Source organism: Gordonia jinhuaensis, from assembly GCF_014639795.1.
Lineage (GTDB): Bacteria > Actinomycetota > Actinomycetes > Mycobacteriales > Mycobacteriaceae > Gordonia_B > Gordonia_B jinhuaensis.
The window spans coordinates 1-57,267 of sequence record NZ_BMGC01000025.1 but is presented as its reverse complement, the minus strand read 5'-3'; the positions used below and the strand labels follow the sequence as shown (position 1 = coordinate 57,267).

Here is a 57,267-nt window from a genome sequence, read left to right as displayed (position 1 = left end):
CCGCCTCGGCAGATTGACCCCCATTGAATTCGAGACCATCATCAACCACGAGGCCCCTCAGGCCGCGTGACTAACCCTGTCACCTATCCGTGCACCAGGCCCCAACGCCGCCGGCGAGAGCGTGATCAAGGTCGGCTACCACCAGAATCTGACCAACGAGGACCTCGCGCCGCTGCGCACCCAGAGCTGGACCTGGTACAACATCTTCGCCTTCTGGATGTCGGATGTGCACAGCGTCGGCGGCTACGTGTTCGCCGGAAGCCTGTTCGCATTGGGTATCTCGGCCTGGCAGGTCTTCGTGTCACTGATTGTGGGCATCATCGCGGTCAACATCTTGTGCAACCTCGTCGCCAAACCCTCACAGCTGGCCGGGGTTCCCTACCCCGTCACCGCGCGAGTGGCCTTCGGGGTGCGCGGGGCGAATGTCGCCGCGATCATCCGTGGCCTGATCGCGGTGGCCTGGTACGGAATTCAGACCTACCTCGCATCGGTGGCCTTCGGCCTCCTGGCACTGAAATTCTGGCCGTCGCTGGCGAAATTCGACAACGTCCACGACTACGGATTCCTCGGATTGTCATTGCTCGGGTGGGCCGGCTTCATCCTGATGTGGGTGCTGCAGGCAATCGTGTTCTGGAACGGCATGGACACCATCCGCCGATTCATCGACTTCGCCGGTCCGGCAGTCTATGTGGTGATGTTCGCACTGGCCATCTACCTGATCGCCAAGGCCGGCTGGAGCAATGTGCACTTCAACCTCGACGAATCGGGGACGATGGGCAAACACGGCTGGGCCGCCATCACCACGATGATCGGTGCAATCGCACTCGTGGTCTCCTACTTCTCCGGGCCGATGCTCAACTTCGGTGACTTCTCGCGGTACGCCAAGAACTACGGCGAGGTGAAGAAGGGCAACTTCTGGGGGCTGCCGGTGAACTTCGTGGTCTTCTCGATCCTGGTGGTGTGCACCGTCTCTGCCGGTGTGACGGTGCTCGGCCGCGACGCCGACGGCAAGATCATCACCGACCCGGTACACATCGTCGACAAGATCGACAACACCACCGCCGCAGTCCTCGGCGTGCTCACCTTCGCCATCGCGACCATCGGCATCAACATCGTCGCGAACTTCGTCTCGCCCGCCTTCGACTTCTCCAATGTCGCGCCCACCAAGATCACCTGGCGGATGGGCGGGATGATCGCGGCGATCGCCTCGGTGCTGATCACCCCGTGGAACCTGTACTCGAGCCCGCACGCGATCCACTACACACTCGACAGCCTCGGCGCGGTCATCGGTCCGCTGTTCGGTGTGCTGATCGTGGACTTCTACCTCGTCAAGCATCAGCGCATCGAGGTCGACGACCTGTTCAGCATGGACCCGGGCAAGACCTACTCCTACCGCAAGGGCGTCAACCCGATCGCCGTGATCGCCACGATCGTCGGCGCGCTGGTCGCCATCTACTTCGTGTTCTGGGGCACCAGCTACGAGGCGAGCTTCACCTGGTTCATCGGGGCCGCCGTCGGCGCGATCGTCTACTACGCCGGGATGAAGTACGCGCCGAAGAGCTTCATCTACGACACCGGGGTCGAGCCCGCACCGTCGAGCACGGCCAAATCGGGCATCGGCGAATCGGTACTCTGAGTCGTCACGAGACCCCGTCGAGAATCGAGCACATGCGTATCTGTGTGATCAACCCGAACACCGCTGCGGCGATGACCGACGTCATCGCCGCAGCGGCGCGTTCAGTCGCCGCAGCCGACACCGAGATCGTCGCCGTCACCAACCCGATGGGGCCGGAGTCGATCGAGAGTCACTACGATGAGGCACTCGCGGTTCCCGGTGTGCTGCAGGTGATCTCGGCGATGGAGGCGACCGCCCCGGCCGACGGGTACCTGCTGGCCTGCTTCGGCGATCCCGGACTCGACGCCGCCCGCGAGGTGGCCGGAGCCCCGGTGATCGGCATCGCCGAGGCCGCCATGCACGTGGCCAGCCTGCTCGGCAGGAGCTTCTCGGTGGTGACCACACTGTCGCGGACCATCGGTCGCGCACGCGATCTCGGGACGCTCTACGGCCTCGATGCCCGCTGCGCGGGCTACCACGCCTGCGAGATACCGGTTCTGGAACTCGAGACCAACCCCGACACCCTCGACATCCTCACCGACGCCTGCCGAGAGGCACTCGAGAGCGACGGTTCGGATGCGATCGTGCTCGGATGCGCCGGGATGGCCGATCTCGCCGCCCGCATCGGCGACAAGATCGGCGCACCGGTGATCGACGGCGTCGCGGCGGGGACACTGCTGCTGCAGTCGATGGCCACCCTGAACCTGTTCACCGGTACCGCCTCCGGCGAATTCGCCAAGCCGCTGCCCAAGCGCTACACCGGCGGCCTCGAGGCCTTCGGATCCGCCTGAACCAGCGCACGGCACAGCAGGCTCAGCGGCGCAGCCGGGACGGCCGTCTCAGCGCACCCGTTTGACCGGCAGTACCGCCAGTCCACCGGCGATACCGAAGATCGCCGAGACGATGTACACCCAGGTGAAGCCGCCGGTCGCGGCGACGATCCCGGCGCCGATCAGCGGACCGAGTGCCTGGGGCACCTGCATGGCGATGTTCATGATGCCCAGGTCCTGACCGTTGTGTTCGGCGTCGGGGAGCACCTCGGTGGCCAACGCCTGATCGACACCCAGGAAACAGCCGTAGCCCAAGCCCAGCAGCCCTGCGGCGACGAGCAACGGCCCGAATCCCGACGAGATCACGATCACGATCGCCGCGATCCCCTGCGCGACGCCGGCGGCGAAGACGAACGGTTTACGCCGACCGATCCGGTCGGAGAAGCGGCCGGTGGCCAGCGACCCGACGAGCACCAGGATCATGTAGACCCCCGAGCCGATCGTGAGTTTGGTCGCCGGATCGTCGAGCCGCGCGCCGAACTGGATGAACTGCAGCAGCAGTGCCGTCCCGAGTGCGTTGCCGATGTTGACCAGCACGCGGCCGAGCAGCGTCCACCCGAAGTCGGGTTGCTCGCGCGGCGAGATCCACATCTCGGAGATGAACGTGCGCAGCGTCAGTCGGCCCTTGGTGTGGGTCGCGTGCTGGGGATCGTCGACCAGCAGGACAAATGGCCACACCAGCACCACCACTGCGATCGCCAGCACCAGGTAGGCGGGCAGGTAATGGGTGCCGGCCAATCCGCCGATCACCGCGACACCGAACAGCAAGCCGATGGCCTGCGGAGCCGACACCCAGCTGGAGACCACACCGCGCTGGAACACCGGCACCTGGTCGCTGATCAGCGCGGTGAGAGCCGTCGCAGCGGCGGAGAAGCCGGTGATCACCAGCGCCCAGCAGATCGCCATTCCCGCCCAGGTGTGCTGGAAGCCCAGCACCACCAACGCCAGAGCCATCAGCAGGGTGCCGCCCATGATCCACGGCCGGCGGCGACCGTAGCGACTTCGCGTCCGGTCCGACAGCGAGCCCACCAGCGGGAATGTGACGAACGCACACACCGCCGAGATCCCGGAGATCTCGCCGAAAGCGGTGACACTGTGCTGCCAGTCGCTCTCGGCGACCTTCGTGGCGTCGGTGGGCAGTCCCAGCCACGCGTTGATCTGTTGGGGCAGGGTCAGCTGGAACGGCGTCAGCTGGGCCATCCACAATCCGAGCCAGGCCAGCGCGAAAAGGGTGATCCACTTGCCGCTCACCCGGCGGATCGGCGTCGAGGCCGCGCGCGACATCACCGCCGAGTCCCCACCCGTGTCACCTGTGCCACCGGCACCAGAAGCAACGGTCATGCTGCACCTCCACCCATCGCCGCGCCTCCTCTACTGAACGGGTTCCACCCGCGTGATGATCGACCCACATCGCTGTCACTGTCATTGTCGTTGCCGCTGCCGTCGCGGCGCGCACCGGCGAACGCCCCCTGCGCCGAGAGTGCCTGCACATACCTGGCCGCGAAGCCCAGCGCCATCGCGATGACGCAGAACCCGAGCAGCGCTGCGAACGATACCCAGAACATCGTGTCGAAGAGTGTCAGATGGGTCCTGGTGATCGCTCGCTGGGCATAGGTCATCGGCGAGAGATCCTTGAAGGGGCGGAACGCCGGCGGGATCGTGCCCGGCGGGAAGATGCTGCCGCAGACGAAGATCCCGTACATGTACAGCGCGAAGGCGATCAGCGACCCGAACACGCGACCGAACAGTGCCGTCATGCACTGCGCGAGCAGAGATGCGGTGACGCCCACCAGCGCGACCACGCCGATCATCGGCGCCCAGTTACCCGGACTCCAACCGAACGAGGCGCCGGCGACGGCCAGTACCACGCCGAACACCGCGCCCACCACCACGGCGACCCCGGCTGCCCGCAGCGTACCGATGAGTGCCCGGCGGCGGGCCGACCCGGCGGCGGGCATCATCTGCGGTGAGATGACGGCCCAGGCGATGATCGCGAGCAGGAACGAACCCAGCACCACGATCACCGGTCCGGCCCCTCGGCTGATCTTCTTCTTCGTCTGATCGTCCGGGTTCACCAGCACCTGGCTGGGCTCCTGGTTGATCACATCCATGCTCATCGGGGTCGCGAACATCGACGAACTGGCCGGGATGTCGGTGACATCGGGCGCCTGTTTGGCACCGTCGGCCAGGCCGCTGTTGAGCTGACCCGTGCCGTCATCGACCTGCGAGATGCCGTCGGTGAGCTGTCTGCTGCCGTCGGCGAGCTGCGGCATGCCCTGCTGCAACTGCCCGACGCCGTCGTCGAGTTGCCTGGCGCCATCGTTGACCTGATGCGCACCGTCGGCCAGTTGCAGTACGCCCGAGAGGTAGTCGGCCTTCGGATCGGTGAGTTGACGGGCGAGTTCGGCGGTGCCGTCGCGCAACTGTCCGAGCTGCCCGACGACGCCGTTGGGATCCTTCGCATCGATCTGATCGACGAGATCGGCCAGCGACTTCGCCGCCGACGCCACCGTCGGATCGGGGCTCGCCGCCAGCGCCGCGAGAGCCGGTTTGAGTGTGGCGGCCGATGCCGACACCGGTGCGAGCTCGGTGAGCAACGGGTCGATGATGGAACCGACTCCGTCGCGGATCTGCACCGCGCCGGCACCGAGTTGTTTGGTTCCATCGACCAACTGATCTGCGCCGGTGGACAATTGCGATGTCCCGGTCGCGAGCTGGCCGCTTCCGTCCTTGAGCTGGTTCACCCCGTCGGAGACCTGACCGATACCGTCGCCGAGTTCTCCCGCACCCGAACGCAGCTGACCGGTGCCGTCTTTGAGTTGTCCGCTGCCCTTGGCAGCGTCCTTGAGTCCGCCGCCGAGCTGGTTGAGACCGCCGAGCACCTCCTGGGCATAGCTCTGCGAGATGGTTGCCTGAATCTGCTGCTGCGCCTGGGCGATCACACCGTTGGCCGTGGCCGGCCCGAGCGTTCCATTGAAGTCGTTGTAGTAGACGTTGATCTTCGCAGGCGTCGGACGGGTGTCGGTGACACTGTAGATCCGGGTGCTGAAGTCTTTCGGGATCACCATGGAGAACGCATAGCGGCCCTCCTGCAGCCCGCGTGTCGCCTCGGTCGGTGACACCTTGTGGAACTGGAGTTCTCCGGTGGAGGTCAGCGAAGTGAGGATCTCGTCACCGAGATTCTCGTATTTGCCGTCGGACACGCCACCGGCATCCTCATTGGCCACCGCAACCGGGATGCTCTTGAGGTAGTTGGTGGGGTCCCACATGATCCACATGTAGACCGCGGCAAATGCCGTGGGCAACACCAGGATCAGCACCGCTGCCGTCTGGAAGACACGTGATCGTGGCAGCGCGCCCAGCCGGGCGGCGAGACCCCGCCGCCCCGGCCCGGACGCTTGCGGCGGACTCTGGTCGCCGGGAACGGCGGCCATCTCCACAGTATCGTCGGTCGAATTCGTCATCGAGCCTCCAGCGCTCATCCATGCCGAGAACGCAGCACCGCGAATGCCTCGTGCGCGATCTCGACGGTCTCTGTGATGTCGGCGCGCGTCATTGCGGCATTCATGAAGTGGTTGTGGTGTGAGGAGAAGTAGACGCCGCGCTGGACACATTCGGCGATCCACTCCTGATGGAGCATGAGCGAGTCGTCATCTGCCAGACGGAGATAGAACAGTGCGGGTGCGCCGGAGGTCACCAGGTGAAAGCCGTTGTCGGCGGCGGCCTGCACCAGACCGGTGGTCAGTTCGGTACCCAGCTGCGCGAATCTCGCGGGCGCGTCGATCTCGGCGAGTTTGGTGATCGTCGCGATGCCGGCCGCGAAGGGGACCGCGCTCATCCAATAGCTGCCGGTGTAGGTGAGCGAGCTGACCGTCGATTTCAGCGAATCCCGGCCACACAGGGCCGACACGTTGTACCCGTTGGCCAGCGCCTTGCAGAAGCAGATGAGGTCGGCCTGGAATCCGAAGTAGTGGTCGCTACCGGCCATGTCGAGCCGGAACCCCGCGCGGACATCGTCGACGATGAGCACCACCCCGTACTGGTCGCAGAGCGCGCGGACGGCCTGCCAGTAACCGTCGGCGGGCAGCTCATTGTCCACGAAATTGCCGTGCATATACGGCTGCGCGATCAATGCGGCGATCTCACCGGAGTTCTCGCTCAGCAGCTTTCGCAGAGCGGCCAGGTCATTGAAGGGGACGTAGAGATTGTTGGCCACATCCTCCTCGAGGACGCCGGGATAGTCGAGCTTCTGCGTCCACGGCGAGACTCCGTGATAGAAGCCCTTGACGAAGACGATCTTCTTGCGCATCGTCGCCGCACGGGCGGTCATGATCGCCAACGTGGTGGTGTCGCCGCCGTTCTTGGCGAAGAAGGCCCAGTCGGCGCTGGCCACCGTGTCGACGAGGAGCTCGGCGAACTCGACCATGATGGACGAGGGCAGCGACACCACATCCTCCTTCGCCGCCTGCGCGGCGACCGCGGCGTCCACATCCGGGTCGCGGTAGCCCAGCACATTGGGCCCGTATCCGCACATGTAGTCGATGTAGCAGTTGCCGTCGAGGTCCCAGAACCGTGTTCCCTCTGCACGATCGGAGAATCGGGGATAGGCCGACTGCGGGACGAAACATCCCTCGGTCGGGCCGAGGTGGCCGGGAACCCCCGAGGGGATCACGGCGAGCGCGCGATCGAACATCGCCATGCTGGCGTCGTAGCGGAACGGGGTACGACGAACCGCAGTGTTCTCGATGGTCATGTGGTTACTCACTTTCGGATGCAGCTGAGACAAGGTGCGATTGCCGGTCAGTCGGTGAGGTAGGCGCCGACCCGGTCGAGGATGCGGTTGAGGTTGTCGACCATCGAGATCATCCCGCGCATCGCCAGTCTCGAGTCGCTCATGCACTCCATCGACGAGATCTCGCCACGCAGAACAGCTCCGGCGGTGTCGAGATCAGCGAAGCGCAGCGCGGCCCGCGGGGTCTGCAGGTCGCCGGTGACCAGGGTGAAATGGTGGTCGGTGACGTCGATCTGATAGCGCAGATCGTCACCGACCTCGAGATCGATTCTGCCGTCGGGCATCTGGTCGGCACTGAACCGCCCGCTGCGATCGTTGTTGGCGACCGCCACCACCGCACCGGCGACCGTGGTCAGGGTCAGCAGAGTGCTGACCTGCCGGAAGTCGTCGTCGGCCAGCGCCGCCGCAGTAGGGCGCAGATACTCCCCCAGCAGATCGGTCAGCGGCGTGAACACCTGGGTGAGAAAACGGATCCCGCGAGGCCCGGCCAGCGGGACCGGCTGCGCCTGCCCGGCCATCATCTTGTTGAAATGTCGATCCGATGAGAGCAGCAGTGCCACATGGGTTGTCGAACCGATGCCGGTCTTACCGCCCTGGATCTGCGTCGAGGTGAAGGTGAACGACACCGGGGCGCGACCACGGATGGCGAACGTCAGCTCCACCGGTCGGTCGAGCAGCCCCAGCAGTTCGCGTGCCTCGGGCACCCGGCGGGCGAGTTCGGGCAGAGTTCCCAGTACGGCCTCGGCATTCACCGAGGCGGTCACCGATTCATCGGTTCCGACGATCATGACGCATTCACTTTCTCTGAGGGGACGGCGTTGTCGGGGTCGGCGTTGACGGGGCCGCCGTTGTGGGGGTCAGCGTTGTGGGGGCCAGCGGCCTTCAGCGAGGCAACAGCCGATAGCGGCGAGGCTCCCGCCGCCGCGGCAGCGGGCCGATGTGTCGCAGCGCCGAGGCCGACCACGCGGGCGGTCACCGCGAGTCCGAGTCGACGGGGAAGCAGCCGCGCTGCGAGCGCGGTGAGCCGGTTGGGCACGCCGATGGTGAGCGTGGGGCCTCTGGTGCCCGCGTCGATCGCCGACATGGCCGCATCGACCACCTCCCGCGCGGTGTAGACATGCCCGACACGGAATCGATCGGATCCGGCGGCGGCGAAGAACTCCGTCTCAGTGGGTCCGGGGCACAGATTCACCACCGTCAGTGCGCTGGCCCGCGACTCCTGCCACAGCGCCTCGGTGAGTGCGCTCACATAGGCTTTGGTCGCGGCGTAGACCGCCATCGACGGGATGGGCTGATGCGAGGCGGTACTGGAGATGTTCACCAGCACACCGTGTTCGGCGGCATACAGATCTCCGAGCAATGCGATCGTGAGCGATGTGAGCGCGGTGACGTTGACGGCGATCTCGTCGCGAACCCGCTCGGGATCCTCGTCGACGAGCAGTCGCGCGGTTCCGAAACCGGCGGAGTTGATCAGCACATCGGCATGGATGCCGTTGTCCTGCAATGCCGTCACGATGAGGTCGGTGGATGCCGGGTCGGTCAGGTCGGCGGGGACCACCAGGGTGTCGACCCCGAAGTCGTTGTGTAGTTGCGTGGCAAGGGCATCGAGTCGGTCACGACGCCGGGCCACGAGGACGAGATGGTGACCGCGCGCAGCGAGGCGGTGTGCGAACTCGGCACCGAGACCGGCACTCGCGCCGGTCACCACCGCCCAGCGACCCGCCGCCACCGCGATCGGTCGGCCGGCTCTGTCGGAGGGGAGCATCAGAAGGAGTCCAATCGGTCAGCTGTACGATTACGGCACAATCATGCGCTCTCGTACAGCTGTCCGCACCCTATTCGGGCAATGATTTACACAGCGGAAATAGACAGCCGAAGACACCACCAATGTGGCGCGACCTGCGCCTCAGCCGGCGCGACCGGTGACCGCCGGCACACTGTGGGGCGCTGACGGGTGGGACGTCCTCGACGCAGACCTCAGGCGGTGGCGTCGAGCATCGCGATGACCCGCGTGGGTTCGATCCAGACCGCGAGTTCGCCGGGGACACCGTTACGAGCACCGAACTCCTCGGCGCGGTCATCACCCATATAGCGCCCACCACATGCGGTGGCGATACGGCGGACCTCGGCCAGTTCGTCTGAGGTGCTCACGACGCCCTGTACCTGGACGAATCCGTAGGGCGGGTGGGGCATGTCGATGGTCATCACCACGCGCGGATCACGCTGGAATGCACGAGCTTTCGCGGTTTCGGCGCCGGTGTTGAAGGCTATCCGGTCACCGTCGAGGACGAACCAGACCGGCGCGGCCAGCGGCCTGCCGTCGGCGGCGAGATAGGCGATATGCCCCGTTCGAGTGCCCTCGGCGAGGAAGGTGCGCACATCCGGATCCGACAGTGAGGCCATGTCGCCAGGCTACTCCGCACACGACGCCGCACCGGTGCTCTCACGCGCTGGTCTCGCTCAGGGCAGGCGCGATCCGGGCGCACCAGCGCTCAGCACCGTCGCGATACGCAGCGCCACCATCGCGACCGTGGCGTGCGGCCCACTACGACCCGAACGCGGCAGCAGCGAGCCGTCGAGCACACGCAGTCCCCCGATGTCGCCGAGAGTCCCGAGCGCGTCGGTGGCGGTGCCGATCGGCAGGGATCCGCAGGCATGCTGTGACGTGGCAATCGGTTGGTCGATCGTCACACTGTCGGGGTCGACGATCCCGCGCATCGACGTGTCGGTGAGCATCTGACCGACACCCTCGGCCCACCGTCGCATGGTCACCAGGTCGTCAGCGGAGAGACCGGGCAACTCGATCCTCATCCGCCCCGCCCCGTCGAGTCGCATCACGCCGCGTTGGGTGGAGGTCATCGCGACCACTCCCACCGCCGGGAGGCTCGGTTGCACTCCCCCGATGTGATCGGCGAAATCACCGTTGTAGAAACGGATCTCACATCCGTCATCGGTGTGGCCGACGGTGGGGAGAACGATTCGGGGCGGTTCGGCGGCGGCGGTGCGGACCTCGTCGTCGACCCGGTAGCGCACGAACATCTCGCGGTGCTCGCCGAAACCGAGGGTCGCGTAGCGGCCGAACACGTCAGGATCTGCCACCGCACTGTGCATCAGCACCTCCGCGGTGCCGAAGGTTCCCGCGCACAGCAGCACGTCGGCGGCGACGATCTCACCGACGTCGGTGACAGCCGAGTGCACCCGATTCGACCGCGCGCGGATCCGCTGCACCGGCGTACCGGTGAGCACCATGAGATTCGGCCTGCGCAGCGCCGGTTCGGTGAACGCGGCCCAGGTGGTCACCCGCGCGCCGTCGCGACGGTTGGTCCGCACCCGCATCCATCCGGTGTCGGGCCACGGCGGCTCGACCGGGGAGCCCTGCGTTGTCCGCAGGAGCGATTCCAGGGCGGTGACCGCCAGCGACAGGTCGTCGTCGCCGACGGTGTGCACCGACATCGATCCGCCGCCGCACCGGCCGCCGTCGAGAACGTCGTAGGCGTCCGCCACGGAAGCCGACGAGAAGACCTCGGGCGCATCCGCGGCCGCCACGAGTGCGTCGACGTCGCGGTGATGCCACCGCAGGAAGTACCCGCCGTTGACCGCCGCCGATCCGCCCAGACCCCGACCACGGGGCACCGCAAGACCTTCGGTGGTGCGGTAGACGCGCACGCGAGGCGAACCCGGCCCCACCGGTAACCGACCGAGCACGAGTTCCTCGGGCGTCGGCGCGAGTCCGCCCGCCTCGATCAGCAGCACCCGACGCCCCGCGTCGCGGGAGAGGATCTCGGCGGCGATACACCCGGCCGTTCCCGCACCCACGATCACCACGTCCGCGCGGGTCGGAGGCTGCGTCATGGGCTCAGCTGCGGCGCGGTCGACCGACCGGCCGCCGTGTCGCAGTGTCACGCGCCTCGGCGCGAGTCCGCAGCACCGGTACCAGCGCGGTGGCGCTGCGATGGGCGATCGCACCCTGCCACAACCCGGCACCGTAGGCGAGATCGTCCATACGCTTGTATGCCACGAACAACACCGGCCCCAGCCGCGGTACCGGGTCGGGATCGAGGATCTCGATGCGAACCCATTCGACGATGCCGTCGCACAGGGCCGCGGCCGCGAGGATCAGCCGAAACCTCTTGGACAGCAATGCCAACAGCAAGGACAACGGCCAATACGACCGACACAGGGCCGAGGCCATCTGCAGTACCCCGAACCCGACCGACCGCGCCGTCAGTGCCGCGGCGATCCGCGCGGAGTGCGGCAGGTCGGTCATCCGGGTGCGCAGCTGCCGCAGGATGAACACCGCCGCGAACACCGCCGCCGCCAGACCCGCTCGGGTTCCGCTGAACAGTCCTGCGAGCAACACCGCCAGTGCCGAGTTGAGCACGAGCGGGGCGCCGGTACGGTCGTGGCGTCCGGCCAGCAGGGCCGCGCCGGTGCCGTAGAACCTGCGGCGACCGAAGGCCGAGACGAGTCGCCCACGATGATCGTGGGTGACGGTCGCCACCGGTTCATAGCGCATCACCGCACCGACGCCGTGCAAGCGCCAGCACAGATCCACGTCCTCGGCCACATACATGTCCTCATCGAACCCGCCGAGTTCGTCGAATACACTGTGCCGCACGATCATCGCCGCGCTGGGTACGTAGGCGACGGGTGTGCCGGGGACCACCGCCGCCTCCACCCGCCCCATATCCAGCGACGATTTCAGCGCTTCGTATCGCAGCGTCGGACCACCATCGACCGACATCGGCCGGATCCTCGGAGCCACCAGCGCCACCCGCTCGTCGGAGAAGTGCGCGAGCATCTTCGCGAGCCAATCATGTTCGGGCACAACATCGGAATCGAGGAAGGCGACGAATTCCGAGGTCGTCGCCGCGGCGCCGGCGTTCCGTGCGGCGGCCGGTCCGCGACTGGTCTGGAACCGGATCACCTCCACCGGCGGGCACTGAGCGCTCACCGCCGGCGGGGGCACCCGCACCGGCTCGGCGGAACCGTCGTCGACGACGATCACCCGCGCCACCCCGCGCAGCGACGCCAGCAACCGGTCGATGCCCTGCTGATTGTCCCGAACGGGCACCACCACACTCACCGAATCGGCGTCGGGACCGAACATCGGACGCGGGCGTCCGAGCTGTGTGGTCAGCAGGCGTCGCGCGATGGTCGCGCTGGCCTCGTCACACACCACGAGTCGTCCATCGTCGTCGAACATCGACACCGCACGCTCCGACAGCGTCAGCATCGACATCGGTGAGCCGCCGAGGAGGTGGCGCCGGTCGCGGCCGATCACACTCGACAGGTCCAGCTGCACCTGAAACCCCTGCGGCAGGTCGTGCCAGTGCGGACGCCCACCGCCGGCACCGGTCGATCCGGAGTCCGGGTCGACCTCCTCATCGGGTGAGCCCGGTGTCAGATCCCCGTGATCGCCCTCGGCGGTCCGCGCTCGCCCGGCGGCGCTCACCGGATCGCTCATACGAGCATCCCCCGCTCATCGGGTTCCCACCGGGTCACCGCTTCAGACAGCCGCTCTGCCAGGTCAGCGAGGATATCCGCACCCGCTCGAGCGTTGGCTCCGGTCGCGTCGCCGAGGACGCCGCTCGGACTGACGGCGGCCACCCCGCCGATCCGCATCTGTGGCATCAGATCCTGCACCGAGGTCACGTTACCCACGATTTCGTGTTCGGTACACACTTGTGCAGGCGAAATATGCAGCAGCAATGACGTTTCGGTGAACCCGGCGTGTGCGTCGGCGCGTCGGTGGCGCGCCGCGCACGGGAACCAGCCCACCTCACGTCCCTCCTGTCGCAGCAATCGCACCGCCGCGATCAGTGCGCGAGCGTTGCCGCCGTGGCCGTTGACGAAGGCGACGCGCGACGTCCATCGGCAGGCGCTGCGACCGAATTCGGTGAGCACCAGTTGGAGTGCGTCCTGCCCGATCGAGATGGTTCCCGCGAAGGCTTCGTGTTCGCCGCTCGCCCCGTAGGCGATCGACGGTGCCACGACGCCGTTCACGCCGCGATCCACCGCGGCCTCGATCACCGCGCACGCGATCCGGGTGTCGGTGTCCAGCGGGAGGTGGGGTCCGTGCTGCTCGAGTGAACCGACCGGTACCAGCAGCACCGGTGGCACACTCCCGGCGTCTGCCTCCGCTGGTGCCACTGAATGTGCCCCCGCATGGTCTGCCAGCACCTCCGGCGAGGTGGTCTCTGCCAGGCGGATGCGATTGCGATCGGTTCGGTCGGCGATCACCGATCCGCCTCGGCGCAGGGGGTCTCACGACGTGGGGATACGATCGTCTGCGAAGTGACAGCGAACACACAGTGGAGGTTATTGTGACCGGACCCCTCGCCGCAGTCCGAGTGCTCGAATTCGCCGGAATCGGTCCGGGCCCGCATGCGGCGATGCTCCTCGCCGACCTCGGTGCCGAAGTGGTGCGGATCCAGCGGCCCGGTCAACTGCCCCCCGAGGGTGTCCCCGCCGACCAACTGTTGCGGGGTCGTCGCGTGGTCGAGGCGGATCTGAAGGATCCTGACGACCGCGAGACGATCCTCTCGCTGATCGAACGCGCCGACGTCGTCATCGAGGGTTTCCGCCCCGGGGTGATGGAACGGTTGGGCTTGGGGCCCGACGTGGCGCTGGGGCGCAACGACCGGCTGGTGTACGGCCGCATGACCGGGTGGGGTCAGACCGGACCGATGGCCCAGCGCGCCGGTCATGACATCAACTACATCTCCACCACCGGGGTCCTCGACGCGATCGGGCGGGCCGGCGAGCGTCCGGTCCCCCCGCTGAACATGGTCGGAGACTTCGGCGGTGGATCGATGTTCCTGGCACTCGGCATCCTCGCGGCGCTCCTCGAGCGGCAGCACTCCGGTCGCGGTCAGGTGATCGACGCCGCGATGGTCGATGGCGCTTCTGTTCTGGCGCAGATGATCTGGTCGTTCCGAGGGCAGGGTGTGTGGGGCGACGAGCGCGGCACGAATCTGCTCGACACCGGCGCCCCGTTCTACGACACCTACACCACATCCGATGGCGGACACATGGCTGTCGGCGCGATCGAGCCGCAGTTCTACGCACAGCTGATCGACGGTCTCGGGCTGACCGACGAGGATCTTCCGGCACAGTCCGATACGGCGGGGTGGCCGGTGCTGCGCGCCCGGTTCACCGAGGTCTTCGCGAGCCGCACACGTGACGAGTGGACGAAGATCTTCGACGGCACCGATGCCTGTGTGACACCGGTGTTGTCGTGGGCGCAGGCACCCCTGTCGCCGCATATGAGTGAGCGTGCCAACCTCGTCGAGATCGACGGCATCACACAGGCTTTCCCCGCGCCCCGGTTCTCTCGGACCGCTCCGGGCACACCGTCCGCGCCCACACGTAGCGCGACCCCGGCAGCCGAGATCTGGACCTAGACAGTCCCTCTCGGCGCCGGGGCCGTACTCGCCAGGGCCACACTCGCCGAGGCCGCGCTCGGGGTGCGACGACCGGGCGATCAGTCGCCCAGCCGCATCTCGAACCCATCGGGGATGATCAGGTCGTCGCGGGTGAGTTCGTGAATGCTCTTGCGACTCAACCCCATCAGACATTCGTCGATACCCATCCGCAGCAGGTCGAGCACATTCTCCACACCCGCCTGACCGTTGGCGCCCAGTCCCCACAGGTAGGCACGGCCGATCATCACCGCGCGGGCACCGAGCGCCAGCGCCTTGACCACGTCGCTACCGCGGCGGATCCCGCCGTCGAGCAGCACTTCGATATCGTTGCCGACGGTGTCGGCGATGGGGCCGAGCACCCGGATCGTCGCGGGCGTGCCGTCGAGATTGTTACCGCCGTGGTTGGACACCGACAGTGCCGTGGCACCGATGTCGACCGCACGTTTGGCATCGTCGACGCGGCTGATGCCCTTGACCATGAACGGCCCGTCCCACTTGTTCCGCAGCCATTCGAGGTCTTCCCAGGTGGGTGGCGGGGTGTTCATCCACTGCCCGTAGGCACCGAAGAAGGTGGGCCCACGCTGACCACGGGGAACAAGGTTGGGCACGGTCAGGTCGGGGATCTCGACCTTGCCGCCGCGGATCCACTTCATGGCGTAGCGCGGCTTCACCGCGATCTCGGGTGCCAGCCGCACGAGCGCCTTGAGGTTCACCGACTCCGGGATCTCCGGCGATCCCCAGTCACGACCGATGTTGAACACCCAGTCGGTGGTGGTGATCAGGCCCTTGGCCCCGGCATCTTTGGCGCGCATCGCACGTTCGAGGATCTCCTCGCGGGAACCGAGCCAATAGATCTGGAAGAAGATCTTGTCGTTGACCGCGGTGACCTCCTCGATGGGTCTGGAGGCGAAGTTGGACAACCCCATGGCGGTGCCGCGCGCGGCTGCGGCTCGGGCCACGGCGACCTCACCGTCGGGGTCCACGGCCTGCACACCGGTCGGCGAGATCATCACCGGGAGCGGGAGTTCCTGTCCCATCACCGAGGTGGACAACTCACGGTCGGGCTGCACACCCACCACATGCGGCGAGAACCGCAGCTGGGAGAAGGCGTTCATGTTGTCGTCGAGCGTCACACCGGCCTGCGTGCCGGCAACCAGCGACGAGTAGACCGACTTCGGCAGATGCTGCTTGGCCCGACGTTGCGCCTCGTGGACGGTCTCGAACCAGGGATTACGCGCCCACGGATTGAGGGACATCGGATTTCCTCACTCTTCTCAGATGGCGGTGATCCATCACGATCACCATGGTCATTCAGGTCTGCCGGTCATTCGGGTCTGCCGGTCACTCGGGCGTGCGGCCGGTGCGGTCACCGGTCAGAGGTCGAAACGGACGGGGTGAATCCGGTCAAGGGGTTCTCGTCGCACATATGCGAGGGCATGGCCGCCGGTGAGAGCAACCCGTCACCGAAGCCTTCGGGGCGGCGCGTCATCAACTGCAGCGGGGTGCCGCGGGAATGGTTCTTGTTCGCCGCCGGGATGGTCCGTTGATCCGACAGCAACGCGTCACCGAAGCCCTGAACGCATTCGGGATCCGGACCGTCCATCGGCAGACCGGTGAAGAACTTGGCGGCCATACAACCACCCCGGCAGGCGTCGAAATGCGCACAGGCACTGCACGCTCCGGCACTCTGCGGCTCACGCAGATCGGCGAAGAGCGCCGAATCGCGCCAGACAGACGCGAATCCGCCGTCGGTGACGATGTTGCCCGCCAGGAAGTTCTCGTGGATCGCGAAGGGGCAGGCGTAGACGTCGCCCACCGGGTCGATCAGGCACACCACCCGGCCGGCGCCGCACATGTTCAGCCCGGGGAGCCCCGGCGAACCGGCACTGTCGAAAGCCGACAGATGGAAGAACGAGTCGCCGGTCAGCACACCCTCCCCATGGGCAACCAGCCAGTCGTAGAGTTCGCGCTGCTGAGCGGGCAACGGGTGCAGATCGTCCCAGACGTCGGCTCCGCGTCCTGACGGGCGCAGCCGCGTGATACGCAGCGTGGCGCCGAATTCGTCTGCGAGCGCCTTGAACTCGTCGAGCTGCGAGACGTTGTGCCGAGTCACCACCACCGAGATCTTCGCATCGCGAAAGCCCGCCTCGGCGAGATTACGCAGTGCCCGCACCGCCATGTCGAAGGACCCCGGGCCGCGCACCGCGTCGTTGACCTCCGCTGTGGCGCCGTCGAGTGAGATCTGCACGTCGACGTAGTCCGAGGCCGCGAGACGGCGGGCCACCTTCTCGTCGATGCGTAATCCGTTGGTGGAGAACTTGACCCCCACTTGGTGATCGGTTGCGTAGTCGACGAGTTCCCAGAAGTCCGGTCGCACGGTCGGTTCACCACCGCCGATGTTGACGTAGAAGACCTGCATGCGCTGCAACTCGTGAATGATCGCCTTGCACTGGTCGGTGTTCAGCTCGCGCGGATCGCGCTTGCCCGACGACGACAAGCAGTGCACACAGGCCAGGTTGCAGGCGTAAGTGAGCTCCCAGGTCAGACAGATGGGGGCGTCGAGGCCCCGCTCGAACTGGTCGACGAGCCTGCCCACCTTCGTGGGAGCGGCGGGGGTGGACGCGGAACCGGCGGCGGCCGGGCGGGAGAGAACACTTGTCATGGCTGGGCTGCTTTCGACGGGAGCTGTGGACCACGAAGGGCGCACGTGCGCGTGGGCACTGGCACGAATTCGTCAGTGCCCACATTCAGGATCAGGGCAGACATTCATCGTCAGTGCGGACATTCAGGAGAACGGTTGGGGCGAGAACAGTTCGGAGAGGGGCTGATTGAGCGGACAACGGTTGTTGCGGCTGCACCCGCTCAGGCGGATGGGGTGTCGCGCGTGACGATCATCCCCGAACGCGCCAGCGACTCCAGCGCGCGGCGGTAGATCGCACTGTCGGACTCCGCCACCCCGCACCGCGCGATCGCGTCGTCGGCACTGTCGGCGGCGGCGAGATCGTCCACGATCCGCACGAGAGTCAGATTCTTGAGGAAGGAGAGCTTGCGGGTCCCGAAGTCGTAGAGCAGCGCTCCGAACGGCTCCGGGCGCACCGCAACCCTGGGACTCAACGCCCACGCCCGCCCCAGATCCACCGTCGGTGAGTTCTGAGTCGGTGCGCTCACGTCAGTACACTCCGCACATTCCGTCGATGGAGACCTCTTCGACCAGGCTCTCGGAAACCAGATCGTCATTGATTTCGTCAGCAGATGTGTTGCGCGACTTGTGCTCCGACATCCGTCCTCCTCGGTAGTACGCCGTTGGGCGATGGTGGTGTGACTCACATGGCGACCACCTCAGTGGTCACCATCACACGATAATGACACCGAGTGCATTTGCAACCGATTCGACGAAAGACCACCCCTGAACTGACCGTTCGGCTAGTTCGGGCATCGTCGGGGCGGGCAGTCCACCGGTGGCGGCCCACCTGTGGGAGTCGGCAGACGTAGGGCGGAGCTCAGGCGCCGGGTCCGACGGTGCGCAGACCTGCAAGCCGCCAGACTCCGCCGCTACGCTCCATGACCGCCCACCGCGAGATCGGCACGACCGTGCCGGGCCGGATGGCATCCGATGCCGATGATGGACCGGCGGTGACCTTCTCGACCTTCTCGTCGGCGAAGACCAGCACGCGCTCGAGGCGACCCGGGTCACGGCCGATCCAGCCGGTGTCGACGGCGGCGTGGGTGACGGTTGTCGACAGCCCCAAGCCCAGCGCCGCCGACCCGGCGACCACCGCTGACGGGCCGGACTGCCGGTAGTCGGTGAGCAGGATGCCCGAGAGTCCGGTGGCCACCTGCTCGCGGTTGGCCGGCGACTGGTCGGGAGAGAAGGTCATCAACGCCGCCACTGTGCGCGCCGCAGCCGAGGCGGCCTCGGATCGAACCGCGGCCGCCTGATCCTGCTGCCGCGTGTGCAGCGAGACCGCGAGTGCGCCGCCGGCACACACACCGACGGCGGTGAGTACCGCGACCGTCAGTCGCAGGCGACGTCCGCGTCCGGACACGTCAACCGCGGCCTGCGCCGAATCATCTGCCCCGAGAACGCCGATGAGGACCGGCACGAGAACAAGGGTGCCGACCGCGGCGATCGACCACCACGCGGCCCAACCGAGGACCACTGCCACCACCAGCGCCGCCGAGAGAGCGATCACCGCGCAGAGGGCGAACGCAACGCGCGCGGGCCACGGCGATGCCCACCAGTCCCTCATGCCGATGCTCCCGCCGGAGTCAGCGCCTGGATACGCCACCGGCCGCCGTCACGCCGCAACTGCGCGGTGACGGTCAACCGCCCGGCGGTGGCGTCGATGCCGATCAGCGCGCCACTGGTGGCCGCCACGGTCAGCAGCGCGTCGGCATGGTCACCGACGCTCGCCGAGCGAAGGCCCGCCGCGACCACCTCACCGGTGCTGGGTGCGCCTTGGCCTGCGATCTCCTCGGTGACCGCGGCCGCCGAGTCGGCCAGCCGTGCATGCAGTGCGCCGGTCGTCACCGACAGTGCCTGTGGGACATAGCGATCGGCATGGGCGGGGTCGGCGGTCAGCAGCGTGGTCACACCCTCGCGTGCGGCGGTCAGTGCGTCATCGGCGGCGGCCGACCGATGCGCCGCCGTCCTGCCGCCGGTCGCGATCACGATGACCGCAACCAGTGTCGCGACCACGATCACCACCGCCACGGCCGCGATTGCGATCGCCGATCCTCGGCGGGGCACCGCCGAGGACCGGCGATCCGCGGCACGGCCGGTCATGAGATCACCTCGAGGTCGGCCACCCGCCACGACCCACCCGAGTGCACCAACAGATAGGCGACGGTCTGAGTGTCGTGGATCTCGTCACGAGTCAACGAGAGGGTCGAGATCATGCGGGCACTCGCGCCGGCAACCTCTGCCACGCCGGTGGCGATCACCTGACAGTCGGCCGGTGCGGCGCGGGTCACCTCGGCGCACAGTGCATGCGGCGCACCAGCCACTGCCTGTGCACGCGTGGAGGTCACGTCGTCCCTCGCCGCATTCCAGGACGCCGCCGCGGCCACCGCGCCGACGCAGCCCGCGGTCATCGCCGCGAGGAGCGTCCAGACGACGGCATTCCGCCGGCCGCTGCGCCACACGAATCCGGCCACCACGCCCGCCGCACACGCCACCACGAGCAGCGACAACCACCAACCCGGCCATCCGGTGAACCCACCCACCGCGACGATGGTCGCGAGGCAGACCAGACCGCCGCAGGCGGCCGCGGCCGCCTGCCGACCGATGATCACGTCACCAGCTCCACTTCGGACACCTTGAGATCGGCTGCCGTGCCGTCGGATTCGAGGGTCAGCACGAGCCGGATGCGCAGCGCGCCGTCGGCCGCTGCGCCGGAGTCCCGTGTCGCCGACGACGCCTGCCCGGCCTGCGCGGTGACGAGTACGCGACCACCGGCAGCGGTGTGCGCGTCGACGGCGGCGCCGTCCACGCTGCCCGCACGCTCGATGCCGCGGATACGCACAAATTCGGTGTAGGCATCGGCGGATTGGGCGAACTCGTCATGGAAGTCGCCGGTCGACATCGACAAGATCGCGCGGTCGCGACCGGTGTCGGTGCGGTTGGGTGAGAGCAGCAATCCGGCGAACCGACTCGCGGTGGAGGTCAGGCGTTCGTCGGAGTATCGCGGCTGCGAGTGATCTGAGTGCACCACCGCGATCACCAGCGCGGCCACCGCGGCGGCGAGCATGACGATAGCCCCGGCGGCGAGCGCACCGCCGCGCGTCGGGCGCCGGGCTCGGGCGGTCGAGGTCACTGCTCACCGCACGGGGGCGAGTATCCGAGATCGGGCAGGTAGGTCTTCCACTCCTCGCGGGTGATCTGGTCACCGATGGCGGCGCATCGTTGCGCGATGATCTGGTCGGGATCGCGTTGCCACATCGTCAACGCACCCTTCTCTCCGGTGGCCAGCAGCGTCCCGCCCGCACCGAAACGTGCGTCGTAGACGTGTCCGGGGAAGGCGCGCAACACCGCGTCGGAGGTCACGGTGGTGCCGCGGTGACCGACTGCCGAGATATCCCACAGCCACACCTCGGCGTTGCCGCCCGCGGCGAGGATCTGCGAGCCCTCCGGGGAGAAGGTGACCGCGTAGACCTGCCCCGACGGCCCCGACATGCGGGAGACCACAGTGGGCCGGTCGGTGTTCGAGACGTCGATGACGGCGACCGTGCGGTCGTCGGAGGAGGCGGCCAGTCGCGACCCGTCGGGGCTGAACGCCACCGAGAGCGCGGCCGCACCCCCGAACACGTCGATCCGTGAGAGTAGTCGCGGTGCCGCCGGTGTGCTCAGGTCGTAGAGCACCACGTCGCCGGTCAGTGTGGCGATGGCGAGCCGTTTGCCGTCCGGGCTCAGCTGTGTCCACCACACCCCCGACCCGACGTCGATCCTCGACGCCGCCGCCGGTGCGGACAGATCGTGTGCGTCGATGACCGCGACCGTGGCGGTGTCGGTGGCACCCGCGACGGCCAGGCCGGCGGACTCGCTGTAGTCGACGGTCTCGTCGAGTGTGGGGAGAGCATCGACACGCCCTCGCAGCTGTGGATGCGCCGGGTCGGTGTAGTCGGCGAAGTAGAGCTGTCCGTTGTCACTGCCGAGCGCCAGTGCGCGACCCGATTCCCCGACGCCGATCGCCCCCGAGAAGGTGACGCCTGCGGGCGGGAGCAATGCCGGGCCGCGCGACCGGAACCCGCCACGCTCGACAGCCCACTGGGTGACGCGACCGTCGACGATGGTGTCGGAGGCGAAGACCTGCGAGCCGTCCCCGTTGGTCGGGATCTGATACGCGTTGTCGGCACCGATCCGGACCACCCGGTGCTCCAGTGGCCACTGCACCACCTGCCCGTCGTCGCCGCACGCGATCACCATGTCGCCGACGATCCGCACCGACGAGACGTTCGCCGCGCCCGGAACCGTCGCGATCGGGGTGTCGGGATGTGCACGATCGAACAGCAGCACGCTGTTGTCGGCCGAACCGCCGACGATGAGGGTGCCATCGGCACTCACCGACACCGAGTTCACGAAGTCGGAGAAGCCACGCAGTCGCGCGGTCAGCCTGGGCGAGCCGGGATCGGCGATGTCGTAGACGTCGACGGTGCGGCTGCGCAGCGCGGCGACCAGTTGTCCATCCGGGGTGAACGTGAGTTCCTGCGCCTGCTCGTTGTTGGCGCCGGCCTGCAGCCGGATCGAGCCGCTCGGGGTGAAGGTGCCGTCGCCGGCGATGCGGTAGAGGTCGATGCGCCGGCTCACGGTACTGGCGGCCATGGTGGTGCCGTCGGCGGAGAAGGCGACCGCGCCGGCGCTCGAGGTGTACTGCACCGGCATGGCCACCGGGGCCCACCCGCCGGGTGCCGCTGCCCACACCTGGGCACCGATACCCACCACGCCGGCTGCGATCCAGCGTCCGTCGGGACTCATCGACACATCGTCGACCGCTCCGGCGACACCGGGCAGTCGGCCCATTCGCACAGGCGCCGACGGGTCGGTGACATCCCACTCGGTCAACGTGGTGTCGTTGCCGGTGAACACCCGACGCCCGTCCGGCGAGAAGGCCACGCCGCCGGAGTGTCCGCGATCACCGCCGATGTCGACCGTCGACAGCGGTCGACTCAGCCGCTGCCCGCTGGTGCGGAACAGCCGCAACTGGCCGCCCCCGGCAACGGCCAGCAGATTCGTCGTCGCCGACACCGCCGACGACGCAGGCCCCGGCCTGCCGAGATATCTGGTCGGCGTCGGCCGCGACGAGGTGTCCATGAGCGCCGAGCGGGCCTCGGTGGTCGGCGATTCGCGGTAGGCCACCATGGCGAGCTGACCGGCCAGCACCGGATCGCGCGGCCACAGTTCGTTGGCCTGCACGGCCAGCTGCCTGCTCAGTGCCATGTTGCGAATGGCCTCCGAACGCTCGCGCTGGTGTACCGCGGTCACGCCGGAGACGATCGCCACGACGGCCGCGAGCGCGGCGACCACCGCGAAGGCACCGGCGACCACCGCGAAGCGGCGCAGTTGGCGCGAGCGTCGCCGCTCCCGCTCGGCGTCGGCCCCTGCGCGGGCGTTGCTCGCGTGCAGATACTCCAGTTCGGCATGACCGAGCATCGCCGGTCCGTCGGACGACTCGGCCAGTTCGTTGTAGGCGGTCAGTGGCGAACCGCGCAGCAGCGAGTCGTCGGGCCGACCGGCGAGCTCCCAGTCCTCGGTGAACTCCCGCAGCCGTCGGGCCAGCAGAAGGTCGGTGCGACCGGCGTCGATCCATCCGGTCAGGCGTGGCCAGGCGGTGATCAGCGCGTCGTGGGCGAATCGCGCGTGGGTGCCGGTGACCGTGACCAGCCGGGCCGCGGCGAACTGTTCGATGACCGCGGTCGCCTCGCGCGGTGCGGCCGCCCCGTGCACGCCCAGGTCGTCGAGCCGGGCCGTGCGGCGGGTGACCCCGGCCTCGTCGACGTTGACCAATGCCGGCAGGAGATGGGCGGCGGTCGCGCGCTCCGATGGCGACAAGCTCTCGTACACGGCCTCGGCGGCCTGCTCCACCGCGCCGTTGATCCGACCGGTGGCCAGATAGTCGCGGACCGTCATCCGCATGCCGTCGCCACGGTTCCACGTGGCCGCCAGCGCATACGACAGCAACGGGAGCACCCCATTGAGCGAGGAGGCCTCCCTCGACGGCGCGATCTCCGAGAGCAGCATGTCGACGAGATCGGGGTCCACGGTCACACCCGACTGCTCGGCGGGACTGATGATCACCTCGCGCAGTTCGTCGGCGGTCATCGGCGGTACCACGACCTGCGACTCCTGCAGCATCGTCGACAGCACCGGCATCGACATCGCGCGACCGTAGAAGTCGGCACGGAGCACCAGGATGGGGGCCACATTCGTGCGAGCGAGCATCTCGGCGATGAATGCGGTGCAGAACCCGTCGCGCTGCTCGGCGCTGCACTGCGTCCACAGTTCCTCGAGCTGGTCGACGACCAGCAGTGTCGACCCGCCGGCGGTTCCGCCGCAGATCACCCCGGCGGTGGTCTCGGGGAGCGCATCGACGGCGCCGAGTGCCACCCGCATCGCGCCGATCGGGTCGTCGCCGGGCACCATCACGGCGTAGTTCCAGTTCGCGAGGTCGGGACACATGCCGATACGTCCGAGCATGCCGGCGCGGACCATCGACGACTTCCCCGAACCCGAGGCGCCGACGACCATCGTGCACGGCATCGTGTCGATCCCGGGCGCCGCGAGGAAGGCCTCGAAGCGTGTGGTGACCTCGGCGACCAGACGGTCGACCAGATCGTCACGGCCGAAGAACAGCGGACCGTCCTCGGGCTGGAATGCGTCGAATCCGCGATAGGGCGGCGCCGGTTTCGACCGTCGCCGCACGGAGCGTCGCGTGGCCCGCTCGACGGCCCGCCACCACTGCGACTTCCCCTCGGGATCCGTCACGCCGCACACCCCGAGAACCCGGTCGAACATCTCACGGCTCGACTTGGTGGGGGCATGCTGACCGGCGAACCACCCGGCCACCGTGCCGAGCAGCGCGTCGGCCTGGGTGGCCACATCGCGGACGCTGAGACCGGCCTCCAGACGCAGATCGGTCAGTGCACGCCCGAGTTCCTCTCGGGTGTGAACCGCATCCACCTGCATCTGGCAAACCTCATCGACATCTCGATACAGACGTCAAACGTGCAGGTCGACGTATCGACACTTGTATCGACTTACGGGATTTCGTCGGCCACATGGTAATCACACGGGCCGCAGCAGAGAGAATTGACGAGCCGGTCATTCCGGTCCGGTGCTCCCGGGCCATCCGGTTAACGTACAGGTTTCCGATAGTGAAGTGTGACTCGCCACGGTCCGGTCGCCCGGGGCAGGCAGTCGCCGCATCGGAGCCGATCGCACGGTTCACTGCAGCAGATTGACGGCGGAGTACCCCTCGCTCCGCCGATGGAGAGGTTCGGCAACACACATGCCCGTTGACATCGACTCGACTGACATCGACTCGACCGACATCGACTCGACCGACATCACCGCGACCGCGGCCACCGTCACGACTCTGCCGATGTCGCTTCGCACGGATGCCCCCTCGATCATCACCGGGCCGACCGCCCTCACCGGCGAACAGCGGCGGTTCGCCGCCGGTTCGCCTCGGCTGCGCACTGTCGGCGAGCCCACCACCGGTCTCGTGTCGGGTCAGCACCGGACCGACTGCCCGCAGACCCTGGCTTCCCAGGTTCCCGCCTCCCATACCGCGGTCTCCCCCGCTGCCGTGTCACCGAGCGCACCGACGCAGCCGGCACGGGCACAGCAACCCGCACGGCCACAGCAGCCTTCACGGCAGCAGCCTGAACGGACACAGCAGATGACCGTGCCCCGGCTGTCGACCCGCGAGGTCGAGGTTCTGCTGGCGTGGTTCGCGTCGGACTCGAAGGACGAGGCGGCCGCGCGACTGTTCATCAGTTCATCGACGGTCAACACCCACCTGACCCGCATCCGGGCCAAGTACGCCGCAGCGGGCCGTCCGGCGAAGTCGAAGGCAAGCCTGTTCGCCCGCGCCGTCCAGGACGGGCACACCGACCTCGACGCCTGGTGATCTTCGGGCGGGTGCGTCGGCCTGCGAGGACCGTGCGTCGGTGAACCCCTCGGCGAACCCCTCGGTGAACCTCAGCCGCTGAGGCCCCCGCCCGGCGACCCGGTGGCCGGATGTCGCCCGCTGCTCAGCAGCTCGTGGCAGCGTCGCAGTCGCCGTGTCCACCACTGCACCCGGTCAGGGGAGGCCACCGATGCCATCGCGGTCGTCGGTTCCACCCGCGCTACGGGCAACTCCCCCGCGATCGGCGGATTCGGCGGTGCCACGTCGGTGACGAACAGCGATCCGGTGCCGAGTCCGCAGGCACGCGGTTGTCCGGGCAGCGCTGCGGCGGTCGCCAGACCCGCCGAGATGCCGACGGCGGTGTCGAGAGCGCTGGAGACCACCACGTCCATCGGGATCTCGCGGGCCAATGCCAGCACCCGACGCATACCACCCAGCGGTGCGACCTTGAGGATGGCGACGTCGGCGGCACCGGCGCGCACCACGCGCATCGGATCGGCGGCCCGCCGGATCGACTCATCGGCCGCGATGGGTGTGTCGACGGCGGCGCGAACGGCGGCGAGTTCCTCGACGCTCGCGCACGGCTGCTCCACATACTCCAGCTCACCGAATGCGCGGATGGCCGTGACGGCCTCCTCGACACCCCAGCGTGCGTTGGCATCGACGCGGACGGTGGGGATCAGTGCCCGCACCGCCTCCACACGGGCCACCTCCTCCTCGAGGGAACACCCGGGCTCGGCCACTTTCACCTTCGCAGCCTGCGCACCCGGGAAGCCCGCCAACACGTCGGGGACGTCGACGGCGGGTACCGCCGGAACCGTCGCGTTGATGGCGACGCGGTCGCGTAGCGGCGGCGGCGGCGGTCCGAGATAGGCCGCTTCGATGCCGGCGGCGAGCCACCAGGCCGATTCACTGTCGTCGTATTCGACGAACGGCGCAAACTCACCCCACCCGGCCGGTCCGCGGAAGATCATCGCCTCGCGGACGGTGATCCCACGGAACCGCCGGCGCATCGGCAACGCGACCACCATCGCGCTCTCGAGGAGTTCGTCGACCGACGGCAGCACGAGATCAGTACCGGTGGGATCCGGGTGGGCAGATGACATGCCGTCATTCTTCCCCGACCGGTCGGGGAAAGCGGTCACCGCCACCGGTCGGCCAGCGCCGCCGCGATCACCGACGCCGACTCCGGATCGAGCATCCGCCAATGCGTCGCCGGCGCGTCGATCGAGTCGACGTGCCCGAGGTACCAGGGCCCCCACGCGTCGGCTTCACCATGCTCGTCGCCCTGCGCACGCACATAGAGCATCGGTGCGCGCACGGGTCGGATCCAGTGCTGCGACCACATCTGCGACAGCGCACGCGCGGTGCGTTCGAGGCGTTCGGCGATCTTCGCGACCAGGTCGTCAGACATCTGCGACATCGTCTCCGGCGCGACCCCGAGCATGCCGAGCACGTCGGATTCGGCGGCCTCGTCGGTGAGCCGCTGCGCGGACGGCCGCGGTATCGAGTCGAGCAGGATCACCTCCTCGACCTCCACACCACGCTCGGCGAGGATCGCGGCCACCTCGCCGGCGATCACACCGCCCAGCGACCAGCCCAGTATCCGCACTCGCGGCGCCCGTGCGGACTCCACGATCGCCTCGGCGTACCGCGATGCCAGCTCGTGCAGTGACATGGCCTCGAGCACATCGGGAGCCAGGCCGATCGCCTGCAGTCCGTAAACCCGCATGTTGCCGAGTCGCTGCGCGAGCGCGGCGAACGGCGTCGCCACCCCGAGCACCGGATGGATGCAGTACAGCGGCACCGGATCGGTCACATCTGTGTTCTCGCCGAACGGTACGAGCACCTCGGCAGTCGTGATGTCGGCGCGCGCCGCGTCCACAGCGGCGGCCAGTCCCGCGACGGTCGGATCGGCGAACAGTGACGCGAGCTCGATCTGCACACCGAGCCGGTCGGTGAGCTCGGCGATGACGCGCACCGCCAGCAACGAGTTGCCACCCATCGTGAAGAAGTTGTCGTGCACCGACACGTCGGACACCGGGATGCCGCCGATCACCTCGGCGACTACCTCGGCGATCACGCGCTCGGTGTCGGTGCGCGGCGCGACCACCTCGCGCTCCCCCGGCCCCGCCGATTCCGCGAGGACCGCCGCGAGCGCCGTGCGATCGAGTTTGCCGTTGGGCGTGAGCGGCAACGCATCCACACCCACCACGTCGGGAACCATGTAGTCGGCCAGCCGTGTCGCGGCGCGTTCGGCCACGGCGCGGGCATCGAAGTCGGTGCCCGGCACCACCGCGGCGACCAGTCGCGCATGTTCGCCCGATCCGATCACCAGCACCGCGGTCTGCGCGACCGCCGGATCGGCGAGCAGCACGGCCTGCACCTCACCGAGTTCGAGTCGCTGTCCGCGCAGCTTCACCTGGAAGTCCGCACGCCCCAGGTACTCCAGCACCCCGGCATCATCCATCCGCACCAGATCCCCGGTGCGATACAGCCGGCCACCACCCCGCGGATCGGCCACGAACGCCGCTGCGGTCTGACCGGGTCGTCCGGCATATCCCTGCGCCAGTTGCACACCGCCGAGGTAGAGCTCGCCGACCGCGCCGCGGCGGATCGGCCGCAGCCACCGGTCGAGGACCAGCACTTCGGTGTTGGCCACCGGAAGACCGATCGGCACCGCATCCGAAGAGGGGTCGACCTCCCAGAAGGTGACGTCGACGGCGGCCTCGGTCGGGCCGTACAGATTGTGCAGCGCAGCGTTGCCGAACAGACGCAGCGCCGCGGCCGCCACCTCGGCGGGCAGCGCTTCGCCGGAGGTGAACACCCGCCGCAGGGCATCGAGACGACCGTCGATCGCCGCGACGAAGACGTTGAGCATCGACGGCACGAAGTGCACGGTCGACACCGCACAGCGACGCATCACCTGCGACAGGTAGGCCGGATCCCGATGACCGTCAGGCGAACACACCACCAGCGTGGCACCCGATGCCAACGGCCAGAACAACTCCCACACGCTGACATCGAAGGTCGCCGGGGTCTTCCAGATCGCGACGTCGTCGTGCTCGAGCCGGTACTGCGACTGCATCCATCGCAACCGGTTCACGATCGCCTCATGCGACACCACCACACCCTTGGGCGTGCCGGTGGAACCCGAGGTGAACAGCACATAGGCCACCGACTCCGGCGGGATGTCCACCGCGTCGGCGGCGAGCACCTGCCCGTCGGCGACGTCGAGCGATTCGGCGTCCACAGCGGGGATCGAGCCGTTGGCTGTGTCCCCGAGCGTGTCAGCGTCCCCGAGTCCGTCGGTGACGACCAGCGCGGCCTGAGAGGCATCGAACATCGCCCGCACGCGGTGCTCGGGTGCGGCGGGGTCGATGGGCACGAAGCCGGCGCCCGCCCGGATCACCGCGTGGATGGTTGCGAGCATCCGCACACCGCGCGCCATCCGCACGGCCACCCGATCACCGACACCGATTCCCCTGTCGCGCAGGGACATCGCCATCCGCCCGACCAGTTGCTCGAAGTCCGGACCGTCGATACGTGTCATGGCGGCGGGGTCGGCGGCGTCGATCACCGCGGCGTGACTCAACCCCTCGGCGACCAGCTCGGACAGCGACCTGCGCGGATACCGGACCTGCTCACCGCGCACGACCGACGCGCTGGTCGGGTACGCAGTGCCCGCTGATGCAGTGGCCATTGGCGCGATGGCCGCCGACGCATCCGCACCCGCGACCGCTCGCTGCGCGAGTATCCGGTCCGGATGTGCCACCACGTCGGCGAGCACCTCGCTCACGCGGGCGAGAAGTGTTCGCGCCGTGGACTCGTCGAACAGATCGCGCGCATAGGTCAACAGCCACCGGCGGCCGCCCTCACCGTCGGGTGCGATGGTGAACTGCAGGTCGAAGGGCGTCCACACCGTCTCCGGACGCAGCACCGAACCCTCGATCCCGACTGAGCCATCCACGCCATCCGAGCCATCCACGCCATCCGAGCCGGCGCCGCCCGTCTCCGCGACATCAGCGCCGGCGGCGAAGTTCTGGAACGCCACCATCACCTGGAACAGCGGGTTGCGCGAGGTGACGCGCTCCGGGTTCACCAACTCGACCAGTTGCTCGAACGGGATGTCGGAGTTGGCGAGCATCGCCACGTCATCGGCGGCGACCGTCGAGAGCCACTGCGCGAACGACCTCGACTCGTCGACCTGCAGTCGCAGCGGCAGGGTGTTGACGAACATACCGATCACGTCGTCGAGTTCGCGCTCACCCCGTCCGGCCACCGGTGAGCCGATCATCACGTCGGTGCGTCCGGCGAACTCCGAGAGCACCAGCGCCACCACCGCATGGATCACCATGAACTCGGTGGCCCGGCTCGCCCGCGCCACCTGCGAGATCTTCCCCACGAGTGCGGGATCGCTCACCGCTTCCACCACCCCCGCGCGATAGGTCGGGTGGGCCGGTCGAGACCGATCCGACCGCAGACCGGTGTCGGCAGGCGCATCCTCGAGTCGAGCGCGCCAGAAATCCCACTGCCGGGCGAGGATCGACGTCGGATCGCTCACAGGACCGAGGTTCTCGTTCTGCCAGACGGCGTAGTCGGCGAATTGCACCGGCAGCGCCTGCCAGTCGGGCCGTTCGCCTCGGGTACGAGAACCGTAGGCCGACAGAAGGTCTCGTACAGCGATCTGCGTCGACTCGCCGTCGGCGATGATGTGATGGGCGACGAAGACCAGCACCGACCGCGGTCCAGCCGACAACGCCACCACCCGCACCGGTGGTGCGCTGGTGATGTCGAAGCCCTCGGAGATGATTTCGTCGACGCGCGCCGACAGTGCGGCCTCGTCGATCTGCTCGCCACAGTCCTCGACCCGCAGGCGCGGTCCGTCTCCGGCCGGGAGCACATGTTGCACACCCATCGCGTCGGCCTCGCCGAAGACGGTGCGCAGCGCCTCGTGACGGTCCACGACATCGGTGACGGCCTCGGCCAGCGCGGTCAGATCGACATCGCCGATGCGCACGACGAGCGGAACGTTGTACACCGCGGAGCCCGGTTCGAGCCGCGCAAGCAGCCACATCCGCCGCTGTGCCACCGACAGTGGCAGACCGCTCGACCCGGCATCGGCACCGCGCGGAGCGAGACGTCGTCGAGTGACGAGCGCCGAAGTCCCTGCGGCGGCGGTGTTCTCGTCGATCCAGCGAGCCAGACCGCCGATGGTCGGTGCGGTGAACACCGCCGACACCGGAACCGTCACGTCCAGTGCCTCACCCACCCGTGCGACCAGACGCGTCGCGAGCAGCGAGTTGCCACCGGCGTCGAAGAAGTCCGCACCGACCGACGGGTCATCAAGGTCGAGCAGCTCACCGACCACCTGCGCCACCACACGTTCGGTGCGGGTATCCGGCGCGATGACCTCGACCGTTTCGCGGGGCCGTTCACGATCACGCAGCACGTTCCGGTCGATCTTGCCGTTGGTGTTGAGCGGCCACTGCGCCAGCGAGATCACCTGAGCGGGGACCATATACGACGGCAGCACCTCGGCGATCGCCGCTCGCAGATCACGACATGCCTGCACGCTGAGCAGTCCGTCGTCGCACAGTGCCGCAGGTGCGTCGGCTGCGGCCTTGACGTAGGCGACGAGTTCGGTCGCCGCATCCTGACCGGCGGCGACGACCACGGCCTCGGCCACCTCGTCGCGATCGGTCAATGCCGACTCGATCTCTCCGAGCTCGATCCGGAAGCCACCGACCTTCACCTGGAAGTCGCTGCGCCCCAGGTATTCCAGCCGGCCCTCGCTGTTCCAGCGAGCGAGGTCGCCGGTGTGATACATCCGGTCGCAATCCTCGCCCGTGGCGTACGGGTTGGCCACGAACCGCGCTCCGGTGAGCGCCGGTGCACGGTGATAGCCGCGTGCCAGCTGCGGGCCGGCCAGATACAGATCGCCCACCTGTCCGACCGGAACCGGCTGCAGGTCGGATCCGAGCACGTAGGCGAGAACACCCGACTGCGGGCGGCCGATCGGCAGACGGTCTCCGTCGTCGGCGCCGGTGCGATGCCACGTCGCCGACACCGCCGCCTCGGTGGGCCCGTAGAGGTTGTCGACGCGGGCACCGGTGAGTTCGCGGGTGCGCGCGGCGAGTTCGGCCGGCAATTCCTCACCGATACTCATCACCAGACGCAACGACTGCGGATAGGGCGATTGCCGATGGCGGGAGGCCCGACTGGCCTCGCCGGATTCCTCGACGGGTGACGCGGACACCTCGGCGAGCATCGCCAGCAGCGTCGGCACCGCGGGCAGGATCGTGACGCCGTCACGCGCCATCAGCTCACGCAGGGCGTCCACGTCACGTTCGGCACCGTCGACGGCGATCGACACCTGGCCACCGTGCAGCGGCGCCCACCAGATCTCCCACACCGACAGGTCGAACGACGGCTTCGTCTTCATCAGCACCACATCGGTGGGTGCCATCCCGTATTCGCCCGTGATCCAGTCGAGCTGCGTCGACACCGCCTCGTGGGACACCGCAACCCCCTTGGGAGTACCGGTGGAGCCAGAGGTGAAGATGACGTAGGCGATCGAATCCGGTTGCAGCGCAACACGGCGCTCGGTGTCGTCGATCGGGTTCGTGCGCACCGACCGGGCTCGGGCATCTGCTTCCAGCGCATCGATGAGCCGCACCGCAGCGATGCTGCCGGCGCCGTCGAGACGACCGCCGAGCATCTCCTGATGGCGCCGGTCGGCCAGTACCAGGGCCGCACCGGATGCGCCGATCACCGCGGCCATCCGTTCCACCGGTGCACCCGGGTCGACCGGAACATAGGCGCCGCCGGCCATCACGACCGCATACATCGCGACCATCAGCTCGACACCGCGGTCGGCGACGACCACCACCGGCGATTCGTCACCCACCCCGCGGTCGATGAGCACCCGGCTCACCGCATACACCCGATCGGCGAATTCGCCTCGGGTACAGACGCGTCCATCGAACCGCAGCACCGGGTCGTCGCGACGGATCGTGCTCAGCGCGGAGAACTGCTGGGCCAGTGTGGTGTTCTCGGCCCGCACCAGACTTCCGCCCGGGACATCGCGACCGGCGTGGACTGCGTGACCTTCACCGGCTCCCTGGACGTCAGCACCGCCGCGAGCCTCGGTGGCTGTGGCGGCGGTGTCGTTGAACTCGCGCAACAACTTCTCGCGTTCGGCCGCCGTCGCGATCGGCAGGTCGGCGACCCGCCCCTGCGCACCGTCGCCGAATCCCATCGCAGAGAGCACCACCAGGAACCGATCGGCGAGATGACTGATCGTGTCGTGCTCGTACAGCGCGGTGGCATAGGTCAACGACGCCGACAGTGCTCCGGATTCCGGCTCGTCCGCGATCGTCAGGTGCAGGTCGAACTTCGTCACCTCGAGTTCGGGTTCCTGCAGCGACACCGAGACTCCCGGCATCGCGAATTCGACGGGTGCGAGGTTCTGGAAGGAGAAGGCGGTGGTGAACACCGGATGCCGCGACGCCGACCGCTCGGGTGCGAGCAGTTCGACGATCCGCTCGAAGGGCAGATCGGCGTGGTCGAAGGCGGCCACGTCAGCCGAACGGACACCGTCGAGCAGTTCGGCGACCGTCATCGATTGCGCGATCGTCGTGCGCAGCGGCACCGTTCCCGCGAACATGCCGACGAGTTCCTCCGACTGCGGCTGACTGCGCCCCGCAACCGGCACCCCGATCACCACATCGTCGGCGCCGGCGAGTTTGGCGAGCAACACCGCATACGCCGCATGCAGCACCATGAACAGCGTCACGCCACAGCGATCGGCGAGTTCCTGTGCAGCCGTGACGATCTCGGCGTCGAGTGTGAAACGGTGCGTGGCCCCGCGCACGTCTTGGACCGACGGACGCCGATGGTCGGTGGGCAGCGGCAGGAATGCCGGCGCATCTCCGAGGGTATCCCGCCAGAACCGCTCGAGTTCGGCGGCCGCCGAGTCGGGATTCGCGGCATCGCCGAGCCACCGGTCCTGCCACACCGCGATGTCGCGATAGCGCAGCGGCAGCGGCTCCCAGTCGGGGGCGGCCCCGGCGAGCCGTGATCGGTAGGCGACCATCAGATCCCGCGTCATCGGCGCGAAGGAGTATCCGTCCATCACGATGTGGTGGGCGCACACCACCAGCACCCATTCGCCGGGGGCGCCGGTGTCGGCGACACGATCCTGCGGTGCGCCGACACCGATCAGTTCGGCCACCAGCGGCACCTGCGTCGTCACGTCGAAGACGGTGGTCACCAGTTCCATCACACGGCCCGGCACATCGCCGGGTGCCATATATGCCACTCGCACCGGGGTCGGGTCGTCGAGCACCACCTGGCTCGGACCGTCGGGCCCGTCGGGGTAGTACGTACGCAGTGGCTCGTGGCGCATCGACACGTCGTCGAGGGCAGCGCACAGCGCGTCGGCATCCACTGATCCGCTCAGCCGGATCACCAGCGGCATGTTGTCGGCCGCCGACTCGGGGCTGAACCGGTTGAGGAACCACATCCGCTGCTGGGCCGGCGCCAGGGGCACCCGCTCGGGCAGTTGTCCTCGCGTCGGCGCGGGCGCGACGCCGCCGTGATCGGCGGCATCGCCTGTGGCCGCGGTGAGCGCGTCGATATGTTCGGCCAGTCCGGCGACGGTCGACTCGGCGAACAGATCCGCGATACGCACCGTCACCCCGGTGGCCGCGCTCAGCCGCGAGGCGGCGGCCGCGGCATTGAGCGAGTTTCCGCCCAGATCGAAGAATCCGTGGTGGGCACCGATGCCGTCACCCTCGCTGCCGCGTCCCGGTATGTCCAGGACGTCGGCGAAGACGTCGGCGACCAGGCGCTGCGTCGGGGTCTGCAGTTGCGCGAATTCGACCTCGCCGAGCACGGATTCCGGTGAGGGCAGCGCCTCCTTGTCGATCTTGCCGGTGACCGTGGTGGGGATCTCGTCGATCTCGATGAATGCCCTCGGGATCATGTACGAGGGCAAGGAGCGCGCCGCGAACGCGCGCACATCCTCTGTGTCGATGTGCCCGGTGTCGATGTGTCCTGTGCCGACGCGGTCGTGATCGTTGGTCGCCGGATGCAGGTAGGTCACCAGAATCGTTGACTGCCCGTCGGTCTCGTAACCAATGGTCACCGCGGCTCCCACCTGGGGATGGGCCGCGACCACGGCGTCGATCTCGGCGAGTTCGATGCGTACGCCGCGGATCTTCACCTGCAGGTCGTTGCGGGCCGCGAATTCGAGTACGCCCGAGGGCAAGCGGCGCACCAGATCACCGGTGCGATACATGCGCGTGCCGGGATCGAAGGGGTTGGCGACGAACCGTTCGGCGGTCAGGGCGGGTGCGCTCACATAGCCGCGTGCCAGGCCCGGACCGTACAGGTACAGCTCGCCCACCCCGCCGGGCAGCACCGGCATCAGCCGCTCGTCGAGTACCGCAGCGGCCATCCCCGCCACCGGTCCACCGATCCCGGCGCGGCCCCCGGTGGTCACACGCGGTGCACCGGTCGCCCAGATCGTCGACTCGGTGGGGCCGTACAGGTTCAACAGGCGCCGGTCGTCACCGAATCGGCGCACCAATTCGACGGGCTGATCCTCACCGGCCGTCGCCAGCACGCGCAGGGTCGCCGGAAGTGAGCCGAGCGACAAGGCGACCGACGGCGTCATCACCGCATGAGTCACCGATTCCGAGGCGATCAGCTCGGCCAGCGGTGGTCCGCCGATGACGTCGGAGGGCGACACCACCAGCGTCGCACCGGATCCGAAGGCGAGCAGCTGCTCGAACAGCGCGGCGTCGAAACTCGGAGACGCCACGTGCAGCACTCGGTCACCCGGTCCGACGTCGAGCATCTCGCGTTGTGCGGCAATAAGTTCCGGGAGTCCGCGATTGGTCACCGACACACCCTTGGGCACACCGGTCGACCCGGAGGTGAAGATCGTCCACGCGGTCTCGTCGAGCGCCGCACCGTCGGCGTCGGCGCGTGCACCACGGTCCTGCGCAGCGATCGTGTCGCTGATGGCCAGCGTGCTGATGTAGTCCTGCGGATCGGTGTCGGGCAGATCCAGATCCTGGGCACCCACCTCGATCCATTGCCTGCCATCGGATTCGGCGGGTGCACCGCCGTCGGCACAGATCACCACCTCGATCCCCGCGACGTCGAGCATCCGGGAGATCCGCTCGGCGGGCAGCGCCGCGTCGATCGGCAGCAGAGCGGCGCGGGAACGGATCACCGCCCAGCCGGCCAGCACCGACGACAGACCACGGGCCGACACCACGGCCACCACGTCACCGCGGCGCACGCCGGCGCGCAGCAGACGTGCCGACAACGCGGCGGCACATCGATCGAACTCTCCGTAGGTGAAACGACGGCCCGCACCGCGCACGGCCTCGACGTCGCGGTGGCGCGAGACCGCCCGCGCCAGCAATGCGCGCAGCGTCGCCGGTTCGTCGGATCGGTCCTGTCCCTCGTCGACGAGGACAGCGGGTTCGTCGGGCCGCAGCAGATCCACCGCCCCCAATGATCCGCCGGGTTCGGCGGTCGCGGCGGCGGCAAGGTCAGCGAAGCGCGCTGCCAGGGTCTCGATCGAGTCGGTGTCGAAGATGTCGGTGGCCAGCACCCACGAACATGCCAGTCCGCTCGGTGCGCCGTCGTCGCCGCGCACCTCGCTGACGTCGAGATGCAGATCGAATTTCGCCACCTGCGTGACGGTCGGTAGTGGACTTCCGGTGGTCGCCGTACCGTCGGCGTCCAGGTGTGAACGGCCCACGGGCACGCGGTCGTCCGCGCGGGTCGCCGACGCGTCGTTGACCGCCAGCGAGAGCTGGAACAGCGGATGGTGTTCGGTCGCTCGCGGCGGGTCGACCGCCTCGACCACGGACTCGAACGGGATGTCGGCGTGGACGTAGGCGTCGAGGTCGGTGTCACGCACCGCGTCGATGAGCGCGTGCAGATCGGTGGCGAGATCGACGTCGGTGCGCAGGACGAGAGTGTTCACGAACATCCCGACCATACCGGCGAGTTCGGGTTCGGTGCGTCCGTCGATCGCGGTACCCACACTCACATCCGAGCTGCCCGACACCCGCGCGATGAGCGCGGCGTACAGCGCGTGCACCACGGTGAACACCGAGGTCTGATGTGCTGCGGCGAGTTCCAGGATCCGACGGTGGATGTCGGCGTCCAGCGTGTGCTCCACAACTGCGGCCCGGTGACTGGGATGCTGCGGATAGGGCCGGTCCAGGGGCATCGGAGTCCGGGCCGGCAGCCCCGTCAGCTGCGTGGTCCAGTAGGCCAACTGTGTCGCGCCCAGCGAGTGCGGATCGTCGGGATCGCCCAGGATCGTGTTCTGCCATGCGGCGTAGTCGCCGTACTGCAGCGGCAACGGCTCGAGAACCTCACGCCCGGGCAGGATCTGCGACGAGCGGCGTCTCGCATAGGCACTGGCCAGATCCGCCAGCAGCGGCGCACCCGAGCCACCGTCGGCCACGATGTGGTGCATCACGACCACGAGCAGGCGCGTGTCGGCCGCGGTGACGATCGCGGCACGTGCGGGTGGGCGTGCCGCGAGGTCGAACGGTTCGGAGATGAAGGACGAGACCTTCTCCTGCAGTGCAGATTCGGCGACGTCGATCAACTCGACCGCGACGGAATCCGCTGAATCGACAACATGCGCGATGACGTCACCGTCGGGGGTCGCGGCGAAGACACTGCGGAGCGCCTCGTGTCGAGCGACCACGTCTCCGAGCGCGGCCACCATCACATCGGTGTCCACACCGGCGGGCAGCTCGGTGATCAGCGGGATGTGGTAGGCGTCGGAATCGGGTTCGATCAGCGACAGCAGCCACATCCTGCGCTGCGCACGGGAAACCGGGCGTGAGTCGTCGGCGTGATCGAGGGCGACGAGGGGCACTCGCTCCCCGGCCGTGCTGCCGATGGTCGGTGTCGTCAGTACCGGCACACCGGCGTCGGCGCGACGAGAGGCCAGTGTCGAGGCGAGATCGGCCACGCTGGTGGCGTCGAAGACGTCACGTACCGACACCGCCACACCGAATCGCCCGGCCAACGACGACGAGGCACGGATCGCCGAGAGCGAGTTGCCACCGGCATCGAACCAGCTGTCGGTGCGCGAGACGTCCTCGGCGCCGGTGTATTCGGCGAAGACCGCCGCAACGGCGTGCTCTTCGGGTCCGCGCGGCGGCACATACGACCGCCCGGAGCGCACCTCGATCCGCGCGAGTGCGTCGAGGTCGATCTTGCCGTTGGCGGTGCGGGCGAACGGTGCGGTCGACACCGCCACCGCCGCGGGCACCATATAGCCCGGCAGATACTGCGCCACCTGGCCGCGGATGTCGTCGCCGCCGGGGATCTGTCCGGAGTCCTCGACATGCACATAGGCCACCAGATCGTCGCCGTGTGGGCCGGACTGCACACGTGTCAGCGCCTCCCGGACACCCGGGAGCCGGTGCAGCGCCGCGGTGATCTCACCGAGTTCGATACGCTGCCCGCGCAGTTTGACCTGGCTGTCCTCACGCCCGACGAACACCAGCAGGCCACGTCTGTCGCGACGCACCAGATCCCCGGTGCGGTACATGCGCGAGCCATCGGCGGCAAACGGGTCGGCGACGAACGATGCCGAGGTGGTGGCCGCGGCACCGACATATCCGCGAGCCAGCTGGTCGCCGGTGAGGTAGAGCTCTCCCACACTCCCGCGCGGCACCTCACTCAGCGAAGAATCGAGAACATGCACTCCCACAAAGTCATTGGGCACACCGATCGGCATCACGTCGGTGTCGTCGGCCTGCCGGCGATGGGTCACCGACACGATCGCCGCTTCAGCGGGTCCGTAGAAATTGGCGATCGGCACCCGCGCGGCGAGCCGGGTGGCCAGCTCCGGCGACAGCGCCTCCCCACCGAGGCCCAGCATCCGGAATCCGGCGAGCACCTCCGGTGTGGTGTGGGACAGCGCCTCGCACACCGACGGCACCGAAGCAGCGAAGGTCACCGTATGGCGCGAGATGATCTCGGCCAGATGGTCGACCTCGCGATGACCGCCGGGGCGCACCAGCACCACCGCACCGCCACACGCCAACGGCAGCACATGGTCGAGCATCGCCACATCGAACGAGATCGGTGACGCCTGGAGCACACGATCACCGGCGCCGAGCGCGAATTCCACTGTCATGTGGTCGATCACGGCATGATGGGCACGATCGGTCACCGCGACACCCTTGGGCACGCCGGTCGATCCCGAGGTGTGCACCACATAGGACAGATCGTCGGGGCCTCGGGATACGAGGGCCTTCTCCAGGCGGGCGCGCGCTGCCGCGGCCTCGCCGAGGGCATCCTCGTCGGATCGGGAGCGCGTCGCGTTGCCGCGCGCGTCGAGCATATAGGCGGGCGAGATGTCGGCGATCGCGGCCCCGGCCCCGATGCGGGCTTCGACCTCGATCACATGCACAGATTCGGCGATGACCGGGACCGCTCCGGCCGCATCGACGAGAGCGACTGCGGGACGGGCATTGTCGATCATCGTCGCCAGGCGCGCGGCGCCCGTGCTCGGGTCGACCGGCATCACCGCGCCGCCGACGAACCACACCGCCCAGATCGCCACCAGCCGCGCGAGCGGATCCTCGACGGCGATGACCACCAGATCGCCGGGCGCCACCCGGTTCTCCAGAGCGCCGGTGACCGCAGCGATCCGCATCGCCAGCGCCGCATAACTCTCGGCCACGCTCACCACATCTGCCGGCAGCGCCTGCGCGGGCGGGTCGTAGAGCGCCGCCGTGGCGAGCGGACGGTCGGCCAGAGTGCTCAGGAAACGCTGCGGGAGAGACGGTTCGGAGATCGACTGACTCCGCCGTGACGAGCTCCGCTGTGACGAGCCGTCCGGTCCGGTCAGCACCGGACGCCCACGCAGAGATCGACTCGCCAGGATGGCGGCATCGCGCGGGTCGAGGTCGCTCTCGAGCAGCACCGGCAGGTCACTCACCGGCCTGTCGATCATGTCCGGGAGGGCGGCGAGAACCTGGGCGAACCTGCGCGCCATGGCTTCTCCGGTCTCCGCGTCGTAGAGGTCGGCGCGCACGTCGACGATCAGGTCGAGGCCGTCGACATCTGCCGAGCCCGGCGCGGACGCATTCCCGGCATCGGATTCGCCGATCGTGATGACGATGTCGAACTCCGATGTACCCGGGCCCAGGTCGAGCACGTCGGCAGTGGCACCGGGCAGCGACAGCGCGCCCGCACCGGCAAAGTTCTGGAATGCGAGCAGCACCTGAACCAGTGGATGCACACCGGCCTCGCGGGGGGCATCGACCAGATCGACCACATCGTCGAAGGGCAGATCACCGACATCGAAGTGGTCGACATCGACGGTGCGCACCCGCGCGAGATAGTCGCCCACCGGCAGCACCGGATCGACGTGGGTGCGCAGCACCACGGTGTTGACGAACAACCCGACCAACGCGTCCAGCCGAGGATCACCGCGTCCGGACACCGCCGCGCCGACCGCGATGTCGTCGGTACCCGACAGCCGGGCCACGACGGCGGCGATCGCCGCATGGGTGACCATGAACAGGGTGGTGTCGTGCGTCGCCGCGAGCTCACGCAGTCGCGCGATGTCGGTGCCGCCGAGGCGCACCTGTGCGCGGTGCATGCGGCCGTCGCCGGATCCGTGGCGACGGTGATCGGTGGGGAGAACCGGTGCGGTGGGCATCCCGTCGAGCAGTGCCGACCAGCGATCCCGCAGCCACTGCGCGTGGGCGCTCGGCTGTCCCGGCGCGCCGAGGAGCTGCTGGGCCCACACCGCGTGATCGCCGTAATCGATGTCAGGGGTGATGATCTGAGGTGTCTCGCCGGTCACCCGGGCCCGATAGCTGGTCACCAGGTCGGCGGTCAGCGGCGCCAGCGACCAGCCGTCCACGCAGATGTGGTGGGCCGCAATGGCCAACACGTATTCGGTATCGGTGTCGGGATCGGCGCTGTCGTCGCCCGACATCGGGCCGGGTGTCGCGCCGATCTCGTACAGCCGTATGCGCACACCCGGTTCGCGAGTGAGGTCGAAGGGACGCTCCACGAACTCCGACACCGCGGCGAATACGGCGTCGCTGACCGCGACTCCCCCGGATACCTCGAGCACGATCGGATCGAGCTCCCCCACCACGCCGGCCGGGTCCACCACGATCTGCTGCGGATCGCCGGCCACTTCCGCTTCACCGAGACGTCGGCCGTCGATGACCTCCGCATGGCCCGTCGGATAGACGGTGTGCAGCGGGGCATGTCGTGCGACCACGTCGACCAGCGCCGCCCGCAACGCCGTGGGCGATAGTTCGCCGGTGATGCGCAGCACCAACGGGATGGTGTAACCGGTTGCCTCGGGCTGCATCTGGTTGAGGAACCACAGTCGCTGCTGAGCACGGGTCAGCGGAACCCGCACTCCGGGTGTCCGAGCGGTGAGCGCCGGTGCCACCCCATCCGCGCCTGCCCTGTTGGCCCCGGCACCCTCCACCAGAGCTGCCAGACCACGCACCGTCGGCGCATCGAAGATCGAGCGCAGCGTCACGCGCACCCCGAACCGGTCCGACAACCGCGCTGCGAGCTGTGTCGCCGACAGCGAGTTGCCACCGAGAGCGAAGAAGTCGGAATCGGCCATCAGCGAACCTGCACCGGTTAGGTCGGCGATGATCGCAGCGACTGCCTCCTGCGCCTCACCGCGAGGCGGTGTGGAATTCCCGGTCGCCGCCGGCGGTTCGGGCAGTGCGGCGAGATCGACCTTGCCGATCGCCGTCATGGGCAGTTCACCGATCCAGACCAGTCGGGCCGGAGTCATGTAGCGAGGGAGTCGTCCGCGCAACCCCTCGAGTGCACTCGCCTCGTCGAACCCGTTCGCGTCCACACCCGTATCAGCCGAGCCCGATTCGGCCGAGCCCGATTCAGTCGAGCCCGATTCAGCTGAGCCCGTGACCACGTAGCCCACCAGCGTCGGGTTGTCGACGTCGCCGCGTACCGCCACGACGACGGTGTCGGCGCCGGTCACCGCGCGGATCGCGTTCTCGATCTCGCCGACCTCGATACGCATCCCGCGCACCTTCACCTGATGGTCGGAACGGCCGTGGAAGCGCAGTGTGCCCTCGGCGGTGCGCGACACCACGTCACCGGTGCGGTACCGGCGACGCCCGTCGGCGCCGGCGATGAAACGCGTTGCGGTGAGCGAGGTGTGGCCGAGATAGCCACGAGCCAATCCGTCGCCCGACAGATAGAGCTCTCCCCGCACACCGTCGGGTACCGGATGCAGACGGTCGTCGAGCACCTCGGCGACGAACCCGCCGATCGGTCCGCCGATCGTCACGGCATCGCCGCGGCTCAGTGCCTCGGTGCCGGTCGCCCAGATGGTGGTCTCGGTGGGGCCGTATGCGTTGACCAGCGCCACGCGGGTCGCCCAGCCGGCGGCCAGTGCGTCGGTCAGCGCCTCACCGGCGGTGACCAGCACACGCAGCGGGCTCACCGTGTCGGGATCGAGCGTCGCGACGACCGACGGGGTGAGAACCGCGTGGGTCACCCCGCCGGCGGAGATGATCCCGGCGAGCGCCGCGCCCGCGGAGACGTCGCGAGGAGCGATCGCGAGCGTCGCCGCATTCGGCAGCGCCATCATGATCTCGAAGATCGACGCATCGAAGCCGGGATTGGCCACGGCGAGCACCACGCTGTCCGCCTCGAGCGCGAGGCGCTGCCGTTGATCCGCCACCAGATCGGCCAGACCACGCTGCGTCACCACCACACCCTTGGGGCGTCCCGTCGACCCGGAGGTGAAGATGATGTAGGCGGCGTCGTCGGGTGCGGGCACGGTCGCATCGGTGTCGACACACACACCTGTGCGCTCAGCCGAATCGGAACCGATTCTGCCAGCGAGTACGTCGTCGATGGTCACACTGCGGACACCGTCGCCGCCGACAGTCGGATCGTCGGTGATCACCAGGTCGGGATGCGCATCGGCGATCATCGCCCCCCGCCGCAACGGCGGCTGGGCAGGGTCCAGCGATGCGATCGCCGCACCCGCGCGCGCCACGGCGGCCAGTGCGACCAGCCGCGACAGCGAGCGGGCCATGGTCACCGCCACCACATGTCCGGGACCCACACCCGCAGCGGTCAGTGCTCTCGCGCCACGAGTCGCGGCGTCGCGCAGTTCGGCGCCGGTCATCTGCGCCGATACCGCACCGTCGTCGGCGAACTCGCGCACCACGATCCGGTCGGCAGCCGAGCTCAGACCGCCGTCGATGAGTTGCCACATCGTCGCCGGCTCGTCCACCAGTGACGGTGCGTTCAGCGGGGCCGGTTCGGCGGCACCGGTCACCGTCAGGTCTCCCACGGGGGTATCCGGTTGCGCCACTGCGGCATCGAGCAGCGAGAGGAAGGCGGCCAGAATGCGTTGGGCGGTCTGGGCGGTGAACAGATCGGTCGCGTAGGTCAGATCGACGACGTAGCCGGTGGCGCTCCCACGCACATCGTCTCGTCCGTGGGACCGCGCGGTGGATTCCCGGACCGCGGATTCCCGGACCGTGAACTCGAGGTCGACCTTCGCTGCCGTCGGTGCGAGGTCGACGATGTCGACACCGTCGGGTAGCAGCGCTTCGGAGTCGTTGCCGGGCAACAGGTTGAGCGAGATGCCGAACACCGGCGGCCGGTTCTGGTCGCGTTCGCCGGAGTCGGATTCGGCCACGAGTGCGTCGACCACCGACTCGAACGGCACATCCGCGTGGGCGAAGGCATCCAGATCAGCGGTGCGTACCGACGAGAGGAGGTCGGCGAAGCTCGCCGCAGGGTCCACATGCGTGCGCAGGGGCACCGTCGAGACGAACATCCCGACCAGCCCCGACAGTGCCGGGTCGTCCTGCGCGGAGACGGCGGTACCGATCACCACATCGGTGGCACCCGACAGTCGTGCCACGGTCGCCGCCAGTGCCGCGTGCATGACCATGAACGGCGTCGTGGCCGTGCCGGAATCCGCACCCAACGACGTTGCGGCCGTGCGGACATCGGGGGCGATCCGGGCGGAAACGGTGTCGGCGCGCAAGGTCGGGTGGGCCGGGCGCGGGTGGTCGGTGAGCAGTGAATGTTCACGCGGGGCGTCGCGCAGCCCCGCCACCACCTCGGCGACCCCCCGACGAGCCGGCGAGTCCGGGTCGTCGAGATCGCCGAGCGTGGCGCGCTGATGAATCGCGACATCGCCGTACTGCACCGGCAGTGCCGGCAGCCCGGCCGCGACGCCGGAGCGACGCGCGCGGTAGGCGGTGAGCAGGTCGGTGACGAGTACATCGGCACTCGCGGCGTCGGCGGCAATGTGATGGACGGCGAGTACCACCACCGCACCCCCGCTGTGATCCTCGATCACCTGCACGCGCAGTGGCGGCTGCTGGGTGAGATCCCACCCTCGACCGAGGAATTCGGCCGCCTGCTCGACGATGGCCGGTCCGCCGACGCCCTGCTGCTCCGGACCATCGGCGCAGCGGGAGGAGTCATGGAATGCGGTGGTGACCGGCACGGTGATGGCGGATTCCACACGTCCGCGCGGTCCGTCGGCGAAGGCGTGATAGGTGGTGCGCAGCACCTCATGCCGGGCGAGCACGTCGGCGAGAGCCGCAGTCAGCGCATCATGGTCGATCCCCTCCTCGATCCGCACGGCCAGCGGCATCGTGTACGCCGGGGAGTCCGGATCGATCTGCGTGAGGATCCACAGCCGTTGCTGCGACAACGACAACGGTACCCAGTCGGCACCGTCATCACCGCGCACACGGGCACGGGCGGTGACCGGGGCGTGTGACACCGAGTCCAGCGCCGGCCGACCCGGATCGACAGCCGGCGCACGGCGGGCCTCGATTGTCGCTGCCATCTGCGCGGGGGTCGGTGACTCGAATACGTCGCGGACGGCGAACGCCACCCCGAAATGCCTGCGCAGCGCACCGGCGATCTGTCCGGCGGTCAGCGAGTTCGCGCCGGCGTCGAAGACGGAGACGTCCGTGTCGAGCACGCGACCGGAGTTCGCGCCGTCGATGCCGTCGATACCGTGGATGGCAGCCGCCACGATGCCGGCGACCTCACGTTCCAGCGGTGTCGTTGTCGCCGAGTCGGTGTCGGCGCCACCATGGATCGACGTCACCGTCCGAGCGGCCGGCGCCGGTGCCGGCGGCGTGGGCAGTGCCTTGCGGTCGAGTTTGCCCGAGGTGTTCAGCGGGAGCCCCGGTAGCGCGAAGAACGCCTCGGGCACCATGTACCCGGGCAGATTGTCACCGGCGTGTCCGCGCAGTGTCGTCTCGTCGACGGCGGTGGTTCCGCTGGGCACCCAGTAGGCGACCAGTCGGCCGGGCTCGACCACCAGCGCGGCGGCGTCGGACACGCCCGGCGCAGCGCGCAGCACGCGTTCGATCTCGCCGAGTTCGATGCGCTGTCCGCGCAGCTTCACCTGGAAGTCGGTGCGTCCCAGGTAGACCAGTTCGCCGTCGGCGCGCAACCGGACCAGGTCGCCCGTCCGGTACATCCGATCGCCGGGCGCGCCGTAGGGGTCGGCGACGAACCGTCCGGAGGTCAGGTCGGCCCGCCCGAAATAGCCGGGCGACAGTTGGACACCGGCGAGATACAACTCGCCCACCGACCCGGTCGGCACCGGGTGCAGACGCGCGTCGAGCACCCTGATCTGACTGGCGGTCTGCGGCACCCCGATCGGCACCGGATCATGATCCTCGCCCGCGACGCACCGATGGTAGGTGATCGAGACCGCGGCCTCGGTGGGCCCGTACAGGTTGTGCAGGGGTGCGCTCGAGACCGCATCCCACCGCTCGATGAGTTCGGCGGGCAGCGCCTCGCCGATCACGAAAACGTCGCGCAGCGTGGGGGTGAGCACGGTCCCCGATGCCGACACCTCACGCAGGAAGGCCCCGAGGACCGTCGGCACGAATGTCACGACGGTGATGCGGTGGCGCGACAATGCGTCGGCCACATAGTCGGGATCGCGGTGGCCGTCGGCGGTGGCGAGGACGAGTGTCGCCCCGGACTGCAAGGGCCAGAACAACTCCCACACCGACACGTCGAAGGTGGCGGCGATGGTCGCGAGCATCGCATCGTCGGCACTCAGGGCAAAGGTGTCCTGAATCCACAGCAGCTGATTGACAATCGCCTCGTGGCTGATCGTCACACCCTTGGGCGTGCCCGTCGACCCGGAGGTGAAGATGACATACGCCGCCGCGGTGACCGGGATGTCCTCGGTGCGCAGCGCCGAGCCGGTGCGATCGCCGTCGGTGACCACAGCCGGCGACCCGATGACCTCGTCGACATCGACGACCGGCACACCGAAGGCGGCGAATGCGGCCACCGCGGAACCACCCGCGAGGATGGCCGAGGGTCGGGCCGTGGCCACGACATGACCGTTGCGCGTTTCCGGGTGACGCGGATCGACAGGGACGTAGGCCGCACCGACGCTCACCGTCGCATACATCGACACCAGTGAGGCGACCGACCGTCGGGCGTCGACCACCACACGGTCGCCGAGTCCCACACCGTTGTCGCGCAACACCTCGGCCACGACCCGGATCCGAGCGGCCAGTTCGGCGTAGGTCCACCTGGTACCGGTGGCGTCGTCCACGAGCGCCGGTGACTCTGGCTGTGCGGCAACGGAATCGGCGAAGACCGAGACGAGCGTCCGCCCGGCGCCGAGCGGCTGGCCGGTGTCGTTGATCCGATCGGTCAGTGACCGATCGAGGTCGAGGAGGGCGGTGAGCGAATCCACCGGATCATCGGCAGGCGCGGCGGCGAGCTTACGCAGTGTCGCGACGAAGCGACGGCCGATCACCTCGGCGGTACTCGGGTCGAAATGCGCGGCCGCGTACTCGAGGACGACGCGTGCCGCCGATTCCGACCCCGACCCTGATCCCGGTGCCGACCCCTCGTCGGGACGATCGGCGTTGAAGACGGTGAACGACAGCGCGAAGCGGGTGTCGGAGGCGGGCAGTTCGATCTCACTGACGCGCAGACCGGCCAGTTCCGGGGTCGCAGTGGCGAAATCGTTGACCGTCAGCAGGACATCGACGATCGGGTTACGCCCATGCTCGGAGGCGTCGGCCCGCTCGGCCACGGCTGAGACGACCTGTTCGAACGGGATGTCGGCGGCATCGAGTGCGGCGACGTCGGTGTCGCGGACAGCTGTCAGCAGGTCGCCGACGGTGGCATCCGGGTCGATGTCGGTACGCAGCGCCAGGGTGTTGACGAACATGCCGACCAGCCCGGCCAGCGCCGGGTCGGCGCGGCCGGCGACAGGTGTGCCGACGATGATGTCGCGTTCACCGGTCAGTCGCGCGAGTACCACCGCCAGAGCGGCGTGGTAGACGACGAATTCGGTGACCCCGGCTGTGCGCGCACATGCCGAGATCCTCCTGCGCAGAGCCGCGTCGAGAGAGGTCTCCACACGTCCGGCGCGGGAGTCCGACAGGGCTGGGTCAGCGGCGGTGGACTCAGGTGAGTGGTCGTAGGGCAGCGCCAGACTCTCGGGCCTGTCGGCCAGCGTCCGCACCCAGTGGTCGAGTTGTGCGCTCGCGCGATCACTCGGGGCCTGCGCGGTACCGAACACCTCACGCTGCCAGAGCGCGTAGTCGGCATAGGTGACATCTGGGGCAAGATCCGGGGAAACGTCCGCGTGCGGCAGATCCGGTTGTCCCGCAGACGACACCGCTGCGTGGTACGCGGCGAGCAGATCCGCGGTCAACGGCGTCAGCGACTGACCGTCGGCGGCGATGTGGTGGACCACCATCACCAGGACATGCTCATCGATGGCCTGACGCAACAGCCGAAGTCGCACGGGTGGCGCGACGCTCACATCGAATGGGGTGCGTACGGCCTCGTGCAGTGCCGCCTCGAGCGCATCTGCCCCGGCGGTGGTCCGCGGTGTGAGGTCGATGTCGGCGAGGGCATCACCGACGGCCAGGATCTCCTGATAGGGCCCCTCGTCGCCTTCTGGATAGCGCGTGCGCAGGGTTTCGTGCCGGGTGAGTACCGCGGTCAGAGCCGCGCGCAGGGCGTCGAGGTCCAGCGAGCCCTCCAGGCGCAGAGCGTAGGGGATGTTCTCGGCGGTGGAGGTGGGATCGGCCTGTGCGAGCAGCCACATCCGTTGCTGCGCAAGCGACAGCAGGATCGGGTCGGGTCTGTGCGAGTGCGCGACGAGCTCGGGCAGTCGGTCGCGGTCACCTGCGGCCTGATCGGCCGCTGCGTCGATCGCCTCGGCGAGCTGCGCGATCGACGGGGCGTCGAACAGCGTCCGCAGCGCGATCGGTGTGCTGGTGGCCTCCCGAATGCGGGCCACTGCGGTGGCGGCGAGCAGTGAGTTGCCGCCGAGTGCGAAGAAGTCCGAGTCCACGTCGAGGTCGTGTGCGCTCCGTCCGAGGACGTCGGCGACGATCTCGGCGACCGCCGTCTCGGTGGGCGATTGCGCGAGTCGGGCATCGGAGTTCGTGAGCTCGTGTTCGGGCTCGGGCAAGCGCTTGCGGTCGAGTTTTCCACTGGCGTTGACCGGGAACTCGGGCAGCACGGTGATCGACGCGGGCACCATGTAGGCAGGCAGCGTCGAGGTGAGGGTGCGGTGCAGGGCGGCGGTGTCGGCGGCGTCCGTCTCCGCGCTCGTGCACACCACGTAGGCGGCCAGACGTTCGGTCTCGCCGGATCCCACCACCGTCACGGCCGCCTGGGCCACGGCGGGGTCACGCTCGAGAACGGCCTCGATCTCGCCGAGCTCGATGCGCTGTCCGCGCAGCTTCACCTGGAAGTCCCGGCGCCCCTGATAGATCAACGTGCCGTCGGCTCGGCGGCGCACCACGTCTCCGGTGCGGTACATCCGCTCGCCGGGGATGAACGGGTTCGCCACGAACGACCGGGCGGTGATGCCCGGGTTGCCCACATAGCCGCGGGCGAGTTGCGGCCCGTACAGGTACAGCTCACCGCTGCAGCCAACCGGAACCGGGTGCAGACGTTCGTCGAGGACGACGACGCCGACATTCCACTCCGGTGAGCCGATCGGCACCGACGACTCCTCGTCGGACTCGTCGACCTCATACGCGGTGACCGACACGGCAGCCTCGGTGGGGCCGTAGAGGTTGTGCAGCCGCGCGCCGGTGAATGCGATGGTACGACGGGCGGTTTCGGGGCTGAGTGCCTCGCCGATCGCGAGGATGTCACGCAGATCCGCGCAGCCGGCCCGATCGCCGGCCGCGACGAAGGCGGCCAGACCCGAGGGGACGAACACCGCGACGCTGACGTGTTCGCGGGCGAACAGCGCCGAGAGATATTCGGGGTCACGGTGCCCGTCGGCGTCGGCGACCACCAGGGTGGCACCGGACTGCAACGGCCAGAACAACTCCCACACCGACACGTCGAAGGTGGCGGGGATCTTGTGGGCGACGTTGTCGTCTGCGGTCACCGGGTATTCGGCGCGCATCCAGGCGAGCTGATTGGCTATCGCCGCATGCGTGACCCCGACTCCCTTGGGTCGTCCGGTCGAGCCGGAGGTGAACATCGTGTAGGCCAGCGTGTCGCCGGTGATGTCACCGCGTCGGTCTGCCGCCGAGATGTGGTCTTCGATCGGATCGGTGCGCGGGAGTTCGGCGGAGTCCACGCGCAGCACACGGATCGGGTCCCCGTCGACGCGTACATCGTCGAATTCCCCTGCGGCAGTGGCGATCAGCAATGCCGGTCGGACGGTGGACAGAATGTGGTCGAGCCGCTCGGCGGGCAGCGCCGGGTCGATCGGTACATAGCAGGATCCGGCGTGCACGATGGCATGGATCGCGATCACCATGTCCAGGCAGCGTCGCGCCGACACGCCGATCGCCACGTCGGGCCCGGCACCGCCCGCGATCAGTTCGCGTGCGAGCGCCGACACCTGGGAGGTGAACTCGGCGTAGGTCAACCGGGTGTCGCCGGCGACGATCGCGATCGCGTCGGGAGTGGCGGTCGCCGCGGCGATGAGCGGGCCGCACAGGTCGGTGTCGTCGACCTGCTCGATCGGCATCTCGGGCAGTGCGATCGGGGTCGCCGACAGCGGCAGGTCGCCCACCGGGGTCTGCGGGGCAACCGACACTGCGGTGAGTACAGCGTGCAGGGCCTGTGCGATGTCGGTGCCGGTGCGCGCCGAGAACACATCAGTGGCGTAGGTGACGTCGATCTCGAACGGGTCGCCGCCGGGCCCGTCACCGGCCGATGTCGAGGCGATGCGATCGACCGCGGTGATCGACAGGTCGGTCTGCAACACCGGCCAGTCGATGTTTACGCGCGACACCTCGATGTCGCCGAGGTGCACGGTGTCGTCGGTGTCGCCTTCGAGGTTGAGCATCACCTGGTAGATCGGGTGATGGGAACGTTCACGTGCGGGTGCCACGAGTTCGACGATCTGGTCGAACGGTAGGTCGGGGTGATCGAACGCCGCGAGGTCGGCGGCCAGCACTGCCGCGCAGAGCGTGTCGAAATCGTCTGCGGCACGGTAGGCGGTGCGCAGCGCGACGGTGTCGACATACATCCCGACCGCCGAGGACAGCTGTGAGGAGGGACGCCGACTCACCGGTGTACCGACGACGATGTCCTCGGAGGCGCTCATCCGCGCGAGCACGACCACGAGTGCTGCGTGCACGACGGTGAACAGGGTGATTCCCCGCTGCGCGGCGTGTTCGCGCAGCCGTGCGAGGGTGTCGGGGTCCAGTGCGATGCGTGCCGATTCGCCGCGGCCGCTGGGGGTCTGCGGGCGCGGGCGGTCCAGCGGCAGAGGCAGTTCCTCGCCGAGTTCGGCCAGGGCACTCTCCCAGTAGCGCGCACTGCGCGCAGCCGCACTGGTGGGATCGTTGACATCACCGGCATGCTCGGCCTCGGCCAGCGCATAGTCGGCGTACTGCACCGTGTCGTCGGCGAATCGCGGCGCCGACCCCTGCCGCCGGGCCTCGTAGGCCGTCATCAGGTCGGCGGCGAGTGCGGCGAAGGAGCTGCCGTCGGCGGCGATGTGATGGACCACCGCGACGAAGACCACATCACGGCCGGTGTCGGGATCGGTGTTCCCGCCGGTGTCCTCGGACACGACATCGAGGATGGCTGCCCGGAAGGGTTGGTCCTGGGTGAGGTCGAACGGAGCGCGGGCCAGATCCTGTACCCGCCTGTCGATGTCGGCGGGATCGATCGTCTCCACGGGAATGGTCCGGCGGCTCGGCGCGTCGATGGCCTGGACCGGGGCACCGTCGACCATCGGGAATCGGGTGCGCAGCACCTCGTGGCGATCGACCACGTCGTGGATCGCGGCGGTGAGCACCGCCAGATCGACTGCGCCGCGCAGCCGCAGCGCGAACGGCAGATTGTAGGCCGGCGAGTCGGGCTCGTACTGGTTGAGGAACCACAGTCGTTTCTGATTGCCCGACAACGGTATCCGGTCGGGCCGGGTGTTCGGCAGGGTCAGCTGCACCGGCCGAGTGGATTCGTCACGGCCTGACGCGGTGATGAGGGCAGCCAGTTCGGCGACCGTGGGATGTTCGAACAGCTCGCGCAGACTCACCCGCGCCGCATGCGCCTCGGCGAGAATATTCGTCAACCGGGTGGCGCTCAGGGAGTTGCCGCCGAGCGCGAAGAAGCTGTCGTCGCGGCCGATGGTCGTCGGATCTGTTCCGACGACGGTCGCGAAGGCGGTCGCCACCGCCTGTTCGGTCGCACCCTGTGCGGGGTGGAACACCGCTGCGCGGCGTTGCGGTTCGGGAAGTGCGCGGCGATCGAGCTTCTCGTTGGCCGTCAGCGGCAGCGCCGGCAGCGCCATGAACACCTCGGGCACCATGTAGCGCGGTAGGCGTTGCGACACCGCCTCGCGCAGCACGCCCTCATCAGCGGAGTCGTTCGCGGGCACCCAGTAGGCCACGAGCATCTGGGTGGCGGGGTCGTCACCGTGGACCACCACCGCGACGTCGGCGACCTCGTCACACCGTCGCAGCACCGATTCGATCTCGGGGAGTTCGATGCGCAGCCCGCGCAGTTTGACCTGGAAGTCGCTGCGGCCCAGGTATTCCAGCTCGCCGGTGGCTCGCAGCCGGACGAGGTCACCGGTGCGGTACATCCGCATGCCGTACTCGCCGAACGGATCGGCGACGAATCGTTCGGCGGTACGACCGGCGTCGCCGGCATAGCCGCGCGCGAGTGCGATCCCCGACAGGTAGAGCTCACCGACGACTCCCACCGGAACGCGTCGCAGGCTCTCGTCGAGGACGTATGCGACCACGCCGGTCTCGGGCCGACCGATGGCGATCGGGTCGGCCTCACCGGGCAGTGCGTGGTGGTAGGTCGCGCTGACAGTCGCCTCGGTCGGACCGTAGGAGTTGTGCACCTGAGCGCTCGTCTGCCGGTAGAGCGTCTCCACCAGCGCTGCCGGCAGAGCCTCACCGCCGGGGAAGACCAGCCGCATCGACGTGGCGACCTGCTCGCCGGCCTCGGCGACTTCTGCCAGGAAGTTCGACAGCATCGACGGGACGAACTGTGTGACGGTGACCTGTTGCTCGGTCATCAGCCGGTTGAGGTAGCGGGCGTCGCGGTGGCCGTCGGGTCGGGCGACGACCATGCGGGCACCGACCGTGGTGGGCCAGAACAGCTCCCAGATGGAGGCGTCGAAGGTGATCGATGTCTTGAACAGCACGGCGTCGTCGGCGGACAGCGGGTACTCGCCGGCCAGCCAACGCAGCTGATTCCACAGTGCACCGCGGGTGATGACCACACCCTTGGGTTCACCGGTCGAGCCGGAGGTGTAGATCACATAGGCGCAGGCCGCCGGGTCGATGGTGCGACGCTGCGCCGGCAGTGGCGCCTCGGCCGGGCGTCGGCTCGCCTCGTCGGCCAGGTCGGCATAGGTACGCGTGGGTCGGTCGAACTGCGGCGTGTCGGTGTCGGTGATCACCAGCACCGGTTGAGAACGCTCGATGATCCGCCGGGTGCGTGCTGCGGGTGCCTCGATATCCAGCGGCAGGTATCCCGCTCCGGCGAACGTGATCGCATGCAGCGCCACCACGAGATCGACCGAACGCTGCATGTGCACGGCCACCAGGTCGTCGCTGGCGACACCGCGCTCGAGCAGGGTGTGGGCCATCGCGCTCGCACGCTGCACGAGGTCGCGGTAGGTCAGGTCGGTGCCGGTGGCATCGCAGCTGACCGCGACCACGTCCGGATGACGCTCGGCGAACTCGATGAGATCCTCGAAGGGGTTGTGCGGCTGATCAGTTCGGTCCGCGCCACCGGCCCCGATCGCGGCCGCGCCGGACGGGAGGACACCGCCGGAGGCGGAGAACTCATCCGGGAGCGTGAAGTCGATGCTGCGCAGGTCGCGGTCGGGATGGGCGACCAGTTGCGCCAGAACGTGATCCAGCCGCGCGACGATTGCTTCGGCAGTGGACGGGTCGAACAACTCGGCGGCGTAGCGCAGGGTTCCGGTCAGCCGCTGCGCCTGGCGAGTGAGGGTGAACTCGAGATCGAATTCGGTGTGTCCGGAGTCGATCTCGATCACATCGGCACGGGCCGCGTTGAACTCGAGTGCGGTACTGCGCCAATCCCGGTAGAACAGTGCCACCTGGAACAGCGGATTGCGCCCGAGAATGCGCGGTGGGTCGAGTGCGTCGACCACATCCTCGAAGGGGACGCCGGAGTTCTCCAGCGCTCGGGTATCGGTGTCGGCGGCGCGACGCAGCAGATCGGTGAAGGTTGCCGCCGGGTCGACGTCGAGTCGAAGGACCACGGTGTTGATGAACACGCCGACGAGCGGCTCGAGTTCTCGTGCGCCACGGCCCGACACCGCGATCCCGATCGGGATGTCGCGTGCCGACGACATCCCCGACATCACCACTGCGAGTGCGGCATGCACTGCCATGAAGCCGGTGACGCCGGTACGGACGGCGAGTGCATCGAGTGCGCGCACGACCTGCGGATCGATGTCGATGTCGATGTCGATCAACGCACTGGTGCCCGCATCGTCGGCGCTGCGGCGATGATCGCGCGGGAGCGGCAGTTCGTCGTCGAGACCGTCGAGTTCGGCTCGCCAGAACTCGATCTGTCGGCCGAACGGCGATGTGGCGTCGGACAGATCGGCAGCCAGCGACTGCTGCCACCGCGCGTAGTCGGCGTAGGTCAGGGTCAGTGGCGCGAAGTCCGGAGCCTGCCCCTGTGCCCTGCGGGAGTAGGCGGCCATCAGGTCGACCGACAGCGGCGCGATGGACAGTCCGTCGGCGCTGATGTGATGGATCGCCACGGCCACCACGGTGTCACCCGCATCGGTGGTCACCAACGCGCGAATCGGCAGCTCGGTGGTGAGATCGAAACCCCGGGTGGCGAATTGATTCAATCGCTCATCGAGATTCGCTGCACCAGTGCCTGTTTCATCGGTGATCGTCCCACGTATCCTCGCCGGATCGTCAACCACCTGCCCCACTCCGACACCACCGACGTCGGTGAACACGGTCCGCAGCGGGGCGTGACGCATGATGACGTCGACCAGCGCCGCGGTCAGGGCGGCCACGTCGACCTCGCCGTGCAGCCGCAACGCGAACGGGATGTTGTCCAGACCGGAGTCGGGATCGAATCGGTTACGGAACCACAGTCTGCGCTGGGCACTCGACAGCGGTGCCGGCCCCGTCGACGCGACCGCGACGATCGGCGGAAGCGCGTTGGTCGCCGATTCTGCTGCGCCGGCGGCAGCTGTGTCGCCGCCGGACCCGGATGTTTCGCCCTGCCCGGTGATCGCCGCCGCGACACCGGCGACGGTCCGTCCGTCGAGGATGGTGCGGACCGAGACATCCACGCCCAGTTCACGTGTCAGCCGAGTTGCCACCTGGGTGGCCGCGAGAGAGTTGCCGCCGATCGCCAGGAAGTCGTCGGTCGCGCCCACCCTGTCGGCGCCGGTCGCCTCGGCGAAGACCGCTGCCACCGCATGCTGGACATGTCCGCTCGGCTCGACGTAGTCGCCGCTGCGCGACAACGGTTCTGATGGTTCAGGCAGACGTGCGCGGTCGACCTTGCCGGCCACCGCGAGCGGCAGGGCGTCGAGGAAGTCGATGCTGGTGGGCACCATGTGCACCGGCAGCCGCGTGCTCAGGGCGTCAACGATCGCGCGCGCGTCGAGTTCGTACCCCGGCGCCGGAGACACATAGGCCACCAGCCGTTCACCGTGATCGTCACGGTGCACCGCGGCGACGGCCGCGCGTACGCCGACCATCTCGGCGATCGCCGACTCGACCTCACCGAGTTCCACTCGCTGGCCGCGGATCTTCACCTGGGAATCGGCACGTCCCAGGTATTCCAGGCTCAGCTGGGCACCCTCGCCCTGGGCACGCTCACCCGGTGAGGTCGTGTCCAGATCTGTGGTGGTGACATCCGCCATCACGCGCACGCGATCACCGGTGCGATACATCAGCGAACCGTCATCGGCCACCGGGTTCGCGACGAATCGGTTCGCGGTCAAGCCCGGTCGCCGATGGTAGCCTAGCGCGATCGCCGGCCCGATCAGATACAGCTCGCCGGGGACGCCGACGGGTACCGGCGCCAGCCGGTCGTCGAGCACGAGTGCCCCCACACCCTCGATGGGTCGGCCGATACGCACCGGCGACTGCGCGGTCATACGCTCGGCGGTGGCGTAGATGGTGAATTCGGTGGGCCCGTAGATGTTGTAGACAACACGATCGGCGGCCCACGCATGCAGCAGCTCCGGCGAGCTCGCCTCGCCGCCGACGAACAGTGCCCGCAGACTCGGCACGTCGGCGGGGTTCAGCGTCGCCAGTACTGCCGGGGTGAGGAAGGCATGTGTCGCACCGGATGCCGCGATGAACCGACTCAGTGATTCGCCGGCGAACACATCTGGTCCGGTACACGCCAGGCGGGCCCGGGCGCCGAGAGCGAGGAGGATCTCGAGCATGAAGGCGTCGAAGCTCGGCGACGCGACCTGCAGCACCACCGATGTCGGCGACGCGCCGAGTGCTCGACGTTGGTGCTCAGCGACATTCGCCACACCGGCGTGAGATACCAGAGCGCCCTTGGGTAGTCCTGTCGAGCCCGACGTGTAGAGCAGATAGGCGACATCGGAGGGGGTGATCTCAGCGGTGGGGAGATCGGTGGCGGGGATCTCGGCGGATCCGTCATCGCCCCCGAGCTCATCGAGCAGGATCCAGTCGACGCCGTCTACACCGGCACTCGTGGGCACCGATGCGTGTGCCCTGGTCGTCAGTCCCACGCGGGCACCGGAATCGGTGAGGATGTGGGCGATGCGTTCGGGCGGGTAGGTGGTGTCCACGGGTACGAATGCCGCACCCGTGCGCGCGATCGCCCAGACCGCCGCCACGGTGTCGATCGACCGCGGCATCGCGATCGCCACCACATCGCCGGGGCCGACATGGGCGTCGCGGCGCAGTCGCCGGGCCAGTCGGTCGGCCTGCTCGTCGAGTTCGGCATAGGTGCGCCCACCGGTCGCGTCCACGACGGCGATCTCATCGGGCACCTCGCGCACGGCTGCGGCGATGAGCTCCGGAAGTGTCTGCGGCGCTATGGGTGTCGCATCACCGAGCATCGGGACCAGCGCCGCGCGTTCGGCGGCGGTGAGGATGTCGACATCGGCGACGCGCAGCGGCTCGGGGTCGGCGAGGATCTGCTCGACCATGCTCCGCAGCCGCACGAGGTGGCGATCGAGGTCGGTCTCGCTCATGGCCTCCGGGTTGGCCTCGAGTGCGAGCCTGATCTCACCGTCGCCGGCCAACTCCGCGTTGAGTGCGAACTGATGCAGTGGTCCCGAGGTCAGCACCGTGGGACGGCCCACGACCTCGGCGAAGCGCGGCAGGTCGCCGTAGTTCATCACGTTGACCACGGGTCCGTACATGGTGGTGCCGGAATCGCCTCGTGCCGCGGCGATCTCGGTGAACCGCAGACGCTGGTGCCGCAACGCTCCCATGAGTGCCGTACGGGCCGCGCGGGCCAGGGTCACCAGATCGGCTCCGGGGTCGACCACCATGGTCACCGGGACCACATTCGACAGGTCACCGGCGGTGGTCTGCAGTTTCCGCGTGACGCGACCCGACATCGGAACCGTGAGGACGATCTCCCGGCGTGCGGTCACCGCCGACACATAGACCGAGAAGAGTGCGAGATAGAACTCCGAGGCGCCGATCTCCCACTGCGCCAGCTGTTCCCGCATCTTGTCGAGCTGCGGTGCGCTCAGTTCGATGGTGCGCGTGGCGGTACGCACCGACAACGGTGCGCCGGGAGTACCCAGGTGCACGGGGTCGGGCATGGCCGCGGTGAACTCACGCCAGTACTCGCGGTCGGTGTCCGCGCGCGCCGAGTTCGCGTACGCGGCGTCGAGGCGAGCGATCTCGATCGCCCCGGCCGGCGCGATCGGCTCGACGTCACGACCGGCACACAGGTCGGTATAGATCTGCGCGCCGCGCATGATCACCGTGTAGGCGCCGAATCCGTCGGTGATGGCGTGGTGGCTGCGCAGGTAGAGCCGCCAGTGATCATCGGCGATCTGCAGCAACGCCACACGGGTGAGCTCATCGCCGAAGGGGTCGACGCCGGCGCCGTAGTCCCGTCGCATCCAGTCCCCCGCGGCGGCCGCCGGGTCGTCGGCCGACCGCAGGTCGACGACATCGGTTGCGCGGGCTGGTGAGTCGTCGAGGTAGGCGATGACCTCACCACTGCCGTTGCGACGCAGACGCAGCGACAGCGAGTCGAACTCGCTCATGGCCTGGGTGATCGCCGCCGACAGCAGGTCGGGATCGATCGCACCGGGCAGGTCGATGAACTGCGCGACAGCGACCGGGATGTCGGGATTGTGTTCGGCTAGTATCTCGTGTCGTTAGTTAGTTAATGGTTGGGGGTTTGAGATACTCGGCTATGGCGAATTCTCCGGCTCCCGCTCTGGGCCTGCGTGATGGCGATGCTG

24 protein-coding genes are annotated in these 57,267 nt (G+C 68.3%); 4 read left to right on the top strand and 20 right to left on the bottom strand.

The features are described from left to right. Positions 1-121: 121 nt before the first annotated feature. Together IEW22_RS14830 and IEW22_RS14825 are read left to right on the top strand one after the other, a co-directional pair. A complete protein-coding gene (locus tag IEW22_RS14830) occupies positions 122-1,636 on the top strand; it encodes an NCS1 family nucleobase:cation symporter-1 (RefSeq protein WP_229742732.1) in 1,515 nt (504 codons plus the stop codon). Between the two features lie 32 nt (positions 1,637-1,668). Further along, complete coding sequence (locus IEW22_RS14825) at positions 1,669-2,406, top strand: aspartate/glutamate racemase family protein (protein ID WP_188587395.1); 738 nt, start codon at positions 1,669-1,671, stop codon at positions 2,404-2,406. Positions 2,407-2,454: 48 nt separating this feature from the next. Here IEW22_RS14825 and IEW22_RS14820 read toward each other — a convergent pair whose 3' ends face one another. The 9 genes from IEW22_RS14820 to mftE form a co-directional block, all read right to left on the bottom strand. Then, entirely contained in the window at positions 2,455-3,786 is a 1,332-nt protein-coding gene (locus tag IEW22_RS14820) for an MFS transporter (protein ID WP_229742730.1), read from the bottom strand. Next, positions 3,783-5,909: a YhgE/Pip domain-containing protein gene (locus IEW22_RS14815; RefSeq protein WP_188587394.1), complete on the bottom strand. Its 2,127-nt coding sequence runs from the start codon at positions 5,907-5,909 to the stop codon at positions 3,783-3,785. Before IEW22_RS14815 ends, IEW22_RS14820 begins: the two co-directional genes overlap by 4 nt. Positions 5,910-5,923: 14 nt before the next feature. Next, entirely contained in the window at positions 5,924-7,198 is a 1,275-nt protein-coding gene (locus tag IEW22_RS14810; RefSeq protein ID WP_188587393.1) for an aminotransferase class III-fold pyridoxal phosphate-dependent enzyme, read from the bottom strand. Positions 7,199-7,245: 47 nt separating this feature from the next. After that, positions 7,246-8,025, bottom strand: a complete 780-nt coding sequence (locus tag IEW22_RS14805) for a hypothetical protein (RefSeq protein ID WP_188587392.1) — start codon at positions 8,023-8,025, stop codon at positions 7,246-7,248. Next, complete coding sequence (locus tag IEW22_RS14800; protein ID WP_188587391.1) at positions 8,022-9,002, bottom strand: SDR family NAD(P)-dependent oxidoreductase; 981 nt, start codon at positions 9,000-9,002, stop codon at positions 8,022-8,024. The genes IEW22_RS14805 and IEW22_RS14800 overlap by 4 nt, the downstream gene beginning before the upstream one ends. 212 nt (positions 9,003-9,214) lie before the next feature. Further along, positions 9,215-9,640: a PPOX class F420-dependent oxidoreductase gene (locus IEW22_RS14795; RefSeq protein ID WP_188587390.1), complete on the bottom strand. Its 426-nt coding sequence runs from the start codon at positions 9,638-9,640 to the stop codon at positions 9,215-9,217. Between the two features lie 57 nt (positions 9,641-9,697). Then, complete coding sequence (mftG, locus tag IEW22_RS14790; protein ID WP_188587389.1) at positions 9,698-11,089, bottom strand: mycofactocin system GMC family oxidoreductase MftG; 1,392 nt, start codon at positions 11,087-11,089, stop codon at positions 9,698-9,700. Positions 11,090-11,093: 4 nt separating this feature from the next. Further along, positions 11,094-12,704, bottom strand: a complete 1,611-nt coding sequence (mftF, locus tag IEW22_RS14785; RefSeq protein WP_188587388.1) for a mycofactocin biosynthesis glycosyltransferase MftF — start codon at positions 12,702-12,704, stop codon at positions 11,094-11,096. Then, positions 12,701-13,390 carry a mycofactocin biosynthesis peptidyl-dipeptidase MftE gene (mftE, locus tag IEW22_RS14780; RefSeq protein WP_188587397.1) on the bottom strand — a complete coding sequence of 230 codons (690 nt, stop codon included), beginning with the start codon at positions 13,388-13,390 and terminating at the stop codon, positions 12,701-12,703. The genes mftF and mftE overlap by 4 nt, the downstream gene beginning before the upstream one ends. A gap of 173 nt (positions 13,391-13,563) precedes the next feature. Here mftE and IEW22_RS14775 point away from each other — a divergent pair, with 173 nt between their 5' ends. After that, entirely contained in the window at positions 13,564-14,643 is a 1,080-nt protein-coding gene (locus tag IEW22_RS14775; protein ID WP_188587387.1) for a CaiB/BaiF CoA transferase family protein, read from the top strand. 80 nt (positions 14,644-14,723) lie between these two features. Here IEW22_RS14775 and mftD read toward each other — a convergent pair whose 3' ends face one another. The 9 genes from mftD to IEW22_RS14730 all read right to left on the bottom strand — a co-directional run bounded on the left by mftD (position 14,724) and on the right by IEW22_RS14730 (position 24,346). Then, entirely contained in the window at positions 14,724-15,920 is a 1,197-nt protein-coding gene (gene mftD / locus IEW22_RS14770; protein WP_188587386.1) for a pre-mycofactocin synthase MftD, read from the bottom strand. A 110-nt stretch (positions 15,921-16,030) separates the two neighbouring features. Next, positions 16,031-17,326, bottom strand: a complete 1,296-nt coding sequence (gene mftC / locus IEW22_RS14765) for a mycofactocin radical SAM maturase (RefSeq protein ID WP_188587385.1) — start codon at positions 17,324-17,326, stop codon at positions 16,031-16,033. A 200-nt stretch (positions 17,327-17,526) separates the two neighbouring features. Further along, on the bottom strand, positions 17,527-17,832 hold the full coding sequence (gene mftB, locus IEW22_RS14760; RefSeq protein WP_188587400.1) for a mycofactocin biosynthesis chaperone MftB: 306 nt from the start codon (positions 17,830-17,832) through the stop codon (positions 17,527-17,529). 1 nt (position 17,833) lies between these two features. Beyond that, entirely contained in the window at positions 17,834-17,944 is a 111-nt protein-coding gene (gene mftA / locus IEW22_RS14755) for a mycofactocin precursor MftA (protein ID WP_188587384.1), read from the bottom strand. Positions 17,945-18,164: 220 nt separating this feature from the next. Next, positions 18,165-18,914: a hypothetical protein gene (locus IEW22_RS14750; RefSeq protein ID WP_188587383.1), complete on the bottom strand. Its 750-nt coding sequence runs from the start codon at positions 18,912-18,914 to the stop codon at positions 18,165-18,167. After that, a complete protein-coding gene (locus IEW22_RS14745; RefSeq protein ID WP_188587382.1) occupies positions 18,911-19,450 on the bottom strand; it encodes a hypothetical protein in 540 nt (179 codons plus the stop codon). Before IEW22_RS14745 ends, IEW22_RS14750 begins: the two co-directional genes overlap by 4 nt. Continuing rightward, positions 19,447-19,959 carry a hypothetical protein gene (locus IEW22_RS14740; protein ID WP_188587381.1) on the bottom strand — a complete coding sequence of 171 codons (513 nt, stop codon included), beginning with the start codon at positions 19,957-19,959 and terminating at the stop codon, positions 19,447-19,449. Before IEW22_RS14740 ends, IEW22_RS14745 begins: the two co-directional genes overlap by 4 nt. Next, a complete protein-coding gene (locus tag IEW22_RS14735) occupies positions 19,956-20,480 on the bottom strand; it encodes a hypothetical protein (protein ID WP_188587380.1) in 525 nt (174 codons plus the stop codon). The genes IEW22_RS14740 and IEW22_RS14735 overlap by 4 nt, the downstream gene beginning before the upstream one ends. Continuing rightward, on the bottom strand, positions 20,477-24,346 hold the full coding sequence (locus IEW22_RS14730; RefSeq protein WP_188587379.1) for an nSTAND1 domain-containing NTPase: 3,870 nt from the start codon (positions 24,344-24,346) through the stop codon (positions 20,477-20,479). Before IEW22_RS14730 ends, IEW22_RS14735 begins: the two co-directional genes overlap by 4 nt. Positions 24,347-24,920: 574 nt before the next feature. On the opposite strand from IEW22_RS14730, the gene IEW22_RS14725 reads away from it, so the two are divergent. Next, the gene (locus IEW22_RS14725) at positions 24,921-25,292 is read left to right on the top strand and encodes a LuxR C-terminal-related transcriptional regulator (RefSeq protein WP_229742734.1); all 372 of its coding nucleotides are present in this window, start codon (positions 24,921-24,923) and stop codon (positions 25,290-25,292) included. A 71-nt stretch (positions 25,293-25,363) separates the two neighbouring features. On the opposite strand, the gene IEW22_RS14720 is transcribed toward IEW22_RS14725, so the two are convergent. Both IEW22_RS14720 and IEW22_RS14715 read right to left on the bottom strand, forming a co-directional pair. Continuing rightward, complete coding sequence (locus IEW22_RS14720) at positions 25,364-26,398, bottom strand: o-succinylbenzoate synthase (protein WP_188587378.1); 1,035 nt, start codon at positions 26,396-26,398, stop codon at positions 25,364-25,366. Positions 26,399-26,433: 35 nt separating this feature from the next. Next, on the bottom strand, positions 26,434-57,117 hold the full coding sequence (locus IEW22_RS14715) for a non-ribosomal peptide synthase/polyketide synthase (RefSeq protein ID WP_268235486.1): 30,684 nt from the start codon (positions 57,115-57,117) through the stop codon (positions 26,434-26,436). Positions 57,118-57,267: the final 150 nt, after the last annotated feature.

What these genes read in the sequence shown, in the direction of transcription:
- IEW22_RS14825 (WP_188587395.1), top strand. Translation starts at nt 1,669, where the DNA reads ATGCGTATCTGTGTGATCAACCCGAACACCGCTGCGGCGATGACCGAC.
- IEW22_RS14820 (WP_229742730.1), bottom strand. Translation starts at nt 3,786, where the DNA reads ATGACCGTTGCTTCTGGTGCCGGTGGCACAGGTGACACGGGTGGGGAC.
- IEW22_RS14815 (WP_188587394.1), bottom strand. Translation starts at nt 5,909, where the DNA reads ATGACGAATTCGACCGACGATACTGTGGAGATGGCCGCCGTTCCCGGC.
- IEW22_RS14810 (WP_188587393.1), bottom strand. Translation starts at nt 7,198, where the DNA reads ATGACCATCGAGAACACTGCGGTTCGTCGTACCCCGTTCCGCTACGAC.
- IEW22_RS14805 (WP_188587392.1), bottom strand. Translation starts at nt 8,025, where the DNA reads ATGATCGTCGGAACCGATGAATCGGTGACCGCCTCGGTGAATGCCGAG.
- IEW22_RS14800 (WP_188587391.1), bottom strand. Translation starts at nt 9,002, where the DNA reads ATGCTCCCCTCCGACAGAGCCGGCCGACCGATCGCGGTGGCGGCGGGT.
- IEW22_RS14795 (WP_188587390.1), bottom strand. Translation starts at nt 9,640, where the DNA reads ATGGCCTCACTGTCGGATCCGGATGTGCGCACCTTCCTCGCCGAGGGC.
- mftG (WP_188587389.1), bottom strand. Translation starts at nt 11,089, where the DNA reads ATGACGCAGCCTCCGACCCGCGCGGACGTGGTGATCGTGGGTGCGGGA.
- mftF (WP_188587388.1), bottom strand. Translation starts at nt 12,704, where the DNA reads ATGAGCGATCCGGTGAGCGCCGCCGGGCGAGCGCGGACCGCCGAGGGC.
- mftD (WP_188587386.1), bottom strand. Translation starts at nt 15,920, where the DNA reads ATGTCCCTCAATCCGTGGGCGCGTAATCCCTGGTTCGAGACCGTCCAC.
- mftC (WP_188587385.1), bottom strand. Translation starts at nt 17,326, where the DNA reads ATGACAAGTGTTCTCTCCCGCCCGGCCGCCGCCGGTTCCGCGTCCACC.
- mftA (WP_188587384.1), bottom strand. Translation starts at nt 17,944, where the DNA reads ATGTCGGAGCACAAGTCGCGCAACACATCTGCTGACGAAATCAATGAC.
- IEW22_RS14750 (WP_188587383.1), bottom strand. Translation starts at nt 18,914, where the DNA reads ATGAGGGACTGGTGGGCATCGCCGTGGCCCGCGCGCGTTGCGTTCGCC.
- IEW22_RS14745 (WP_188587382.1), bottom strand. Translation starts at nt 19,450, where the DNA reads ATGACCGGCCGTGCCGCGGATCGCCGGTCCTCGGCGGTGCCCCGCCGA.
- IEW22_RS14730 (WP_188587379.1), bottom strand. Translation starts at nt 24,346, where the DNA reads ATGCAGGTGGATGCGGTTCACACCCGAGAGGAACTCGGGCGTGCACTG.
- IEW22_RS14720 (WP_188587378.1), bottom strand. Translation starts at nt 26,398, where the DNA reads ATGTCATCTGCCCACCCGGATCCCACCGGTACTGATCTCGTGCTGCCG.